The organism is Microcoleus sp. BR0-C5 (genome assembly GCF_036705045.1).
In the GTDB taxonomy this organism is placed as follows: domain Bacteria; phylum Cyanobacteriota; class Cyanobacteriia; order Cyanobacteriales; family Microcoleaceae; genus Microcoleus.
The window spans coordinates 34356-92026 of sequence record NZ_JAUBTR010000013.1 but is presented as its reverse complement, the minus strand read 5'-3'; the positions used below and the strand labels follow the sequence as shown (position 1 = coordinate 92026).

48 protein-coding genes (1 of these 48 only partly in view) are annotated in these 57671 nt (G+C 46.1%); 26 read left to right on the top strand and 22 right to left on the bottom strand.

Annotation, left to right across the window (positions count from 1 at the left end; all coding sequences use genetic code 11):
• On the top strand, positions 1-680 hold the 3' portion of the coding sequence (locus tag QUB08_RS08990; protein ID WP_333224407.1) for a DUF3370 domain-containing protein. Its footprint begins 667 nt before the window's first position; the window shows 680 of its 1347 coding nt (coding positions 668-1347); its start codon lies beyond the left edge, outside the window; its stop codon occupies positions 678-680.
• 122 nt (positions 681-802) lie between these two features.
• The gene (locus QUB08_RS08985; RefSeq protein ID WP_333224406.1) at positions 803-1186 is read left to right on the top strand and encodes a VanZ family protein; all 384 of its coding nucleotides are present in this window, start codon (positions 803-805) and stop codon (positions 1184-1186) included.
• Between the two features lie 431 nt (positions 1187-1617).
• Here QUB08_RS08985 and QUB08_RS08980 read toward each other — a convergent pair whose 3' ends face one another.
• The gene (locus QUB08_RS08980; protein ID WP_333224405.1) at positions 1618-3222 is read right to left on the bottom strand and encodes a DUF4335 domain-containing protein; all 1605 of its coding nucleotides are present in this window, start codon (positions 3220-3222) and stop codon (positions 1618-1620) included.
• Here QUB08_RS08980 and QUB08_RS08975 point away from each other — a divergent pair.
• Positions 3170-3307, top strand: a complete 138-nt coding sequence (locus QUB08_RS08975) for a hypothetical protein (RefSeq protein WP_333224445.1) — start codon at positions 3170-3172, stop codon at positions 3305-3307. The two genes, QUB08_RS08980 and QUB08_RS08975, sit on opposite strands and share 53 nt — an antisense overlap.
• A gap of 115 nt (positions 3308-3422) precedes the next feature.
• Here the strand turns inward: QUB08_RS08975 and QUB08_RS08970 are convergent, their stop codons facing one another.
• Together QUB08_RS08970 and QUB08_RS08965 are read right to left on the bottom strand one after the other, a co-directional pair.
• Positions 3423-4028, bottom strand: a complete 606-nt coding sequence (locus tag QUB08_RS08970; RefSeq protein ID WP_333224404.1) for a DUF3038 domain-containing protein — start codon at positions 4026-4028, stop codon at positions 3423-3425.
• Positions 4029-4046: 18 nt separating this feature from the next.
• On the bottom strand, positions 4047-4247 hold the full coding sequence (locus tag QUB08_RS08965) for a hypothetical protein (protein WP_333224403.1): 201 nt from the start codon (positions 4245-4247) through the stop codon (positions 4047-4049).
• Between the two features lie 158 nt (positions 4248-4405).
• On the opposite strand from QUB08_RS08965, the gene QUB08_RS08960 reads away from it, so the two are divergent.
• Both QUB08_RS08960 and QUB08_RS08955 read left to right on the top strand, forming a co-directional pair.
• Positions 4406-4618, top strand: coding sequence for a helix-turn-helix transcriptional regulator (locus QUB08_RS08960; protein ID WP_333044298.1), 213 nt, complete (start codon positions 4406-4408; stop codon positions 4616-4618).
• Positions 4611-5159, top strand: coding sequence for a hypothetical protein (locus QUB08_RS08955; RefSeq protein WP_333224402.1), 549 nt, complete (start codon positions 4611-4613; stop codon positions 5157-5159). The genes QUB08_RS08960 and QUB08_RS08955 overlap by 8 nt, the downstream gene beginning before the upstream one ends.
• Before the next feature lie 111 nt (positions 5160-5270).
• Here the strand turns inward: QUB08_RS08955 and QUB08_RS08950 are convergent, their stop codons facing one another.
• Together QUB08_RS08950 and QUB08_RS08945 are read right to left on the bottom strand one after the other, a co-directional pair.
• Positions 5271-6188: a site-specific DNA-methyltransferase gene (locus QUB08_RS08950; protein WP_333224400.1), complete on the bottom strand. Its 918-nt coding sequence runs from the start codon at positions 6186-6188 to the stop codon at positions 5271-5273.
• Between the two features lie 159 nt (positions 6189-6347).
• Positions 6348-9041 carry an endonuclease MutS2 gene (locus QUB08_RS08945; RefSeq protein WP_333224443.1) on the bottom strand — a complete coding sequence of 898 codons (2694 nt, stop codon included), beginning with the start codon at positions 9039-9041 and terminating at the stop codon, positions 6348-6350.
• Positions 9042-9504: 463 nt separating this feature from the next.
• On the opposite strand from QUB08_RS08945, the gene QUB08_RS08940 reads away from it, so the two are divergent.
• Entirely contained in the window at positions 9505-10752 is a 1248-nt protein-coding gene (locus tag QUB08_RS08940; protein ID WP_333224399.1) for a response regulator, read from the top strand.
• Positions 10753-11034: 282 nt separating this feature from the next.
• Here the strand turns inward: QUB08_RS08940 and thrB are convergent, their stop codons facing one another.
• The 4 genes from thrB to QUB08_RS08920 form a co-directional block, all read right to left on the bottom strand.
• Positions 11035-12162, bottom strand: coding sequence for a homoserine kinase (gene thrB / locus QUB08_RS08935; protein WP_333224397.1), 1128 nt, complete (start codon positions 12160-12162; stop codon positions 11035-11037).
• Positions 12163-12252: 90 nt separating this feature from the next.
• Positions 12253-12747 carry a tetratricopeptide repeat protein gene (locus QUB08_RS08930; RefSeq protein ID WP_333224396.1) on the bottom strand — a complete coding sequence of 165 codons (495 nt, stop codon included), beginning with the start codon at positions 12745-12747 and terminating at the stop codon, positions 12253-12255.
• Between the two features lie 3 nt (positions 12748-12750).
• On the bottom strand, positions 12751-13317 hold the full coding sequence (locus QUB08_RS08925) for a Uma2 family endonuclease (protein ID WP_333224394.1): 567 nt from the start codon (positions 13315-13317) through the stop codon (positions 12751-12753).
• Between the two features lie 212 nt (positions 13318-13529).
• Positions 13530-14765, bottom strand: coding sequence for a VWA domain-containing protein (locus tag QUB08_RS08920; RefSeq protein WP_333224393.1), 1236 nt, complete (start codon positions 14763-14765; stop codon positions 13530-13532).
• A gap of 72 nt (positions 14766-14837) precedes the next feature.
• Between QUB08_RS08920 and QUB08_RS08915 the strand changes: the two genes are divergently transcribed.
• From QUB08_RS08915 to QUB08_RS08905, 3 genes are all read left to right on the top strand, one after another.
• Complete coding sequence (locus QUB08_RS08915; protein WP_190741967.1) at positions 14838-15497, top strand: ATP-dependent Clp protease proteolytic subunit; 660 nt, start codon at positions 14838-14840, stop codon at positions 15495-15497.
• Between the two features lie 274 nt (positions 15498-15771).
• Positions 15772-16365, top strand: a complete 594-nt coding sequence (locus QUB08_RS08910) for an ATP-dependent Clp protease proteolytic subunit (protein ID WP_190657906.1) — start codon at positions 15772-15774, stop codon at positions 16363-16365.
• Positions 16366-16495: 130 nt separating this feature from the next.
• Entirely contained in the window at positions 16496-17122 is a 627-nt protein-coding gene (locus QUB08_RS08905; protein ID WP_333224392.1) for a DnaJ domain-containing protein, read from the top strand.
• On the opposite strand, the gene QUB08_RS08900 is transcribed toward QUB08_RS08905, so the two are convergent.
• The 3 genes from QUB08_RS08900 to QUB08_RS08890 form a co-directional block, all read right to left on the bottom strand.
• A complete protein-coding gene (locus QUB08_RS08900; protein ID WP_333224391.1) occupies positions 17116-18072 on the bottom strand; it encodes a serine/threonine-protein kinase in 957 nt (318 codons plus the stop codon). The genes QUB08_RS08905 and QUB08_RS08900 overlap by 7 nt on opposite strands.
• A 105-nt stretch (positions 18073-18177) precedes the next feature.
• Complete coding sequence (locus QUB08_RS08895; protein WP_333224389.1) at positions 18178-18363, bottom strand: hypothetical protein; 186 nt, start codon at positions 18361-18363, stop codon at positions 18178-18180.
• A gap of 154 nt (positions 18364-18517) precedes the next feature.
• Positions 18518-19249 carry a DUF7873 family protein gene (locus tag QUB08_RS08890; RefSeq protein WP_333224388.1) on the bottom strand — a complete coding sequence of 244 codons (732 nt, stop codon included), beginning with the start codon at positions 19247-19249 and terminating at the stop codon, positions 18518-18520.
• Positions 19250-19726: 477 nt separating this feature from the next.
• Between QUB08_RS08890 and QUB08_RS08885 the strand changes: the two genes are divergently transcribed.
• Positions 19727-19981 (top strand): hypothetical protein, encoded by a 255-nt coding sequence (locus QUB08_RS08885; protein ID WP_333224386.1) that lies wholly within the window; start codon positions 19727-19729, stop codon positions 19979-19981.
• Between the two features lie 3 nt (positions 19982-19984).
• Here the strand turns inward: QUB08_RS08885 and QUB08_RS08880 are convergent, their stop codons facing one another.
• Complete coding sequence (locus QUB08_RS08880) at positions 19985-20878, bottom strand: EI24 domain-containing protein (protein WP_445300903.1); 894 nt, start codon at positions 20876-20878, stop codon at positions 19985-19987.
• Between the two features lie 89 nt (positions 20879-20967).
• On the opposite strand from QUB08_RS08880, the gene QUB08_RS08875 reads away from it, so the two are divergent.
• Positions 20968-21759 carry a 2-phosphosulfolactate phosphatase family protein gene (locus QUB08_RS08875; protein ID WP_333224382.1) on the top strand — a complete coding sequence of 264 codons (792 nt, stop codon included), beginning with the start codon at positions 20968-20970 and terminating at the stop codon, positions 21757-21759.
• A 274-nt stretch (positions 21760-22033) separates the two neighbouring features.
• On the opposite strand, the gene QUB08_RS08870 is transcribed toward QUB08_RS08875, so the two are convergent.
• Positions 22034-23419 carry a lipid-A-disaccharide synthase-related protein gene (locus QUB08_RS08870; RefSeq protein ID WP_333224381.1) on the bottom strand — a complete coding sequence of 462 codons (1386 nt, stop codon included), beginning with the start codon at positions 23417-23419 and terminating at the stop codon, positions 22034-22036.
• A gap of 163 nt (positions 23420-23582) precedes the next feature.
• On the opposite strand from QUB08_RS08870, the gene QUB08_RS08865 reads away from it, so the two are divergent.
• Positions 23583-24146: a Uma2 family endonuclease gene (locus tag QUB08_RS08865; protein ID WP_333224380.1), complete on the top strand. Its 564-nt coding sequence runs from the start codon at positions 23583-23585 to the stop codon at positions 24144-24146.
• A 234-nt stretch (positions 24147-24380) separates the two neighbouring features.
• Here QUB08_RS08865 and QUB08_RS08860 read toward each other — a convergent pair whose 3' ends face one another.
• The 3 genes from QUB08_RS08860 to QUB08_RS08850 form a co-directional block, all read right to left on the bottom strand.
• Positions 24381-29576: a PAS domain S-box protein gene (locus QUB08_RS08860; RefSeq protein ID WP_333224379.1), complete on the bottom strand. Its 5196-nt coding sequence runs from the start codon at positions 29574-29576 to the stop codon at positions 24381-24383.
• Positions 29577-29987: 411 nt separating this feature from the next.
• Positions 29988-31280 (bottom strand): ATP-binding protein, encoded by a 1293-nt coding sequence (locus tag QUB08_RS08855; RefSeq protein WP_333224378.1) that lies wholly within the window; start codon positions 31278-31280, stop codon positions 29988-29990.
• Between the two features lie 183 nt (positions 31281-31463).
• Positions 31464-33782 (bottom strand): tetratricopeptide repeat protein, encoded by a 2319-nt coding sequence (locus QUB08_RS08850; protein ID WP_333224377.1) that lies wholly within the window; start codon positions 33780-33782, stop codon positions 31464-31466.
• Between the two features lie 158 nt (positions 33783-33940).
• Here QUB08_RS08850 and QUB08_RS08845 point away from each other — a divergent pair, with 158 nt between their 5' ends.
• From QUB08_RS08845 to QUB08_RS08835, 3 genes are all read left to right on the top strand, one after another.
• Positions 33941-36508: a glycosyltransferase gene (locus tag QUB08_RS08845; RefSeq protein ID WP_333224375.1), complete on the top strand. Its 2568-nt coding sequence runs from the start codon at positions 33941-33943 to the stop codon at positions 36506-36508.
• 160 nt (positions 36509-36668) lie between these two features.
• The gene (locus tag QUB08_RS08840) at positions 36669-40175 is read left to right on the top strand and encodes a glycosyltransferase (protein ID WP_333224373.1); all 3507 of its coding nucleotides are present in this window, start codon (positions 36669-36671) and stop codon (positions 40173-40175) included.
• 73 nt (positions 40176-40248) lie between these two features.
• On the top strand, positions 40249-41577 hold the full coding sequence (locus QUB08_RS08835; RefSeq protein ID WP_333224372.1) for a GH39 family glycosyl hydrolase: 1329 nt from the start codon (positions 40249-40251) through the stop codon (positions 41575-41577).
• Between the two features lie 306 nt (positions 41578-41883).
• On the opposite strand, the gene QUB08_RS08830 is transcribed toward QUB08_RS08835, so the two are convergent.
• Both QUB08_RS08830 and QUB08_RS08825 read right to left on the bottom strand, forming a co-directional pair.
• Positions 41884-42183 carry a contact-dependent growth inhibition system immunity protein gene (locus QUB08_RS08830; protein WP_333224370.1) on the bottom strand — a complete coding sequence of 100 codons (300 nt, stop codon included), beginning with the start codon at positions 42181-42183 and terminating at the stop codon, positions 41884-41886.
• Complete coding sequence (locus QUB08_RS08825; protein WP_333224369.1) at positions 42180-42719, bottom strand: RNase A-like domain-containing protein; 540 nt, start codon at positions 42717-42719, stop codon at positions 42180-42182. The genes QUB08_RS08830 and QUB08_RS08825 overlap by 4 nt, the downstream gene beginning before the upstream one ends.
• A 370-nt stretch (positions 42720-43089) precedes the next feature.
• Between QUB08_RS08825 and rfbF the strand changes: the two genes are divergently transcribed.
• From rfbF to QUB08_RS08800, 5 genes are all read left to right on the top strand, one after another.
• Entirely contained in the window at positions 43090-43866 is a 777-nt protein-coding gene (gene rfbF, locus QUB08_RS08820; protein ID WP_333224367.1) for a glucose-1-phosphate cytidylyltransferase, read from the top strand.
• Positions 43867-44067: 201 nt separating this feature from the next.
• Complete coding sequence (locus tag QUB08_RS08815) at positions 44068-45132, top strand: acyl-CoA dehydrogenase family protein (protein ID WP_333224366.1); 1065 nt, start codon at positions 44068-44070, stop codon at positions 45130-45132.
• 77 nt (positions 45133-45209) lie between these two features.
• Entirely contained in the window at positions 45210-45941 is a 732-nt protein-coding gene (locus QUB08_RS08810) for a cyclase family protein (RefSeq protein WP_333224365.1), read from the top strand.
• Between the two features lie 176 nt (positions 45942-46117).
• Positions 46118-46864: a DUF1995 family protein gene (locus QUB08_RS08805; RefSeq protein ID WP_333224363.1), complete on the top strand. Its 747-nt coding sequence runs from the start codon at positions 46118-46120 to the stop codon at positions 46862-46864.
• A 329-nt stretch (positions 46865-47193) separates the two neighbouring features.
• Positions 47194-47964 carry a metallophosphoesterase family protein gene (locus QUB08_RS08800; RefSeq protein ID WP_333224362.1) on the top strand — a complete coding sequence of 257 codons (771 nt, stop codon included), beginning with the start codon at positions 47194-47196 and terminating at the stop codon, positions 47962-47964.
• 317 nt (positions 47965-48281) lie between these two features.
• Here QUB08_RS08800 and QUB08_RS08795 read toward each other — a convergent pair whose 3' ends face one another.
• Positions 48282-49133 (bottom strand): M48 family metallopeptidase, encoded by an 852-nt coding sequence (locus tag QUB08_RS08795; protein WP_333224360.1) that lies wholly within the window; start codon positions 49131-49133, stop codon positions 48282-48284.
• Between the two features lie 102 nt (positions 49134-49235).
• Between QUB08_RS08795 and QUB08_RS08790 the strand changes: the two genes are divergently transcribed.
• On the top strand, positions 49236-49367 hold the full coding sequence (locus QUB08_RS08790) for a hypothetical protein (RefSeq protein ID WP_333224359.1): 132 nt from the start codon (positions 49236-49238) through the stop codon (positions 49365-49367).
• 138 nt (positions 49368-49505) lie between these two features.
• Positions 49506-50030 (top strand): DUF4330 domain-containing protein, encoded by a 525-nt coding sequence (locus QUB08_RS08785; protein ID WP_333154652.1) that lies wholly within the window; start codon positions 49506-49508, stop codon positions 50028-50030.
• Positions 50031-50203: 173 nt separating this feature from the next.
• Here the strand turns inward: QUB08_RS08785 and QUB08_RS08780 are convergent, their stop codons facing one another.
• Positions 50204-51109, bottom strand: a complete 906-nt coding sequence (locus QUB08_RS08780) for an alpha/beta hydrolase (RefSeq protein ID WP_333224357.1) — start codon at positions 51107-51109, stop codon at positions 50204-50206.
• A gap of 529 nt (positions 51110-51638) precedes the next feature.
• Here QUB08_RS08780 and QUB08_RS08775 point away from each other — a divergent pair.
• Positions 51639-52253, top strand: coding sequence for a hypothetical protein (locus QUB08_RS08775; protein ID WP_333224356.1), 615 nt, complete (start codon positions 51639-51641; stop codon positions 52251-52253).
• Here the strand turns inward: QUB08_RS08775 and QUB08_RS08770 are convergent.
• On the bottom strand, positions 52221-53180 hold the full coding sequence (locus tag QUB08_RS08770; protein ID WP_333224355.1) for a hypothetical protein: 960 nt from the start codon (positions 53178-53180) through the stop codon (positions 52221-52223). The two genes, QUB08_RS08775 and QUB08_RS08770, sit on opposite strands and share 33 nt — an antisense overlap.
• Before the next feature lie 917 nt (positions 53181-54097).
• Here QUB08_RS08770 and QUB08_RS08765 point away from each other — a divergent pair.
• The 3 genes from QUB08_RS08765 (at position 54098) to QUB08_RS08755 (ending at position 57516) form a co-directional block, all read left to right on the top strand.
• Positions 54098-55000 (top strand): MBL fold metallo-hydrolase, encoded by a 903-nt coding sequence (locus QUB08_RS08765; protein ID WP_333057201.1) that lies wholly within the window; start codon positions 54098-54100, stop codon positions 54998-55000.
• Between the two features lie 229 nt (positions 55001-55229).
• The gene (locus QUB08_RS08760) at positions 55230-56444 is read left to right on the top strand and encodes a bifunctional riboflavin kinase/FAD synthetase (protein ID WP_333224354.1); all 1215 of its coding nucleotides are present in this window, start codon (positions 55230-55232) and stop codon (positions 56442-56444) included.
• A gap of 163 nt (positions 56445-56607) precedes the next feature.
• Entirely contained in the window at positions 56608-57516 is a 909-nt protein-coding gene (locus tag QUB08_RS08755) for a MoxR family ATPase (protein WP_333224352.1), read from the top strand.
• Positions 57517-57671: the final 155 nt, after the last annotated feature.

Sequence of the window (57671 nt, the reverse complement as noted above, 5' to 3'; positions counted from 1 at the left end):
AGCGATCGCCCAACTTAGCAGAATGGCAAAACTTATTAGACAATGGTAATATAGCCGGGCCGCGCGATCGAACTCCCACACCGCCCGAAATCACCGAAGGTCAAATAATTTACGGCCGAGTTGCCGGTGTAGCATTAGGTTCAGAATGGCGAGCACTTCTCTCCGACAACCCCGCCACATCAAACCTCGCAATTCCCCAACCCGGAACAGCATTTTCCTACCCATTAAGCAGCCTCCCGCGCGGAATGCTGGGCACAAATCAAGTGCAAAGTGCGAGGATGCTAGTTCGCTACCCAGATACAGCATACCGCGCCCACGGCAATTACGGAATTCAATACAGTCTCAGCTTGCCGCTGTACAATTCTACCAGCAACAATCAAACTGTAACTGTCGCGATTCAAACTCCAATTAAGACAGATAAATTAACTTCAGGAGGACTGAGTTTTTTAGAACCTCCGGCACCTCAAACTTTTTTTAGGGGGACGGTCAGAGTGCGCTATAATGATGACAATAAAGTGCCTCAAACTCGCTACGTGCATTTAGTGCAGCGGCGAGGACAGCAGGGGGAACCTTTGGTAAAATTAGAGATGAAATCGGGAGAAAAGCGGCTTGTAGAAGTGGATTTTATTTATCCGCCCGATGCGTCGCCGCCGCAAGTTTTGACAGTGAAAACCAATTAAATTTGAGCGGCAGGTACTGCTAGGCAGACGCCTACACATACAATAGGTAATTAAGCAGATTGGAGACGAGTTTGGCGTTGCGCGGACTTGGTTTGTGTCTAGTCGGTATCGACAAAAAAAAGATGAACTTATCAAAAAAATTCTGGATAGTTGCTTGTTTTGTGTACGTTTTAATTCTTCTCAGTATTATGCTTTTAGCAGGTACGGGGAAATTAGTCAACTTTCCTCTCGCTCATCCGCCTTATGACAAACTCGGCCACTTTATTTTGTACGGAATAGCCTCTTTTTTGTGCCATAGAGCAACTGGAAAAAAAAAGATGAATTTGTTTAATTATTCAATTCCTTTCGGGCCCGCAATTTTTACTATGTTCACTGCTGCGGAAGAAATGCTGCAAGCGATTTTACCAAATCGTACTGCTAGTATTGAAGATTTTTTATATAGTTTTTGCGGGATTGCAGTTTTTTATTGGATTGGAGAAGTTTGGGATAGAAAAAAAGGGCATTGATGATATAGAAGGAAGTTCGGCAACGGATTCTGTAACGGATGTAACGGATGTAACGGATTTCAGGAAGAAGGAAGTTCGGCAACGGATTTTGTAACGGATGTAACGGATGTAACGGATAGAAGGAAGAAGGAAGTTCGGCAACGGATTTTGTAACGGATGTAACGGATGTAACGGATGTAACGGATAGAAGGAAGAAGGAAGAAGGAAGAAGGAAGTTTGTAGGGTGCAATGAGCATCGGTTGAGGAGTGTCAGCAACTTTTGTCAATGGTGACTCTGCCCCCACGGGTAAAGAGATATGAGTAGCATAAACGGGAGCAACTGTCAATACGCTGGCTGCTGCTGTCGCAGTTAAAAATTGATTTTTTTTTGAAATTGTTTAAGATTAGCAATTAACCGGGATTTCCCATCTCGACAATGTGTTTGAGAGCGTTTAATCACTCTCTTCCAAAAAGGTTTGTACTCGACCGCTTGGTCGCAAAACAACTCTAATTTTCGGGTTTTTCCCATTAGAAACTGCAGAAACAAACGGCTCGCCGGCTAATGGCATATTAATTCGCTCGATATAATCTGCTGCTGCTTTTCCCATCGGCACAATACTTTGAATTGACCCATTTTCATCGATCAGCACGCTGTATTCCAAAGTTTGTTCCATTCCTTCTGGAGGCTTCCAGCGTGCCTCAAAGTAAGTTCTAGCTTCGGAAACTTGAGGAATGGTATCAAATAAAGTGTGGTTTTTTTTGCTCGTCGCGGCCTGGTTGTTGTCCTCAGACTCGGCGGTTGGTTGAGCGTCCTCAAGGGCTGGGAGTTCGGTACTGGCGGGGGGGACAATCGGCTCGATGGGGCGGGGGAAGGGTTGCGGCGGGGGAACGGGAAATCGGGAAGCAGACAGGGAGGGGGGCAGGGGGGGCGGTACGGCGGGAGCTAGTCTGGGCGGTAGGGGGGGCAGCACGTAGGGCACTGGTGCGGGTGCTTGGGGGCGGCCCTGGGGCGGTTCTTCGGGGGCGGGAATAGTGATTGTTTGCCCTTGAGAGAATGCTGGGGGGCTCTGTTGGGCGCTGGGTGCGCTGCCGTTAGCGGGAAATAGCAGGGGTGGCTGCTGGATGGGGCTGGGTTTGTTGGTGGGGGGAGTTGGGGCGAGGGCTATGGGGGGCAAGCTGGGGCTGGGGGAGGCGGCGGTGTTGATGGGCGGGGGCGGCAGGGGCGGTAAACCGGGTGTGGCTGCGGGTGTTGGTGCTGGGGGTGTCGGTAGGGCGGGAACAGGACTGGGGGAAACGCCGGCAGCTAACTGGGGGTTTCCTGGAGCGGTGCTCAATTGTGGATTGACGGGGGCTGTGGCGGGGGCTGTGGCGGTTTGCGGGGAGGTGGCGGTTCGATCGAGCATTTTGATAGTTCCTGTCGTCAGGCCCGCCATCGCGACCAGCAATGCTGCCACCTTGAGCCAGGGTGAGGACAGCGGTTGTCGGGACTCGCGGTTGAGGTTGGGAAGCGCCATCACTTCGGCGGCGCAGTCATCTAGCGCTGTGGCCAAGTCAAACAGTTGCAGGGTGCTCAATGGAACTACTGGCCCGGATTCTGCGGCGCTCAAAGAGCCTAAAAACAAGTTGTGGGCGAGCAAGCCGCGGGGCTCTAAGCGGGGGGGAACCGGAAGGTAGGAAGTTGGGAGGGAGTAGGGGTTGGAAGTTGCTAGTTCGGAAGTGTTGACGGCTCGATCGAATATAACGGCATTACGCGCGACTTCTGGCGAGTCTGAACCCGCAGGGATACGGCCGGTTTGAGAGTTGAGGTTGCTTTCCCAATCGCGGGATTCGCCGAGCAAGTTTTGGACGTAGTTGCTGACAGCTTCGTGGAGGGTTTCGAGTTGAATTCGATCGCCCCTGAGGGTAACGTGTTGGGTATCTGGCAGCCTGGGGTCGTCGAGTCGCAGCTCAAAACTTAAAGATTTAAACACCGGTTGGCCCGCCCAGCGAGATAGAGGCGAACTTTTGGCTGTAATTTCCAGCGTGCAAGTGGGGGGCGTGTACCGTTTGAGAACCATAGCGAAGAAGGAAGAAGGAAGAGGGAAGAAGGAAGAAGGAAGAGGGAATAACTATGTTTTATCTGATATTTTGCAGCATTCTTAACAAGCTTTTTTTTGCAACAGGCAAGATGCCTGTTCCACAACAAATAAATTTTCTGGTGGAACAGGCATCTTGCCTGTTCCCGATGTTTGTGATTCTCGTTCCCATTATGCTTAGTTTAATTCTTAGCACGGTCTAGAAGAGCCAGCCAGAGGCGGCGGTGGCCGCCGGGACTGCTGTAAAACAGCAAATCGATCAGGAGTTTGAGGGCCAAATCAGTTAGTTCTCGGCCCGATAAATTTTCTGCATCTTCCATGCGCGAGCCATAAGTGTTGCTGAACCTGTCTATATAATCTCCCAGCAAAGCGATTGTGTGAGGTTCGCGGTTTTGCTCGGCCATTTGTTCGAGCAAAGCAACAGCGCGGCGGATTAAAGCTTGGTGCTGTTTTGCCAAATGACAGCTTATCAAAACGAGCGATCGAGCTTCCTCCACATCTAGTTTTTTGCGCCCTCCGTGGCCTTTCCGCAGCGGGTTAGATTGGCGCAGCCGCCACAAAGCTACCCGATCGGCTACCATTGGCTCTAAATTCAGTTCGGCTGCTACCTTGAGCATCGCCTCTGAGCCAATTTCTGCCAGTGCTTCTAGGGCTAACAGCACTAAATCCAGTTGGGCTTTAATGTTGTCCAACTGGGTAGGTTCTGGTGCTTTTTGGGTCAATTCTTCCCAGTTGGGAGATTGGCCCGTTTCGTTTGTGGGAGCGGAGGACTTTACGGTCGAGCGCATGGCTTCAGCACGGGAAATTTAAGACAGGTTGAGGCAGGATATCAAACAGTATGCACTGATTAAAGCTTTGCGGCCTGTGGGCAACAGCACATCTGTTAATTTGTCTCCATAGCTCGTTGCTTTGATTCCGGCAATCCTAACTGCTGGACGGAGTTGCGGGTTAAAAGTTGCGGCTTCAAGTTCGATCGATCGCGATCGGCAAAACCCAGAGATTTTCACCCCTAACCATGCTACGCCACACAGTGACCGAAATCAAATCAGTGCTTTGAAACTATCGGGGCTTATATCGATCCTAGGGAGAGCGAATGCTACTTATAGTCTGTCGCTACTTATAGTCTGTCAGATTATAGTGGTCATTGCTTCATCGGGCGCCATCTATGGATATTACCGAGCAATTTGGTAAAAAAGTTAGACATTTCAGAAAGCTCAGAAATCTTTCCCAAGATCAGCTTGCAGAACTATCTGAATTACATCGCACCTATATTGGTTCAGTTGAACGAGGTGAAAGGAATATAACGCTGCTTAATGCCAGCAAAATAGCCAAGGCATTATCCGTTAGTCTAGCTGAGCTGGTAACTGCTGATGACTGAAAGAAGACTAGAGCAAATTTTAGCAAGATACCAAAACTCATTTACCGAAAAAATTTATGCAGAAGAGAATGAAGAACACGATATTTTAATGGATGTGTTTGGTATCTCTCCCCTAATAAAAAAAGAAAATAGGCAATATTGGGGACGTGAGTTAGGTATGTGTTGGCAATTGTTAGTTACTGAAACGTGTAAAACATATTGCAGTAGCTTTCAGCCAGCATTTAAAGTTGGAAGCGATGAGCCGTGCGATCTGATTGTTGATGGGTACGCAATAGATACAAAATATCGTATTGGCTCAGGAGACTCTGGAACCCTGAAAAAGTTCAAATCTTATGGCCCACTACTTCGTACTTATAATTACGAACCCATATTTTTGATTCTTAGAAAAGATAATTTACCCGCAGCTATTACAGCGTGCAAAGTAGGGACTTGGAAAGTTTACACAGGCGACGATTCGTTTGAGTTCATAAAAACAATAAGCGGGTTTGATTTAAAGTCATTTCTTATTGAAAAAGTGGGAGAATTCCCTGTATACCGCTGAAACTAAGCTGTGTTGCATCTAGATTGCCTATGGTATTAGAGAGGGAGAGGGGGAGAAGAGGAGAGGGGGAGAGGATTTGACGATTTTTGATGGGGACTCGAAATATACAATTTAAATGCACAACAGCTTATCAAGGCGCTTGTTGATAATCTCTATATAGTCAGGTACAATTTCAATGCCCACATACTTAATGCCAAATTCTTGCGCCGCCAGCAATGTGGTTCCTGATCCTGCGAAAGGATCGATTAGAATAGAATTTTCCAAACGCGGTACAAATATTTCGACCAGCTTTCTCATGAGAGCTATTGGTTTAACTGTGCAATGCACGTTAAACTCCTCGGTTTTCTCACGCTGTATACCTTCTAAAATATTTGACTGAAAACCACCGAACTGATCTTTAGTATAAAATAGACCAGTACCGTACTCCTGTAGAGTTTCCAAGTAATTATTGACCAGTGGTTTTTGAAGTACGCAGATTGCTTCCCATTCGTTCCTCAAACAACTGTGCCAACCATCCCATTGTTCAGAATTTTCATATCCTTTCTTCTCCAACTGTTGTTTGATATTGACACCTTTAGGGATACCACTTGATCTTTTATAAACAAGAATATCTCTCGCATAGAAACCAGCACTTTCAAGTGCTACTTGTACGTGAGCAACAGTCCGTGTGCTGTTGAAAACTAAAACTGTCGCACCCGGTTTGCAGATCCGAAAAAGCTGCTCACCCCACTCAAAGCACCACTTTTCATAATCCAGAGTGTTGTTACGATTCCTTTGATACCATTTTTCGTTTCTGACTCCACCTGCTAAACCACTGCCATAGGGAATGTTTTTAACAAGGGTTTTATTTCCCTTGCCATTGACTCTTTCAATCCGCCTTTGAATTTCTGAGTCATCCCATTTATGACCAATAAATTCATAATTATAAGGTGGGTCAGTGATACACGCAGAAATATAATTTTCTGGCAATGTCTTCATCACTTCACGACAGTCGCCAACCAAAACTTCATTTGAGGGAGTTTTTTTCATGAGGCAGGCAGTTAATAAAGTGGGAAATCAACTCTTAATTATGCCACATTTGCAGTAGAGTATCCATTCCGGTTGCATCAGTATGATATGTTCGTTGCGACTTGTTTTGCTGCAGACAACTATATAATTACGAGTCAACCGGAAATGCGTAAATCCTGCTTATTTCAAATAAACCACCGTCACACCTGCACCTCCTTCTTTTTGACTGGCGAGTTCAAAGCGGGAAACCTGCGGGTGATTCGCGAGGAACTCGTGAACCCCGCGCCGCAACTGTCCCGTACCTTTGCCGTGAATTATCCACAGAACTCCGTATTCCACGGCTTTGGAAAGAGCTCTGTCTATTTCGATTTCCGCGTCTGAGACTCTCGCACCCCGTAGGTCGATCGAATTATTAGCAGTGCGAATGGCAATTTCGGGATTAGGTTTTGCAGGTTCCGACGCTGCTTGCTTAGCTTTAGCCGTAGCGAGTGCTTGTGCTTGGGCTGCTACCTTGGCTAATTGAGCTTTAGTTTCGGGTTTTTGACCGTCGAGGGATTCAATTTCTCCTAGTTTGACAGTCATTTTCATAATCCCAAACCGGACGCTCAACTCTTCGTTAGCGTCGGGGCCGCTGAGGACTTCGGCGGTTTGGCCCAAGCTGGGAATGCGGATGCGATCGCCCACTTTCGGCATAAAACTCGGTTTGGGTTTAGCCGGTTGCTGTCGAGAGGGCAGGTGTTTTTGGGAAATTTGATTTAAGGTTTCTGTCGCTTGTTGGGCATTTTGAGCCGTCTGGTTGCCCGACTGCAAGCGACGAATGATTTGAGCAATTTCTGATTTTGCCGACCCGATCGCCTCATTTACTGCCACTTCCTGAGCTATTTTCAGTTCTCGCTCCCGCTCTTGCAAAGCGGCTGCTTTTTGAGAAACTTCTCTGTGCAGTTTTTCGGTTTGGTGTAGCAGTTGAGTTGCTTCTCTAGCTTTGGTTTCCTGTTTCCGGCGCTGTGCTTCGAGTCCGGCAATCACTTGATTGACATCTTGAGATGCTCCCCCCACATAGGTTTGAGCTTCATCGACTATGGATGGTAACAAACCGAGTCTTTTGGCAATGGTGAGGGCGTTGGAACGTCCGGGAATTCCCCACAGCAAGCGATAGGTTGGCTGCATGGAATTGTCGTCAAATTCTACTGAGGCATTTTCAAAGCGGGAGTCTTGATATTTGAGGGCTTTGAGTTCGCCAAAGTGGGTAGTTGCAACTGTTAATAGGGAATGTTGGGCGAGGTATTTCAACAGGGCGATCGCCAATGCACTGCCTTCTGAGGGGTCTGTCCCCGCTCCTACTTCGTCTAACAAAACTAAAGATTTGGGGATTGGTAATTGGGAATTGGTAATTGGGATTTGGGGTTGGGGAATTTGTAATTTAGGTTTGAGAATTGGGAGAGCAGAAACAGTGTTCTGTGTGTCTGTGACTTCCTGGTCTTGCTGTTGGGAATTAGTAATTGGAAGGTTTGAATTTTCTTCCCCTTCAGCCTGCGATTTATTGCCTAAAACTTCTAAAATGCGGCTGATGCGACGGATATGGCCGGAGAAAGTAGACAAACTTTGCTGCAAAGATTGTTCGTCACCAATATCGGCCAAAATATTGTCGAACCAAGGCAATTCTACGGGTTCGCGGGCGGCAACAAACATTCCTGCTTTCGCCATTAAAGCTGCCAATCCCAAGGTTTTGAGGGTGACAGTTTTGCCGCCCGTGTTGGGGCCTGTGATGGCGACGACGCGGATGTGAGGCCCGATCGTTAAATCGACCGGGACGACTGGAAAGCCTTGCTCGTGCTGTTGCTGCCAAACTAATAAAGGATGGCGCAACTGGCGCAGGGTAATTTGCGATCGCAGGTTGCGAATTAATAATTGACTGTTTTCTGAGTTTTCCTCATCTTCTTTTTCCTCATCTTCTTTTTCGGGATTTTTTGGTGCTAATTCTGGCTCTCCCAATTCGATAAATTTCGGCGGATTGGCTTGCAACCAAAAACTATAACGCGATTTAGCGGCCGCTAAATCTAAAGTTGTAACTACCACCACCAATCTGTCTAAATCCGGTTTTACTGCTGCGACTTGCTCGGTGAGGGCGCGGCGGACTGCTTCTTCTTCGGCTTGTTCTTGCCTGAGAAACTGCCGCATTTGGTTGTTAAGATTAACTGTGCTGTGGGGCTCTACGTACAGTGTCGCGCCGCTAGCTGAGGAGTCATGAACGATGCCCGGTATGGCATCTTTTTGGGGAGCTTTGACGGGAATGACAAAGCGTCCGCTTCTTTGGGTAATTAGCTGTTCTTGTACGGCGTTGGATTGGCGCTGCAAAATCCCCTGCAATATTTGATAAATGCGATCGCGCAACTGTCGCATTTGAACTCTAATTCCTGCTAATTTAGGAGTGGCTCTGTCTGCTACTTGAGCGCGATCGTCTATACAGCGATGGATTTCTTGCTCTAGTTCGGGATAAGTCCGCAATTGGGCTGCCAGTTCTTTGAGCGCCGGCACATCTGGCTGAGAGTCAATTATCCGGCGCAATTGCCTTGCTCCGGCGAGGGTAGTAGCAATTGCCAGCAATTCTTCGCCGCTGAGCAAACCTTGGAGTTCGGCTCGCTGCAGAGAAGTGCCGATGTCTTGGATTCCTTCAAAACTCAAAGCACCGCCAGCGCGGCTCTCTAACTGATAAGCTTCCTGAGTTTGGGCTAGGAGTTCTGCTGTTTGAGCTTGAGTGGGCGGGATTTCGAGGTCGAGGGCGGCGGCGACGCCGAGTTTGGTGGCCGCGAAGGTAGCCAAGTGCTGACACAGGCGCGGCCATTCTAATAGTTCTAGTGTTTCGGCTTGAATCAAAGTTGAGGTGGTGTTGGTAATTGGCATTCCCAGGCGCTGACCGAGAAGGTGAATTTAACGATACTATTAATTGATTTTAAAGTTTTTTATTGTTTCCTGGGGCAATTTGAGAAAGTATCTGCGATCGCCCTCAGCAGTCTTTCGACCGCAAGCTCTGATGTAACATTAATTACGAAGGAGAAAATTTGCATTTTTGCATTACCCGTCTAAAATTATACCTTCTCGTGATACCAGTCCCCAAAAAATATGCAACTTTAGGCAAGCTCCCACCTATTATACAGTAAGTCATTCCCAATTTTTTACTCTAAAATATAAAATCTAAAATGGTATGGGCTATTTTTGGTTTTGAGGGAGCGTGTATGGGCTGTTTTTTGATGTAATTGAACTATTTTGGAATTTTAAATCTGTCAGCGCAATTCTGGCGGTTGTATCCTAAAAAGTAATTTGTGGAGATGATAGAAGTATGGCAAAGATTCTGGCGATCATCGCGGATACTGTGACTTTTCAAGTTGTCCAAGAGTTACTCAGCCAACAGGGACATCAGGTGAGAGTCGTTCCCGACGATAAGGAGAGTTTAGAATTGGCGAGGGAATTGTCCCCCGATGCGATAATTTGCGACGGGACTTCGCCTCAAATTAATTTTTTGGAGGTGTGCCGGCTGCTGAAAGTCGATCAAGAATTGGCGGCAGCCTATTTTATTCTGCTGACAACACCGGAGCAATTTGATGAAGTTCAAGAATTGGATGCGCCCTTTGACGATTTTCTGTTTAAACCGATAGTTAAGCAGGAATTATTGGCGCGGGTGCGCGCGTCTAAGCGATCGCACGAGTTGAGGGCGCAGTTGGAGTTAACCCAGCAAGAATTGGATCTGTCGCGCGATCGAATGCTGCAAAATGAAAAAATGTCTAGTTTGGGCGAACTGGTGTCTGGGATAGCCCACGAAATCAACAACCCAATTACTTTTATTTACAGCAATCTAACTCACGTCCAAAGCTACGCAACCGATTTAATTGAACTGCTGCGATTGTATCAAAAAGAGCTAGTCAATCCCGGATCGGAAATTCTGCAAAAGCAGCAAGATATGGATGTGGAATTCGTACTCGACGATTTATTAAAAATTGTGAGTTCCATGCGTACCGGCAGCGATCGCATCCGCCAAATAATTTTGTCGCTACAGGATTTTTCCCGCAGCGATCGATCGGGCTGGCAGTTATTTGATGTTTCCGACGGTTTAGAAAATACTCTGTTGTTGTTGCAGCACCGCTTGCCGGCTCGCGAGGGAAGGCGAGACATCAAGGTGATGAAACAATTCGGCAATTTGCCACAGATTGAGTGTTATGCAGGTCTACTCAATCAAGCTTTTATGAATATCATCAATCACGCGATCGATGCTTTGGAAGATTCGGCTCAAGAGTTAGAAGAGTTGGAATCAATCAAATTTAAACCTGTGATTTTGATTACCACTCAAGTGGTCGATGCTCAGCGAATTTCTATTGAGATTGCTGATAACGACATGGCAATTAGCAAAGATATCACAGCCCAAATTTCTGAGCAATTTTTGGGAGCAAAACCTGCAGAACCACGCATATCATCGGGACTTGCTCTCAGCTATCGGATAATTGTAGAGCAGCACAAAGGAGAGTTCAAGTGTTTTTCCGAACCGGGTAAAGGCACTAAAATTCAGATAGAGATTCCGCTGCGTCACAGCTAATTAATACTATTTACCCTTGGTGGGGGCGGGTTTTTGAAATGGTTGGTTTTAGCCGGAAATTCTTGTGAATCCGCCCCTACAATGACTGCACTTTTTTCAGGTAAAATTTTGTAGAGGGAATGGCAGAAGTTATCGAAAAGAGACTTGAGTTGATATTCCAGAGATTTGAAGGAGAGAGGAAGAGAATAGAAATATGAATAATTCCATCGAGAGGGGCAACCACGGGGGGTTGCCCCTACAAAACACGGTTATGTAGATGTTGTGTGTCTAGGAGTGAAATAACTAAAGGGAGACTTGCGCGCCTTGAGTATCGAGGGCGATCGCCCTTACCTCAGCCTTTACCCCAAATTCCATCCAAGCAGCCGCCATCGCTTTCTCAACCGCATCAGCATTAGTAACATCCGTTAAAGCCAAAAGCGTCGGCCCCGCACCGCTAATTACCATCCCACAAGCCCCTGTATTCAGGGCTGCTTCTTGCACCGCTTCATATCCCCGAATCAGAGATTGCCGGTAAGGTTGGTGAATTTTGTCTTGGAGGGCGCAGCGCAGCCAGTTTTCATTGCCAGTTTCCAAAGCCCGCACTAGCAAACCGAGGTGTGCAGCATTAAAAATCGCGTCAGCCTTGCTGTAATCTGCTGGCAAAACTTTGCGCGCTTCGGCTGTAGACAGTTCAAAATCTGGGATGGCTACCACGGGCACAATATTTGGATGCCAGGGAATATCGCAAATCTCCCATGAACCCCCCCCCTGCCCCCCCTTGCTAAGGGGGGGTGATTGTGTTAGCCCCCCCTTAACAAGGGGGGGTGATGGTAGAATTTCCGCATCTAAGGGTGATTGTTCTCTTAGCCCCGCTTCACGGAGAGGGAATTCTTCTCTTAGCCCCCCCTTACTAAGGGGAAGTTGTTCTCTTAGCCCCCCCTTACTAAGGGGGGGTTGGGGGGGTGCATTGCTAGCAGCGAGGCGACATCCTCCCACTAAAGCGGGGACAACGTTGTCGGGATGTCCTTCAAGTTCGATCGCCAATTGCATCACTTCCACCTGAGTCAAAGGCGCACCGGCTAATTCATTTGCACCGACTAACCCACCGATAATAGCTGTGGCGGAACTTCCTAAACCTCTAGCCAGCGGCACTTGCATATCTATATGTATGGCTACGGGCGGTGGTGATTGGTTTAGGTGTTCGTATAACTTGACAAAGGCTAGATAAGCGAGATTGCTGTCATCTGTCTTGACTTTGGCGGCTTCTTGGCCTGTAACTGTAATTTTTAGTTTCTCGGTTGCTGAGGGTTCGAGTCGGGAGAATTGGAAGCGGTTATAGAGGCTTAAAGCGGCGCCGATGCAGTCGAATCCTGGGCCCAGGTTGGCGGTTGTGGCGGGTACGGTAACGGTGACGGTGGAAGTTTCGGGCATTTTTTGAAGGGTGGATTGGGAATGTTTAACCGCCGATGAATGCGGATGAACGCAGATCGAAGGATATTATACTATGTTTTCAAAAGCACTCTATTCTTGCAGCATTTGAATATGCTTGATAGCATCTTGATAATCGTTAGTATTGCCATCTTTTTGATATAGTTCGGCTGCTTTATGATAATCCGATATCGCCCCGTCTTTGTCTTCTAAGAACTCGCGGACTCTGGCGCGGTTGTAGTAGGCGTCGCCGTAGTTGGGGTTAATTTCAATTGCGCGATCGAAATCTGCTTTAGCTGCTGGATAATCTTTGAGATTGCGGCCGCGGATGATGCCGCGTTTGTTGTAGGCTTTGGCGTAGTTGGGGTTGAGGCGGATGGCTTCGGTGTAATCGGCGATCGCCCCTTGAATGTCTCCCGCCTCTGACTTTGCTAAAGCACTATTGAATAAATCTTCAGCAGGATTTTGAACAATCGTTTTTTGAGCTGTTAATCTTGCTGAAGATTCAGCAGAGACAGCAGGGGATATATTACCAAAGATAGTAAAAATTACTAGAGTAGCAATTAAATTGTAAAATGATGTTTTCATAATTTAGGCAAAAATTTGAGCGACAGAACAACTAAAACCGGGCAACAAAGGCGAAGTTAGTTCATCATTGCTCAACAGCGTAGCAATGAGCCTTAAACTTGCTTGTTCCCTGCGATAAACTTCTATTTGCTGCAATTGCCAATTCACAAGCCAGTATTCCTGCACTCCTCGCACCGAATAGAGTCTGAGTTTCAAGTCTCTATCCCGTCTTTCATTGTCTGCACCGGGGGACAATACTTCAACAACTAACTCAGGTGCGGCGGTTAAATGGCCGGCTTCGTCTAGCAAGATAGCCAAGCGTTCATTGCTGGCCCAAACTACATCAGGAATAACGTTATCAGCATCCGTGAAAATAAGACCAGGATTGATTGCAGCTCGTCCTAAACCTGCAGACATCGACCAAGTATCAAGCACAGAGAAAAATCTGCCACAAGTCTGTTGATGACCCCAATGCGGTGATCTAGTCACAAATAACTCTCCATCAATAATTTCGTAACGATCGCCGTTATCGGGCAAGAGTTCTAAATCGGCGGTCGTCCAGCGTAATTTATCAGATATTGTCTGGCTCATACAAGCACTCTTGATAGGTGATACAAACATTTTAGACGATCGAGTTTCTATATCATCCACGCCTTGAAACAATCGGGCTACACAGAGTCTCGCTTTCTGCTGGGGAGACTCAGAATGCGGAAACCCGCGCGCAGGCGGGTTTCGTTTGTCTAGACGCGATTTCGCATCGCCGAATTGTCCGATCGCCAAATTTAAGATTGAAAATAGCGCTATTACTTCAAAATAGTTTTAGAAGCAATCCGAGTTTTCTTGCGATCGGCTTCACTCAATTGTTCACCAGACTGCAAACGAGTAGCAGAGGTTTGCAGCACAGTTGCGGCACTTTTATCGCCCATTTGCAAAGCAGTTTTAGCGGCAGTTTGCAGCATCGTTGCCGCGCCGGCGCGATCGCCCTGTTGCAATCGGGTTTCTGCCAGTTGAGTTTGGCGGTACTTAGCCAAAGCTAAAATATGCTGCTGCACCATCGGGTTAAGTGCCGGCTGATAAACTTTTAGGACATTAGCGGAAACTGCAACGGGATCGGAAAGTAAACTTGAACCGACACTCGGATCGTCGTAGCGAATTTGCAATTGCCCGATCGCCTGTGTACCTTCGGGCAACTGTCCAATATAAATATTAGCCAAAACTACTCGCTCTATATCCTTCATTAAATCTCCCAGGCGCACCATAAAACGATCGCCCTCTTGCTGTACAGGTAATTCGATCGTATCCGGGGCAACTTGGGCGATCGGTTTGAGTTCGGCTAACCGCACTTTTGGCATTAGGGAAAATAGCAAATAAGCATTAGTCAAACCTACACCTTGGATGCGAGTAAATAGTTTACCAAACTCGTCAACCGCATCTTCGGGACGCTGAATGTGTGCCAGAGCACCGCCGCCCGCGTCAGCAATTTTTTCCAAAATATCCTGGTTCCAGTTATCGCCAAATCCCAGAGAATTTAAAGTCATGTTGTAGTCGGCTGCCAATTTAGCCAACTTCAAACAGCGGCTGTCGTCGCCATGTTCGTTTTCGCCGTCAGTCAGCAGAAACGCCTGAGATATAGCTTCTTTTTTGCCTTTGCCCAACTCTTCAATACCTAACTTAATGCCCTCATCAATTGCTGTGCCACCGGCCGAGCGCAATTGCTCAATTTGCCGCTTAATACTGCTGGGGTCTCCCACAATTTGATTGGGGACGAGGACTTTGGCTTTATGATCGAAAGCCACCGCGCAAAAGCGATCCCCGGGCTTCAACCTGTCTAGCAACCGTCCGGCGGCTTGTTTGACGGTTTCCAAGGGGCGTCCGCCCATCGAACCGCTGTGGTCGAGAATCAGGCACAGGTTTAAGGGTACGCTGGAGTCGATCGAGCTTGCCGTCGCAGACACTGAAATTGCTAGCTGGCGCTGGGTCGAGGGCGCGGCAGCATCAAGGTTCGGGTCGTTTAAAACCGGGAGCAAACTAACTTTCATGCGGGATACCTAAAGATTGCGTTAGTATTTCTTTAAGAATAGCTCCATCAGTTCAGGCAACATTTCGGTTATATGAACACACCAATTAAAGCTGTGCAATCGCCATACTACGGGGAAGGGAACTCTCGGACGCCACCTCCCGATTTGCCATCCCTGTTGCTGAAGGAGCGGATCGTTTATCTGGGGATGCCTCTGGTGCCTGCGGTAACAGAACTGATTATCGCTGAACTGTTGTTCTTGCAGTACGAAGACCCGGATAAGCCGATCAAAATCTACATCAACTCGACCGGCACTTCTGGTTACAGTGGCGAACCCGTCGGCTTTGAAACAGAAGCCTTCGCTATCTGCGATACGATTAGGTACATTAAACCGCCCGTGCACACTATTTGCCTCGGTTCGGCAATGGGGATGTCTGCGATGCTTTTAGCGGCTGGTACAAAAGGCTTTCGGGCGAGTTTGCCGCACGCTTCGATTGTGTTGCACCAACCCAAGGCTTACACGCGGGGTCAAGCAAGCGACATTCAAATTCGGGCTAAGGAAGTGCTGGCAAATAAAGCGACGATGCTTGAGATTTTTGCAAGCTGTACTGGCCAACCGATCGAAAAGATTACTAAAGATATGGATCGGTTGCTGTACCTGACGCCCCATGAAGCTAAAGAATACGGTTTGATCGATCGCGTTCTTGAAAGTTCGGAAGAATTGCCGAAACCGCTGCCGGCTGGAGTCATCTAACTGGGAATGGGGAATTGGAAATGGGGCATGGGCATTGGGAATGGGGCATGGGGCATGGGGCATGAGTAATAATTAAGGGTTAATGGCTAGTAGTTTCTACCCTAATTAGTTATTCAATAATCTTTTGATGACTAACAATGCCCTGTTTGGCCGATGCCCCATTCCCAATGCCCAATGCCCCATGCCCTATTTGCCCCATGCCCCATGCCCCATTTCCCAATTCCCGATGCCCAATTCCTAATTACCAATTACCAACTAAACGGAGTTCCGAATTATGCCTATAGGTGTGCCAAAAGTTCCCTACAAAATGCCGGGTGGTTATGATACTCAGTGGATTAATATCTACGATCGCCTCTATCGGGAACGAATTATTTTCTTGGGCAGGGACGTTGACGATGAAATTGCCAATCAAATCATCGCCGTGATGCTCTACCTTGATTCGGAAGATTCAGGTAAGGATATTATTTTGTACATCAATTCCCCAGGCGGAATGGTGTCGGCAGGCATGGCTATTTTTGATACCATGCAGCACATTAAATCGGACGTGGTGACGATTTGTGTGGGCTTGGCTGCTTCGATGGGTTCTTTCCTGTTAGCTGCCGGTGCGAAGGGGAAACGGTTAGCTTTGCCTCACTCGCGAATCATGATTCACCAGCCTTCTGGGGGCACGCGGGGACAAGCAACGGATATTCAGATTGAGGCGAAAGAGATTCTGCGGCTGCGCCACGAACTCAATAATATCTATGCTAAGAATACTGGCAAGCCGATCGAGAAAATCGAGAAGGACATGGATCGCGACTATTTCATGTCCGCTGAGGAAGCCAAGGAATACGGCTTGATTGACAGAGTGATCGAAGATCGTCCGTAAGTTATTTTGGCGCTACCGTAGTGCGGGCAACCCTCGCACTACAACCTAGTTCGCAGTAAATTTTGGCAGAATCTTTACATTTAAGGATTCTGCCATATTTAATGGTATTATCAACGCTCATTCATGCTAGATGGATATTGCAGATTATTACCGACAGTTAGGACTGAGGTCAGGTGCGAGTTTATCGCAAGTTAAGACCTCTTATCGGCAGTTAGCGAGACAGTATCACCCCGATGTGAATCCGGGAAACGAACAGGCTAAGAATAAGTTTATTGCTATTACTGAGGCTTATAAGTTCCTGGTGAAGGTTGCCCCCCACCATGTTGCGGAGTCGAAAGTTGCCAATTCAACTGTGCCGCCTACTTCGACACCGCCGGATCAGGGGGTGAAAGCTCAACCCCAGGCAGTTAAGGTGACTCGAAAAGAGGCCGCGGTTCAATCTAATGCGGATTTGTCGGCGGCGGAACAAAAGTTAAAGCAAGATGCTTATTGTGAATTGCAGCAGTTGCTGAAATATCAGAGGTTCCCGCGGGCGATCGCCTTGATTGAGGGTTTGGCCCAGCGGGTTCCCGAAGATTTGGAGGTGCGTCAGTGGCAGGCGATCGCCTATCAGCGCTGGGGACGGCATTTGATCGGAGAAAAGCAGGTTGATAAGGCGAGAATTTATTTGAAAAAGGCTGTGAAAACTGACCCTCACAATCGGGCTTTGTGGGCGGAAGTTGAGCGGGATTTTCGCAGGTTGGAACAGATTTATTGAAGCGATGTTGCCTCCCCCTCTTTCAGGGGGTCTGCGTCGTGAATGTTTAATTTTTCTAATTTTTCTAAAATAACTTGGGTATTTTCAGGTCGGTTTTCTGGTAGCGGTTCCATCAATTCGTCGATCGACTCTAGGAGTAACGGGTCAATATCTACAGCCTGGTTCCTCCAATTAATTTTACCAGTTTTTTCATTAACGGGAAAGTCGATCGGCTCTAGGCCTGTTAATAAATGTACAAAAGTACGCCCTAGGGCAAAAAAGTCCGATCGCACGTCTGCTTTACCTAGAATTTGTTCCGGTGCGGCGTATCCCGCAGAACCTATTGGTGCGGTATCTATATCTGCTTCTGTGGCGGCGCCGAAGTCAATTAATCTCAATTTTCCATTGGCTTCTACCATCAGGTTGGATGGCTTAATATCCCGATGCACTACATGATATTTGTGGATTTCCTGCAAAATATAAAGCATTTGTTGCAGCCAATCAAGAGCGAGCTTTTGAGAAACGTACTGTTTTTTAGTTAATAATTCTGCAAAGTTTTCTCCGCTAATTTTTTCCATCACCAAACAAGACAATTTCTGGAAATTATTGGGGAGTTTAATTGGGAAATAACCATCAGGTTCGACTTGGGGAACTGAGCCCTTTCCGGCAAGCCAAATCAAAACTCGCGCTTCTTGCTTGACCAAGCGAACTAAATCGGGATTGTGGGTATGTTTCAAGACTTTTAAAATTTTGACAGTTCCCCATTCGTTTTCCCCGGTTCCCAAATCTTCGACTTCAAAGATGTCTGTGGGGCGTGCGGGATTGGGCGATCGCACTGGTTTAAGGATACGATAGCGATCGCCAATTAACAAATCCGTGCCACAAGCCTGACAATTTTGAGCAGCAGCAGGATTTTCACGTTGTTCGCATTGAGGGTTGATGCAGTAAATCATCGGCCTTGATACGTCCACGACTGACGGATTTAACAAATTGATTCAATTATTAGCATAAAACCCAGCAGTTCTGACCTTACTACTGGGTTTATATTTACCGCCCATTTACGCACGCTATCACATTTAAGTCAAGGATTTAAGATTAATAGCATCGCGCTCTACCGATTGAGCTACCCCCCTGCGTTTGGTAGAGGGGGCTGGATATGAGCCAGCAACCTCGATGATGTTATTTTTTCCTGACATTCGTTTTTGCGATCGGCGGTGAATGCTGAGTTTAGAGTAATAACTTGCTGTTGAATTTGTACGCAATGCTGCCTCTGCCGATTGGGCTACCCCCCTATTTTGGGTAGGAGGGACAGGAGTCGAACCTGCACTATCACATTTGTACGGTTTAAGTTGAAGTTTTAGATTGAGCTTGTACTCTGTTTATATCTTAAACTATAACTATCAAAAAAGCAAGCATTCAGCGGAAAATAAACTGAAAAATTCTTTCTCCCACTCTCTGTTCCTCAACTTCAGAATTATTAGCTTCTTCGCGGGCGAACATAACAGCTTGCTGCAAGATTTCCACCCTTTGTAGCAACTCATTGATCCGCCGTGCTGGTAAAGATCCAGAAAACTTGACCGTCCGCCAATAGCCGATCGTAATATCTTCGTAATAAACATCGACTTGAGCCGGATGGTGTTCGGTAGCTTCAGCTTTAACGTGATTGCGCGGAGTTTTAAAAGTCTTGAGAGTTTGCACCGGTTCTGTTGCCCAGCAGTCGGCCGAAGCATCGAAGTTCCAAGTCTCGGAAGCATCTAAGACGGGAAGTTTTTTGATGAATGCTTGCAAATCTGCTAACTGCTTTTCAATGAATAGCAAATAGCTGACGGGAACTTGGCTCAAAAGCACATTTCCGTCTACAGTTACGTCCGCGCGGGCGCTACAATTTGTCCAATCTTTGGTTGCTGTTACGTCGAAGAGTTTGGTCAAAACTTCAGTTGTTTTGCGGATAATCTCTTCTGCTTTGACTTCAACTTTTTTGGACTCTGGCGGCAGTTGTTCGCCTTCTTCGTCTTTGGGGCGGTATGTACGGGAGATTCCAGAAAGCACAGCGGGCTTCTGGAGTGCTTTTTGAGCTTCTGCTAGTTCTTGGACGGAGCGGCTTTTGATGCCTTTTTCGATCGCAATAATCTGATTTAAACGTGGCATTGTTCGATGTTATTGACGCTGAACTCATATCAAGCCGGGTTAATACTGATAATCAAATTGTTTGTCCTGTGGCTTTTAGGGCTTTGATAACTCTCCCTCCTCAGTACAAACCTCACGATCGTTCTTTAACCAAACTTGCTCATTTTGTAGTATGTCATACTTCGTGTAAAATTACAAGCTTTCTTTTCTAGGCGCGGTGCCAAGAAATCCCGCCGCTACCCGTGCCCAGCAATTTATCTCTCAAAAACTCGGCAAAATCTCTAGCGTCGCTACCAAAGCGTAGCAAATATCACTCTTTGTTAGCGCTGCGACTACCTCTGGAGATAGATGCGGAAATCCCTCCCAGGGCGCGTTGTCAGATCGGGAAACATTTCTTAACATATAGATAACAAAGGGAATCCGAGGAGACACCAAAAATCCTTAAGCCCTTGGGGGTGCCCCGGTTAATCAGACTTTTCGCAAACAAGGGCTAAATCAATGAACAAGCAGCAAAACTCCGAAGTTTCAGCATTTTTGCCCATGCTCCAAAAAGGCATTTGGCTGTTTGGGATTCTCTCTTGGATATTCGGGCTGACAGATAGAACTATTGCACTATTATCTGACGGATATTTGTCGGCGGTTGATATTGTCCAGCTATTTACAGCATCATTTTTCTTCATTAGCTGGCTGTTTTTAAGCCCATTTTTGGGCCTTAACTCCCAGAGTCAGCCGAAGGAAGAAGCATCTCCCTAGTTTTTAAGTTGTAATGTTAGTTTCTCGATCGCTATGAGTTTCTTCTGGGGCAAAGCGGGCCGGCCAAATGCGATCGCAGAAAAACAAAGTTCCCGCCGTCACGCACAGCGGAATCGCCAACAGATTCAACAGCGGAATGCTCACCAAACCCAAACAAACCAAACCAAAACTCCCGCTGGCCGGCAAACTCGCCCAAATTATCTCCAACTTCTCCTGAAAAGGTCGCCTCCGCCTCTCCAAAGGTGCATCTAAAAAGTCCAAACAGACAATAGTCGCGCCCAAAGCTACGCCACCCAAGCTGCTAAGAATAGAGCCGACACCAGGGAGAAAATTTAGCAGCAGCAGGGGTATACCGACGCTCAACAAAATTTGTAGTTTTCGCAGTTCAAAGGCGATCGCCCTTTGAATATCCCCAAAACTACTCGCCAAATTCATTGGTGCTTCTGCGGGCAATTGACCGTTCCGCAGCAGTTCCAATTGTTCGGAAAGTTTGCCGTACCAGGGCGAACCTAAAATCACGCCAAACTGCACTAACAAAAATCCAATTATCAGCAAAAGTCCTGACACTAGGAGTACGCGCAGCAGCCAGCCGAAAGCGACGGTTAACGCGCCGAGAAAACTCAGCCAAGCTGGCCAACTCGCAATTAGAGCATTAAATCGGACGGACAAATCGGCAACTAAAACGTCTATCCCTGCCAAACTGGGAAATAGCAAGCTTAAATAAAGACCAATACCAATTATAAAATTTAGCACCACGGGAACTAATACATAAGTCCACAGCTTGGGAGTTTGCAAAATCAGCGTGAAAGCTCGCAAAGGATAGGTGAAGCCTGCCAGGAGTCGAATTGGTGCGGTAATGGCGGCGTGGGCGGGGTTTGAATTTAGCTGTTTTGACATATTTTCTGCTTTTGAGGACTCGACTCTATTTTCTATCATCCACTTTCCATTATTATTGCTGATGAGGATTTATCGCAGGTAGCCCAACAGTGAAGCTTTTTATTTACCATACCCCGGAACTTACGCCAGCCGACAAAATGCCGGCTTGCGCGATCGCAGTTGATGTGCTGCGGGCGACTACGACAATGGCAACGGCCCTGAATAATGGGGCAGAAGCTGTCCAAGTTTTCAGCGACTTAGATAAGCTGATGGCCGAGAGCGAAAAATGGCCTGCAGATAAGCGGATTCGCGCTGGAGAGCGTGGCGGCGGCAAAGTTGACGGATTTGACATGGGGAATTCTCCCCTCGACTGCACGCCAGAAAAGGTGACTGAGAAGCGAATTTTTATCAGCACAACTAACGGTACTCGGGCTCTGCAGCGAGTGCAAGCTGCGGCAACTGTGTTAACGGCGGCTTTGATTAACCGCAAATCTGTGGTGCAGTTTTTGTTAAATAAACAGCCGGAAACTATTTGGATTGTGGGTTCTGGTTGGGAAGGGAGTTATTCGTTGGAAGATACGGTTTGTGCTGGTGCGATCGCCCAAAGTCTCCTGGCAGAAAGCGGTATTCCTGCGAGCGATTTTGCTGGTAACGATGAAGTATTTGGGGCTATTGCTCTTTATTTGCAGTGGCAAGATAGGTTGCACGAATTGTTGGAAAGGGCCAGCCACGGTCAGCGCCTCCTCGGTTTAGGTGTTATTGAAGATTTAAAATATTGCGCGCAAACGGATACTTTAGATGTGCTGCCGATGCAGCGAGAACCGGGAGTTTTGGTTAAGTCTGATTTTAAAATTCCTCAAGCTAATTTCTGGGTTCCATCATCAGAAAAAACGGCGAATTGAAATTTTCTGCGAATGCAGTATTAGGAATGAGAATTAAATAACTTACAATGCGTGATGGTTCTTGTGGGATGGGCGTCCCGCCCGTCCAGAAAGGGCGGGCGGGACGCCCAACCCCTACTCCCCACTTTCAAGAGTGTAAATTATTTAATTCGCGCTCATTAGTAAGGTGCGCCTAGGCGCACCCTACGGAAATTAGTAGGTAGTTAGTGAACAATATTTTTTTTAAGCCAGTAGAATTAAACATACTCGGTAGGAACACAAAATTGTTTTGCTCCTAGTCTATTGCAGGCAATTGAGAATTGCTGCATTCACCGCCGAACCGCTGAATTAAACACTCGGCAATTCTGGCTGCTGCACCGGGTTCTCCCATGCGCCGCCAGCCATTTTCAGCGATTAGCTGCAACCTGTCGGGGTCGCGGAGCAAAGACTGCACGGCGCCGGCAACTTCAGCGGGATGTTTGACTAAAATTAATGACGGGCCTAACAGGCGACTTTGAGCTTCTGCAAAGGCTGGAGTAAATTGCGGGCCTTTTCCGGGAATGGCGATCGCCGGTTTTCCTAAACCTACAAATTGTTCTGTAGCAGTTCCGGCCATTGCTATTGCTAAATCGGCTTCGTACAAACAATCGTTAAAACTTTGCTGAGTCAAAATCATCGTGGCGTTTCTCTGCACAAATGTCAGGGGCAATAGTAAATTAGGAGATTCTTGCTGAATTTCTTGAGCGCTAGAAACAGGAGGCCGCAAAATACTTCCTTCTCGCCGCTGTGTTCTAATTTCGCCGTCTTGTCGCCAGCCGAAAAATTCTAAACTAGGTCGCAAAGCTTCTAGATTCAACTCTGGAGAAATGGCTCCGAAAAATAACAATTTGCGATCGGCAAACAGCGATAAAATTCCGGCTACAGCCTCTACTATTAGCAGCCAATTAGCATAGGCTTCCGGCGCTCTAGAACCGGGGAGTAAGGTGATGATGAGCGATCGCTCGATTTCCCGAAACTCTGCGTCAGGGCCGTAAAAACCGGCGGGGTTTTCCGGTTCGAGTCCGTCCATCATCGGGTTTCCGAGATCGTAAGCGGGAATGCCCAGCTTTTGTAAAGTCTCGGCGGTCAGCGCGTCCCTGGCAAAAACGGCTCTACAGCGCGATCGAGTCATCAACCAGCGTTCCCAAGGCAAATAAACCGATCGCGACCAACTCCACCCACCAAAGACCCTGGATTTGCGAGCCAGAGGCCCGTCCTCGTCCCGCAAATAATACTCGGACTTGGCAGTACCGACAAAGGCATAGGGCGCGCCGCCCAGCCAAGCAAACAGCAGCGGTACAATATCCCCGCAGGCTAAAATAACGCCGTCTTGATTCCCAGACTGTTGTTGCGATCGCACCCAAGCGCGGATGGCTTTAAACTGAGCGATGGTCAACTGAAGCAGGCCGCCTTTGACATCGCGCAAAAATTCCCTCCCGTCCATGTAAATAAAGCCGCCCGAAGGCATTCGCTGCACCGGGCCGATGATGCGGGCGTTTTCTAGTTGAGCGAAAGCTTGCCCTTCACCCACTAGCGGAAACACGGCTAATTCTGGCGGATGCGGGTGCTGTTGCAGTTCCTGCAAGATGCGAAGGGCGATCGCGTCTTCTCCGTGGCCGTTACTGAGGCAAAGTAATTTCAATCCCAACTCTCTCAAAAACTGTCTCTGAATATATAGAAGCAAGATTAGCCGCAGGATGCAAGGTGGTATAGCCGGATGTTGAAGTAAGTGGATCGCCGATCGCACGAGTCCGGGACTTTTTGGTAAAATAGCAGATGAAACTCTATTTTATAGGTAAAATCGGATGGTACAAACCCTGCCAAAATCTTTGACTCTCCAAGAGTTTCTGAAGTTGCCAGAAACCAAACCTGCCAGCGAGTACATTGACGGTGCAATCATTCAAAAACCCATGCCTCAAGGAGAACATAGTGTCATTCAAGGCGAGTTGACAAGTGCTGCTAATGCTACTCTCAAACCTCAAAAGGTGGCGCGAGCATTTCCAGAACTACGGTGCATTTTTGGCGGTCGAGCGATCGTTCCAGACGTGACTGTATTCACTTGGGAGCGCATTCCCCGTAAAGAAAATGGTGGTGTGGCAAATGTGTTTGCGATCGCCCCGGATTGGACAATTGAAATCCTCTCCCCCGACCAAAGCCAAACTAAAGTTACTAAAAATATTTTACATTGTCTCAAGCACGGAACTCAAATGGGTTGGTTAATCGATCCAGAGGAGCGATCGGTTTTTGTATATCGGCCGACTCAATCAACTGAGGTGTTTGACGAACCGGAACAGTTATTGCCCATGCCATTTTTTGCCAGGGAATTGCAACTGACAGTAGGAGAATTATTTGGTTGGCTATTAGAGTGATATCATGTCCGGTCGCTCGATCGGACATGATATCACTACTGACCACTGACTACTGACTACTGACCGAAAGCATCCAGGATACAAGCCCCCGGATTCATCCGTCCAGAAATAAAAAACCTGTATCCGAGAAACTTGCCCCCCGAATTTATCCGTGGAGTCAATACTTCAATTCTTTAATCTAAAATCTAAAATCTAAAATCGATTGACTACTGACTACTGACTACTGACTACTGACTACTGACCATCGATATATTGGTTTAAAGTATTCCGAATTTGTTTGAGCTGAAATCCCTTAGCAAGTTGGCGCAGCTTCAAGACAAACGGCACTAGATTAGGTTCTAAAGTCTCCAGCTTAGCACTCTCCTCAAAAATTTCTTCAATGTCGCCCATAGCTGCGAGTTTCAAAAGTTTTGCTACCGACTCAGAAGCCGCAGGTAACAGAGAAGAATAAGCAGGAAAATTAGAGGCTGGTGACAAACTGGGAGTTTTGCGCTTGTTGTTTTCCGAAGATTCCCCATAAATCCATTCTAGTCCCAAATGCACGCGCAACTGTTCCAAAAAGTGATTTGCTTCGATCGGTTTGGGAAGAAAAGCATCGTACCCTGCGAGGATGCTATCTTGCTGCATAGCCTCGAAAACGCTAGCTGACATAGCGATTAACACAACATCTTTTACTTCCGGCAACTGCCGCAGTTTTCTTGCACTTTCTAAGCCATCCATTACAGGCATCCGCAAGTCCATTAAAATCACATCTGGTTGAAATTCAACTGTTTTGCAGAGGCATTCTTGCCCGTTTTGGGCCTCGACAACATCAAATCCCAAACGCCGCAGCAGCCTGCACAACAAATCGCGATCTAGTTGATTGTCATCGACGATTAGCACTTTCCGCTTGTTGCCGATAAAACCGACAACCCAGCGTTTTTCCTGCAAAGGAGACACCTCCAAGTACCGTTTAGCTGCTGGCAATTCTAAATCTACCCAAAAAGTGCTGCCTTTTCCCAAAGTGCTGTGAACGCGAATTTCGGCACCCATTAGTTTCGCTAATTTCTGGCTAATCGAGAGTCCGAGACCTGTACCTTCAACAAATGTATTGGATCCTACTTGGTGGAAAGGCAAAAATATTTCTTCTAACTTGCTTTGCTCTATTCCCGTGCCGGTATCCTCGACTTGAAAGCGGATTTTTAAAGCGTGTTTGGCTGCGATCGCCTTGTGGGCGAAGCGCATATAATTTTCTTTCAGTTCCGAACTCAAAGTCGAGAACTCATAATTTTCTCCTTGCCCTCGAATCCAGGCCCCTGTGCCGACATAGCCGACTTTGAAAGTCACACCGCCACTGTTAGTAAATTTAACGGCATTGCTGAGTAAATTTATGAGAATTTGGCGCAATATTTTTGGATCGACACGAACGCAGCTAGGCAGGGGAGAGACTTGTTCGTAATTGAAGAAAATTTCTTTTTGAGAGGTCCGCATCTGAAAGAGATCAGCAATGTTTTTCGTAAAATTTAGAAAATTTAACTCTTCCGGGTAGAGTTCCATTTTTCTAGCTTCAATTTTGGAAAGATCTAAAACATCGTTGATTAACATCAGCAGGTGTTGACCGCACTGTTGAATATTGCTGAGACTTTCTTGGTGATCTGAGTTTAAGTCTTTGTCGGTTTTGAGGATTTGAGCGTAACCTAAAACGCCGTTTAAAGGCGTGCGTAGTTCGTGGCTCATATTGGCAAGAAATTCGCTTTTGGCGCGGTTGGCGCTTTCTGCGGCTAATGCAGCTTGTTGGAGGGCCGATTCTGCAAGTTTGCGATCGGCAATTTCGGTTTGTGCTTGTTCAAATAGCGTCGATTGCTGGATCGCGATCGCCAATTGCACGCACAATTGCCGGAGGGATTCTATTTCTGAGGCATCCCAGGGACGGGGACCGCTGCAATCCTGGGCGATCAGCAGTCCCCAGAGCTGATTTTCTGCGGTCTGTTGGGTCGGGGAAATGTTTTCTCGTGCTTTTAAAATCGGTACTATTAAGTTAGCTTTTACTTCAATTCCTTCGAGAAACTGTATGTGGCATTCCGTCAAATTTTCCAGGTAAATATTTTCCATACATCTAATACCGCCTTGCTGATAAATATCAACAAATTTCTCTTTAAAACAGCCATCAAGATTGTTAAAATTTCGCAGCGAAATTCTATCTTTTGCCACTGATTCCACAACTACAAAGCCGCTCCAGTCGGGATTAAAACGGTAAATAACTGTGCGGTCTGTTTGCAAAAAGTGCCGCACTTCTTCGACAGCAGTGCTGAGGACTTCTTCTAAATTTAGGGAGGAGCGAATGCGATCGAGCATGGCAACTACCAGCCGTTCTCGCCTTAATTGCTGCTGCAGTGCTATCTCCGCTTGTTTGCGTTCGGTGATGTCGGTAATTACTCCCACTAACCCGATTAAATGACCAGTTTCATCTTTAATGCCGTCGGCGCGAAATAAAGTTGTTACCAGTTTGTTGTTTTTAGTGTTGATTTTGAGTTCGCCTTGCCAAGATTTGCCTTTACGGATCGTTTTAAACATTTCTAGCAGCACTTTAGTTTGGGGGTAAATTGCTGTTAATCCGCCTGCTGTGTTTAGTTCTTCTGCGGTGTAGCCGTACTGTTGAACAAAGGCTTGATTGTGGTATAGCGATCGCCCTGTCAAGTCAGCAATGCCGATCGCATCGCTGGTGCTTTCCACCGCTTGAGTAACTCGCAGCAAATCTAATTCTGCTTGTTTGCGATCGCTAATATCAGTAATAGTGCCGATATAGCCTTTAATTTCCTGCTTGTCTCCGATTTCTGCAATTGCCTGACCGATCACCCAGATTACACGACCATCTGGACGCTGAAATCGGTATTCTGATTTAAAAGGAATTTTCTCAAAAATTGCTTGATGCCATTCATTTTTTACCCGCTCCGTATCATCGGGGTGTATGGCATTCATCCAGCCAGTTTCTGCTGCAAATTCTGCGTTTAATCCCGTAATTTCGTTCCACCGCTGATTCACATAAAGGCAATTTCCCAAGGTGTCGGTATGGAATATGCAAACTGGCGATGCTTCTGCTAAAGTTTGGTAGCGGCGCTGGCTCGATCGCAGGGCTGATTCTACCTGTTTTCTATTAGTTATATCGCGGACTATAGAAATGATTTCGCCACCGACAAGCATTGTCAGCGACAATTCTTGAGGGAACTTAGTACCGTCACGGCGCTGACCGATTGCTTCTATATTGCAGTACCCTTTTTGCAGAAGCATCGGCATTATTTGTAATTCAAAAAATATATTTTCTGTTTTGCTGTAGAGCATTTTCCATTTCTTCCCATACAGTTCGCTAGGGCTAGCCAAGCCGTACATTTTGAGATAAGCGTCGTTGGAATAAATACATTCTTTATTATTATTAAAAATCGCGATTCCGTCATAAGCAGCTGCCATTGCTACTGCTTGGCGCTGGAGTTGAGACTCTGCTTGTTTACGAGACGTAATGTCGTGGCCGACTGAGTAGATTAAACCTTCTTCGCTAAATGGCGATGCCGTCCACAGGAAGCATTTGTAAGAACCGTCTTTGCAGATGTAGCGGTTTTCAAAGGAGATACTGGACGTACCTGCTATTAGTTTTGCTCCTTCGGCTGCGGTAGCTTTTCGATCGTCTGGATGAACAAATTCGATCATTGGCTTGGCAAACAATTCACTAATACTGTAGCCTAAAGCTGTTGACCAAGCTGGGTTTAAACGTTTAAAATGACCGTCAAAACCTACAATACAAAGCAAGTCTAAGGAGATGGTGAAAAACCGATAGCGCTCTATTTGTGCCTGCTTTAATTCAGTGATATCCATCACTAAACCGTCCCAGAGAATATCGCCTTCGCTGCCAGATTTGCTCTCATTATTGAGCCTTTCTGGTCTCGCAGATCCTTGCAGCCACTTAACTTTTCCAGATGGTAAAGTCTGCCGCCACTGCTGCTGCCAAGGTTCCAGCGTAGTGGCTGAAATTGCGATCGATGCTTTTAAATCTAAGAGGTCGTCTGGGTGAATTCCCTTGGAAATCAGTTCCGCATTTTGCTCTATTGCTTCTGCCTCTAATTCGTAGAGTTGCCGGCTCCCTGAAGAGATGTAGGGGAAAGATATTTTTCCAGTGGCTGACCTTCGTAATTGATAAATTATTCCCGGCAGGTTAGCTACCAATTTTTGAAAGCGAGCTTCGCTTTCTTCCAGGGCTTTTTGTTGCTGTCTGTATTCGGTAAAATCTCTAATTGTACCCACTATTACTTTACTGCCGTCAGCTATTTTGAAGACGCTTTTTTTGGTAGAAATTATGTGTTTTTTTCCGACCGAGTCTGTGAATTCTTCTTCGGTTTCCAAGCAGACACCCGTTGTCAATACTTCTTCATCTTTTGTCCAAAAAACAGCAGCTTCTGATGGGGGGAAAAAGTCATAATCTGATTTGCCGATCAGTTCTTGCCGCGATTTCCCGACCAACTGACAAAAAGCATCATTTAATATCATCCAGCGGTGTTGCTCGTCTTTGACAAAAATTGGGTCTGGCGTAGCATTTATGGTGTGGTTTAAAAATTCTTCGGACGCTTTCAGTTTTGCTTCGTAGCGGTAGCGATCGCTCACGTCTAAGACTACTTCGATTATCCGGTCGATAGACCCGTCCAGGCGGCGGATGCAGCGCAGGGAAACTCGCGTGTGAACTATTTCGCCGTTTTTTCTGAGCCACTTTTTGTCTAAGATGTAACCGTCGAGCCTACCTGTTAACATCTGAGAAAATTTTTCACAATTAGCCTCCAAATCCTCTGGATGAGTCAACTCTAGCCAATTCTTTTGCACGAGTTCGTAGCGCTCATAGCCCAGCAAATTGCACAGGGCATCGTTAACTTCTATCCAGTGGCAATTTAGAGGAATTTCGCTATCAATAATTGGAGCGATGATGGCAATGCCGATCAGGGAATTTTCCACCACCGAGCGATATTTTTCTTCACTTTTTCGCAAAGCATCTTGACTGTTCTGGCGTTCTATGGCGTAACGGAGCGATCGAATTAACAGTTCGCTGTCGATTTTTCTTTTTACCAAATAATCCTGTACGCCGACCGAAATCAACCGCAGGGCAAGTTCTTCGTCGTTTTGGGCGGTCAGAACTACGATCGGCACATTTACCCCGTACTCTTGTACGCGAGCCACAGTCTCGATTCCCAGACTATCTGGCAATGAAAGGTCTAATAAAATTATGTCAAAAGTTTCTTGATTCAATCGCTGCTGCGCCTCGCTGAGGCGCTCTACTTTCGTCAGCACTATACGCTGCGCGCCGCCTATTTCTGACAGCAAATCTTCAATCAGCTCAGCTTCATGAGGGTTGTCTTCTACTAACAGAACTTTAAAGCAGATAGGAGGCAAAGCTAAGTTAAAAACTGCTTTCATAATATTTTTGTATCAAGTAAATATTAAACTAACTTGGATTTTACCTTTTATTTTCACTGCCATCATTCAATTGCACGTACACAGAGAGCGATCGTCATATTTGGGAGGGTAAGCAAGCGTTACTAAAATTATGTTTAATAAATAAAATTATATCACGCACCAACTCGACTGTCAACGGAAAATGTTTTTTATTCTAACGGGCAATTTATACAACTAATAAAAGCAATGCAACTGTACCCCATATCCCCACCCTGATACTCACACTCCTTCCCAATTATTCAAGGCTTTCATCTCCCCTATTAAATAGTATTAACTTCTAAATTATATCTTCTCGGTTAGGATTTATAATATAGAAACTAATTAATCTTACCTACGTTATAGCTGATACCTTTTGGCGAAATTATTCTTCAATTAAGCCAGAGTAAAGTAAAAAGTAGAACCTTGCTCCGGTTCCGATTCCACCCAGATACATCCGCCGTGAAGTTCCACAATTTTTTGACAAATTGCTAAACCAATACCTGTCCCCGAATATTCTTTTTGAGTGTGCAAGCGCTGGAAAATTTGAAAAATGCGTTTTTGATGCTGCGGAGCAATCCCAATTCCATTATCTGAGACAGAAATTAACCAGTTTTCCTCCTGCTGGCAAGCGGTAATATGAACCACAGGCGGTGCATCGTGGCGATATTTAATCGCATTGCTGACTAAATTTTGAAAGAGCTGTACGAGTTGAGAAATATCCCCCATTACCGCGGGTAATTCGCTGTAGGTGACAACGGCTTTAGTCTCGTGGATCGCCCCTTGCAGGTTCGCGAGTGCTTGCTCTACTGCATGATTGCAATCTGTCAGTTGAAAAGGTTTCCGACTCCGGCCCACGCGCGAATATTCGAGTAAATCGTCAATTAAAGTTTGCATTCTGGTGCAGCCCTGAACGATATTACCGATAAACTTACTACCTTGGCTGTCGAGTTGGTCTTTGTAGCGTTTTTCTAAAAGTTGAGCGTAACTGGCAATGGTTGCTAAAGGCGCTTGCAAGTCGTGAGAAGCCACATAAGCAAATTGTTCTAGTTCTGCATTTGAACGCGCCAATTCTTGGTTAGATTTTAAGAGAGCAGATTCGGCGCGCTGGCGGTGGGATATCTCTTGTTGGAGTACCAAGTTTTGCTCTTGCAGAGCTTTTTCAACAGCGCGACGGGTGCTGATTTCTTGTTGCAAGATTTGGTTTTTTTCCTGAAGAGTTTTTTCGACGGCTAAGCGGCTCGTGATTTCTTCTTGCAGCAGCATATTTTGTTCTTTTAGCTGCTTTTGTAAATTACGCAGGCTGAGGTGACTTTCGATGCGGGCGAGCACTTCTTCAAACTGAAATGGCTTGCTGATATAGTCAACAGCTCCCACAGCAAATGCGTTTACTTTGTCAAATACTTCATCTTTAGCGCTGATAAAAATTACCGGAATTTCGCGAGTTTTTGCTTCTATTTTTAAGTGCTGACAGACTTCGTAGCCGTTCATTTCCGGCATCATTATGTCGAGCAAAATCAAATCTGGTGGATTAGAATTGCAGGCTCTCAAAGCCATTTTTCCGTTAATCACGCAGCGGGGGGTGTACCCCCTCTGAGTCAACATCGTAGACAACAGACGCAGGTTTTCTGGTGTATCGTCTACTACTAAAATGTTTCCTAACGGCGTCCCTGGTTGCTGATTGTTCATTGATTATTTCCCTGTTCAGGTTTTCTTCACAAAAAATGTTGGCAGCTATTTTATTTATGAATTACGGAAAACACCCGGTTTCTAGTAGGAATATTGGGGAAATAAAGCGAGGAATCCGCTCATAAACCAGGTGTTTAGCCGTTTCTACACAAGTAAGTTTTGTTATTGTTCGTTTACCAACCCTCAAATCCCCAGCAGCAGAGTCAAAGCATTATTGTTCCAAGTCAATCCTTTGTCTAAAACTTTAAATCCTGCGACTTCGCACATAGCTTCTAAAGCCGAAGCTGTAGGAAGCCACCACCACGGCCCAAAGTCGTTGATGTCAAAAACTACTTTCTGAATTACTCCTAAAATGGGTGCACCGTCGGTGTGTTGCTGCCAGTAAGTTGTTAAGATAGCTCGTTCTGGTTCGCCTAAAGCGGGAATGAAGATTACCCCAGAAGCTGGAATTTCGTAGCGTCCCCGCTCGTTTTCTATAACTTCTTGAGTAATAGCTGAAGTTAAGATTAAATACTCCCCAGTTATTTGACGCAAACTCGTTAAAATTTGCAAAGGGTGAGGGTGATGGTACAAAACTCCTGCACAGTGAACTACATCGTAAGGATCGCCAATGTCTGCAAGCTGAATTTGAGTTATATCTCGATTAATACAATTATAATTAGCAATATTTAAACTTGTCATGCGATCGTGAAAATCTTGCCACCAGTGGATGGATGCGGGCATGGCATCAATCATTGTCAGAGAAACTGCACCGTATTTGCTAGCTACAGATACTTTTTCGCTGACAGTTCCCCACAAGCCGCCGACTTCTGCAAAAGTCTTGCCTTTGACTACTCGGGCGATATAGCGATCGCGAATATCCTTAGCCTCTAACTCTAATAATAGAGTAGATTCCCCTGTTTGACGCTGTTTTTCTAAAATCTCCTCTAATTTTTGGGATATTTCGGGATCTTTTGGTCTAATTTCTAATGCCATCAAGTACAACATTATGGCTTCGTTAAGCCGATCGCTCTCAGCAAACTTTTGGGCTATTTCGCAGTAAAATTCAGGAGCGTGCAGGGGCTGCATTTCGTGGTGATAGTAGCTAGTTGCTACATCTGAATCTACCGGAGTTCTTTTGATTAGAGCCTCACCTAACTTTATGTAAATTTTTGGTAGAGACGGCTCGATTTGAAGCGCACAAAGGTAGGCGGCAACAGCATCGTTCCATGCGTGACTTCCACTCAAAGCATCGCCTAAATTGTAATAAGACCAAGAAATACTGGGATTAAGTTCAATAGCACGTTGGTAAGCGGTAGCTGCGGCTTTCCACTGTTGAGTTTTTAACAGCGCTTCTCCTAAATTGTGGTAAGTCCAAGAGAATTCGGGATTGAGTGCGATCGCCCGCCGATAAGCGAGTGCTGCGGCTTCAAACTTTTGAAGTTTAACTAAAGTCAAAGCTAAGTTATAATGAGACCAAAATAAATCCGCATTTAGTGCGATCGCCCGTTCGTATGCAGCCTCAGCTTCTGACCATTTTTCTAGTTTAAAAAGAGCATCTCCTAACTTGTGAAAAGCAGCGAAAAAATTCGGGTCTACTTCAGTAGCGCGCTGGTAAGCTGCGGCGGATTCAGACCATTCTTGTAATCGATCGCAAGCTGCACCGATGCTGTAGTAAGACCAAGAATAATCCGGGTTAATTTCAACAGCCGTGCGGTAGGCGATCGCAGCTTCTTGCCATTTTTCTAAATTGAGCAGCACGCTACCTAAGTTGTAGTAGGACAAAAAAGAATTGGGATTTAAATCAATACTTTTTCGGTAGGCAGCCTCCGCTTCGCGCCAGAGTTCCTTAGCTTGCAAAACATTGCCTAATTTGTAATGAAACTCCGAAATTTCCGGCTGGAGTTGAATAGCTTTGCGGTAGTGAATAATAGCTTCGTCCCACTTTTTTAGCTCGCTAGCAGCTTCTGCTAATTGGGAGTAAGCTTCGCAAAAACTCGGGTTTAAATAAATCGTGCGGTGGTAACAAGTTAGCGCTTTTTCTGGCTTTTTTTGCGCCAACAAAGTATTACCTAAATCGAGATATTCTTCCGCTATCTCTATCGGTTCCACCATGAGTGCTTGATACCAACAGTCTGCTGCTTCCTCAGCTTGACCGACTTGGGTAAATATCCGGCTCAAATTACGGTAAAATCCTGCAAAGTTTGGTTGGAGGGAGATGGCTTTTTGGTAACAGCCGATCGCCTCTTGCCACTGTTCCAAAGTAGCGCAGAGAGTGCCGAGGTTAGCAAAAGCTTCGGCAAAATCCGGTTGGTGAGCGATCGCAACTTTATACCAATACCTTGCGTCTTCTAGTTTACCCTGAGCTTGCAGCGCCTTTCCCAAGGTCTTGCAAGTCTCTGCAGAGTTGGGTTCAGATGCCAAAACTTGTTGGCAAAGTGCGATCGCCCGATCGAAGTTGCCTGTAGCTAAATAAATTTCTGCCTGCTGCTGGAAATTCACTTGCACTGTTTCTGAATTCATTTTTTTTTTCGTTTGAGTAATGATTACCTGTATGATTATATGCTAGAATTTGCCAAACTTCAAATTTCTGTAAGTAGAGCTACCGAGCACAGAATAGTGCGGAATCTCCGCGACATTAATATAAACTAGATAATCATAGGTTAACAGCGAGCTAAATAATGTCAACACCTACTCGAACACCGCTATTAAGCGTAATTATACCTGTATATAATGGATCTCGCTACATCGTACAAGCGGTGGAGAGCGCCCTATGTCAAACTTTTACTAATTTGGAGATTATAGTTGTAGACGATGGTTCGACAGATCGCACGCAGCAAGTATTGCAGCCTTATTTTGACAAAATTCGCTACATATATCAGGAAAATCAAGGAGTAGCAGCCGCCAGAAATATTGCTTGCCAACTAGCGCAAGGCGAATTTTTGGCATTTCTAGATGCCGATGACTATTTCCTACCATCCAAGCTAGAGAAACAACTAGCTTGCTTTGACGCTGACCCCGCATTAGATATGGTGCAAACAGGTTGGCTGATGGTCGATGAAACAGGGAAAGATATTTTTGAAATGAAGCCTTGGCAGCAAGCGCCTAAATTAGATTTAGAAAGCTTTATTATATTTAAATGCGTGCGTCCTAGTGCGATGATGCTGCGCCGCAAGTGGTGGGAAAAATTGGGCGGTTTCAATGATAATTTTCCCTTGGCTGAAGATTTAGACTTTGCCTTGCGTTTAGCTTTAAAGGGGTGCAAAGCAGTTTGGTTAGAAGAGATTCTTACCTGTTATCGCCAGCACAACTCTAATATCATGTCAAGCGGTTTGCCGCTAATGAAGAATACAGAAATTTTGATGAAAGAATTCTTCAATCGACCTGATTTGCCTGAGTCAATCCGCCAGTTAAAAAACCAGGAACGCTATCTATGCTTCAAGTGGCTGGCCTGGCGTATGTACCGCGACGGTCATCTAGCAGAGATGGCCCAGTGTTTGGAAAAATCATTGCAATATACGCCTTTTTCGCCCACCAAAACAGTCTTGAGTTGGCTGGAAACTTTTAAGATAGCTTCTGAAGAATACGGTGAAAATTTTGATGCTTATTCGCTGAGTAAGTTAGTGGAATGGCAAGAGATAATTGTGATGGTGATGACTAATCCACCCCAATCTCAACAGAGTTCTATTCCCACACCTTCAAAACCGCGTGAAGCGAAGCTATCCCGTAGGGAAACGCACATTTTACTCTACAACGCCGACGATCCGGGCGTGGGAGGATTAGCGCAGTACAACCATGCCATTCTCTGTCAGTTAGCCTTGTTGGGCTATCAAGTTACTTGCGTGCAAACCAAACATTCTAGCCCCTTGCTTGAGCGAGAACGAGAGTTAGGTATAGAGCACTTGTGGCTGGATTTTAGCAGCCATAGAGATTTAGCGCGGGTGTTAAGAAATACTGAGGATGCACAAGAGATTTTTTCTACTAATAAACCTGATCTGATTATTTTTAGCGATGGCTGGCCCTATTCCAATTTTGCAGTTAAACAGGTAGTTATTCAGATGGGAATACCATACATGATGGTAATCGGGTTAGTGATGCCAGATCACGCAAATTTTGCCTACGGGGATGTAGTGCCTTATCGAGAGGGAGTGCTGTATCAGTGCCTGCAAGCTAGAGCGGTGATTGTTGGCGCTTATGAACATTTGAATTTATTGCGCGATGACTTTGATTTACCCAAAGATAAGGGGCAAGTGATTTACTTGGGGCGCTCTCCTGAATATTTTGCACCTCCTAATCCTTCGGCTCGCCAACGCCTACGGCAAGAGTTAAAAATTCCTGAAGATGCGATTGTTTGTTTCACATCTGCTCGATTGGCACCTGTTAAAGGGCATCGATATCAGATCGAAGCAATCAAGCAGTTGAAACAATCTCCCGTGTGGTCTAAACTGTATTTTGTATGGGCCGGGAATGGTGATGGAAGCTATTGCGATGTAGAAAGAGAATTGAGGGAAGCTGTTAAAGAGTTAGGAGTGAGCGATCGCGTGAAGTTGATCGGACAGCGCTGGGATATCCTAGATTGGCTGGATGCTAGCGACATATTCATTTTGACATCTCTCGGCGATGCAGCACCTTCTTTTGCAGTCATGGAAGCGATGGCTAAAGGATTGCCCGTAGTTGCTTCGGCAGCGGGCGGGATTCCAGAAGGACTCGGCGATACTGGGAAGTTGTTGCCCGATCCGAATACCGATCCGGAGGGAACAGCGAGGGAATTGGCGGAAACTTTAGAAGCTTGGGCGATGAATCCAGAATTGCGGCATCAAATCGGTCAAGCTTGCAAGCAGCGGGCCGAAAAACTGTTTAAAGAGGAACGGATGTTGGCAGAGTCGATTGAGGCGATCGAAAAAGCTTTACTTTCCGATTGCGAAAGAAATCAATTTGTTACTCAACAACAGGTGCAGGGGTGGATGGCGAAGGTAGAAAGCCGCGTGCGCTACAACTTTTTAGTGTGGAAAGCGTGGCACGCTTACTGTCAAGAAGATCTAATCGGGATGCAAAATAGCCTTCAAGAATCTTTGCAGTGTACGCCTTTTTTGAGTACAGAGACGATGTTAAACTGGATAGAATCTTTTGGCAATTTTTCATCGGCAAAAGGGCATCATTTAGATACATATTCTCTGACTAACTCAGCCGAATGGCAACAATTGGTACAGGGCTTACAGGGCATTGAATCTGTATTTTTTCTCCCCTAAAACACCAGATTGACCTTTTAAATTGAGGTGGCTGTCAGCAGTATAGCCACAAATATCAGTAAAATTGTATTTTACAGGCCCAACAACGATCAAAAATCTGTGTATCGGCGTCTAAATCTGTGTTGTGTTCCCAAACCATTCGTTATCACCGAGCAAACTCATGTCAATAGCAAATCCGACACCGCGAGTAAGTGTAATTATTCCAGCATATAATGGATCTCGCTACATCGCGCAAGCGGTAGAAAGCGTCATCAGCCAAACCTATAAAAACTGGGAAATTATCGTCGTAGACGACGGCTCAACCGACGACACCCGTCAAGCATTGCAGCCTTATGTTGAAAAAATTCGCTATGTTTATCAGGAAAACCAAGGAGTAGCTGCCGCCCGCAACCGAGGAATTCAGGAATCCCGAGGTGAATTAATTGCTTTTTTAGATCAAGATGACTTTTTCTTGTCCGATAAGTTAGCTGGACAAGTGGCGTTATTTGACGCTCAGCCATCACTAGGAATTGTTAATAGTGGCTGGCGAATTGTTAAAGACCAAGGCGAAAGTATTGGCGATATAAAACCCTGGGAATACTTTCCTCAGCTCGACTTAAAAACCTGGATTGTTTATATGCCCCTACTTCCCAGCGCCATGATGTTTTCGCGGGCGTGGCTGGAACGAGTCGGTGGCTTTGATTCTCAGTATGATTCAGTAGATGATGCCGACTTAATTGTGCGTTTATCACTATCTGGGTGCGAAGCTGTTTGGTTGCCTCAAGTGACAGTATGCTACCGCCAGCACGGGCAAAATGTGTCCATCCAGAGAGCGATAAAACAGGCAAACCTTTGTATTAAATTAAAGCAAAATTTCTTCAGTAGAGCCGACTTACCAGAGGACATCCGCCAATTAGAAAAGCTTGCTTTTTATGAGGCTCTGACATGGATGGCGTGGCAACTGTACTACAGTGGCTATCCGGCAGAAATGACTGACTATTTGCAAAAATCTTTGGATTATACCCCGTACTCCCTGACAGCAACTATAGCAGATTGGGTAAAGCGCATCACCGGAATTGCTAAGACCTACGGCTGCCAAATCGAGGCTATTGCTATGGGAAAATTACCAGAATGGAAACAGTTAATAGCTAGTATCATCACTCCCAAAAAAGTACGCGTCAGTGTCATTATCCCGACTTATAACTGCGAGCGCTACATTCTCAAAGCCGTAGAGAGCGTTCTCAGTCAGAGTTATGAAAACTGGGAAATTATCGTCGTAGATGACGGTTCAACAGACAATACCAGCCAAGTTTTAGCACCTTACCTCGATTTAATTCAATACATCTATCAAGATAACCAAGGAGCAGCCCTGGCCCGAAATCGTGCTTGTAAGTTAGCACGAGGGGAATTTTTAGCTTTTTTAGATGCGGACGACTTCTTCTTACCAGAAAAACTAGAAAAACAAGTAGCTTGCTTTGACGCTGACCCCACATTAGATTTGGTGCAAACAGGTTGGCTTATCGTTGGCAAAAACGACGAAGGCATCTATGGAGTAAAGCCTTGGGAAGGATCACCAAAATTAGATTTAGAAACTTTTGTTTTGTACAAATCAGTGCGTCCCAGCGCCATGATGCTGCGGCGAGAGTGGTGGGAACGCTTGGGGGGTTTCGATCATCGCTTGCCGCCAACCGAAGATTTAGATTTTGTCCTACGTTTAGCTTTAAAAGGCTGCAAATCAGTTTGGTTAAAAGAGATATTAACCTGCTATCGCCAGCACGACAGTAATCTCATGTCCAGCGGCTCCAAAGTAATGAAAAATATGGAAATTGTGATGGAGCAATTTTTCGCGCGCCTAGACTTACCTCAGTACATCCGCGACTTGAAACGCGAGGAACGTTACAGGTGTTTAGTATGGCTAGCGTGGCGGATGTACCGTGATGGATATTTGGCAGAGATGGTCGAGTGTTTGGAGAAATCTCTTCATTACACTCCTTTTACAGGTACGGAAACAGTATTTAAATGGTTAGAAACTTTTAGGAGTGTTTCGCAAGAATACGGGTTCGACTTTGATACTTATGCCTTAACCAATTTAAAAGAGTGGCAAGAGATCGTAGTGGTTGCTGCTAACAATACTCCTCAGTTTCAACCTGCACATATTTCGATTTCCCAACCGCCAAAAGCCCGCCTACTACTGTACGCAGAAGACCACGGAGTGGGAGGTTTAGCTCAGTTCAACCACTCGCTGATGTGTAAATTAGTAGCGGAAGGCTACCAAGTTATTAGCGTTCAAACTAAAGCTTCTCACCCTTTAATTGCCGAACAAAAACAGTTAGGTATCGAACATATTTGGCTGGATTTTGACACAATAAAAGAGTTTTTGCGAGGTACTTACAATTTAGGCGATGCTGAAAAAATTTACGCGCAGGCTCAACCGGATTTAATTATATTTAGCGACGGCTCGCCGATGGCCAATTTTGCGGCAAAACAAGTTGCTATTAAGCAGAATATACCGTACATAGTTACTCTCGGTTATATCGATCGCAATTATGAAACTTTCGATCGGGGCGATCAAATTCCCTATTTGGAGGCTGTCTCCTATCAGTACGGTTTAGCCAAAGCAGTAGTAGCAGTGTCCCAGGAAAATTTAAACTTGTTCAAAAGAATTTTTAAAGTGCCTCTAAAACGAGGCAAACTTATTTATTATGGGAGACCGAACAGTTATTTTGAGCCGCCGAATCTTTCCACTCGCCAACGCCTGCGTCAAGAACAAGGAATCCCTGAAAATGCTGTCGTTTGTTTTACGGCGGCGAGATTGACTCCACTTAAAGGATATCAGTATCAATTGCAGGCGATCGCCCAATTGAAAATACGTCCAATTTGGCCCCAAATTTACTTTGTTTGGGCCGGGCCGGGGTCTACTACTCACGACAATCTGGAACCTGAATTAAGAGCAACTGTGAGCAAATTGGGAGTAGAAGAACAGGTTAAATTCTTAGGACAGCGCTGGGATATTGCCGATTGGCTCGACGCCAGCGACATCTTTATTTTATCTTCCCAAGCAGAAGGAATGCCGTTAGCAATTATGGAAGCAATGGCGAAAGGATTGCCCGTAATTGCCACAGCAGTCAGCGGGATTCCTGAAGAATTGGGAGATACAGGAAAGTTGCTCCCCGATCCTACAATCGACCCAGAAGGAACAGTAAAAGAGTTGGTAAAAACCGTGGAAATATGGGCAGAAAATCCCGAATCGCGTAGACTTGCAGGACAAGCGTGCAAAGCGCGAGCCCAAGAACTATTCAAAGAAGAACGGATGCTTCGGGAATATGGAGAAATAATTGAACAGGCATTGGTAAGTGACGATGAGAGCGACAGTTTCTCTATTAGTCCGAAACTCAAAAAGCAGCTACAGCAAGTGGATAGCCTCCTGAAATACTATTATTTAGTGTGGAAAGCTTGGGAGGCTTACGATCGGCGAGATATGTCCGAGATGATGAACAATTTGCAATCTGCTTGGGCCTGCACACCTTATTTGACCACAGAAACTATCTTTCATTGGGTGCAAAATTTTAGTGTTTTTGCTGCGGAAAAAGGAGTTAATTTCGATATCAACGAGCTGCTCAAGTCCCGATCGTGGCAACAAGTGATAGAATCAATACAGGGTTTTGAAGTGTTTTCATCGGTGCGTTAAAACTGAGATATTGCAGCATTCTTAGGAACGGGCTCTCCGGCCCATTCCACAAAACATCAACCAAACAAAAGATATGCAATTTACATTCAAGTTCCCACGTATTAATAAACTGCTGCTAATTTGTTTAGCTATTGTCACTGTTCTGTTAATAGCCTATTGGGGACAGCCAAGAGCGATCGCCCAACTGCGATCTAACGTTACAGTAGATTTTGGACAGCCAGCCACCGGTACCATTTCCATGAGTGGCATCCTGCACGGAATCGATACCGCAAAACCGCCGGATAGCTCGATCAAACCCTTGCAGCCGAAACTTTGGCGGGCGGGGAGACTCGATATTTACGATCGCATAATCGCCAGCGGAGCCGAGTTTCAGTTAGTAGTCAGCGACTTGTGGGGCTACGGTAGCAATCCCAATGGCTGGCCCTATCAAAACTACCCCGCATGGGAAGCATTCGTGCGGCAATTAGCCCAGCAAAATAAAGGCAAGAAAATTATTTGGGATGTATGGAATGAGCCAGATTGGAAAGATCCATTTTGGAACGGAAGCAGAGAACAATTCTTTGAAACTTACAAAAGAGCTTACAAAATCTTGCGGGAAGAATTGGGGCCGTCAGCAATGATTGGCGGGCCCAGCCTCGGCCGCTACAGCAAAGAATATCTCGCCGCTTTTTTGGATTACTGCAAGGCTAACAAACTTGAAGTTAATTTCCTCTCATGGCACGAACTTAACGACACGATGATCTTATTTGTTGACGATCACGTAATTGAGGCTAAACGCAATTTTCAGCAAAGTCCCTCTTACAAGGAACTGAAATTGCAAAAAATTTACGTCAACGAAATTGTCGGCAACTTAGCGCAGTACCAGCCAGGGGAAATCTTAGGTTATTTGTATAACTTAGAGTATGCAAAAGCTGACGGTGCTTGCAGAGCTTGTTGGGATACTCAAGGGCCAAATAAAGTTAGCAATTGCTTCAACAATACGCTGAGTGGGATGGTCACGCCTAATACTTTTGAGCCAAGAGCAGCTTGGTGGACTTACAAAGCTTATGCTGACGGAGTTAATTCACGGGTGCGGAGTTGGTCAAATAACAATCGCCTTGTCGCTTTAGCCAGCAAGTCCAATCCTGAAGGTAAAGCACAGATACTTTTAGGTTATTTCGATCCCAATTTTTCCTCAGCAACAACGGTAACATTAACCCTCGGCAATTTGGAGCAGCTAGGTATTCAAAGAGGTCAGAAAATCACTCTAAAGTTAGAAAAGATCCCTAACAATCAAGAAGGAGCCGTGCCAAAGCTTGTCACCGTTAAAGAAGAAAGTTTTTCGGTGGGTAGTGGCAGCTTGGCTTATGTTATCCCTAATTTCAACGTCCACGAAGGCTACTTATTGACGGTTAGCAAGTGAGCTAGCTATCCTATTAAATTGTGGACAATTTGTAGGAACACGGCAGTGCCCATTGGTGTCAACTTAACGTTAAACCGATAGTCCGACAGGGGTTGAAACCCCTGCCTCAAAGCTAAAGTCCTCTAAAAGAGGACTAATGAATTATTCAGTCCTCTTTTAGAGGACTTTGGCTATTAGACAGGGAATTCATTCCCTGGCGGAATAGCGGGTAGGCGCGAGGACTAGCGGGTAGGCGCGAGGACTAGCGGACGAAAAGCTTAAGTTGACACCAATGGGCACTGCCGTGTCCTTACAAATATATAGATTTTATCTAGGATTATTCAAAGATTTTTGCACGGATTCCAACCACTCTCGGACTGTTTGATTTTCGGATTGTGGGTCGTAGTAACACCCTAATTCATCGAGGATGAATGCTTCTAAATCGGCGGGGGCGATCGGCATTTCTAGCAGTTTGCTGAGTTCTTGCGATGCAGCTTCAACACTTGCGGGCGGTTCGCAGCAGCGGTAGTTGTTCACTACATCGCTGGGAGTGTCAGCTTCTAACGGCCAGTCTTGGTGAAAGTAGGAACTGAAAAATTGGGTTAAATGAGGAAATTGATTGCTCATTGGGGATAGGCTGTGAGAATAAAGTATCCGGGAGATAATTTGGCGCTGCGCTGAAGGACGATTCTCAGGCGAGATGTTGAAGTTGCTTTGGATGCGCGGCGACGCAGAGTAATGCCAATTATTCTGTTGGCGTTGTAGTCGATCGTATAACGATTACCTTGACTTTTCACCCAAGAGTCGATCGCACTTTGATTTCTGTTCATTGCTTCTGCAATAGCCGCTTCGGCGACGGAACGATCAGTAAAAGAAGATGCTGCAGAAATTCTCGTTTCGCTTGCGAGTCGCTGTGCTAGTTGTGCTTCTGTTTTACCAACGTGTCTCTCTAAAGTGTGTCCTCCTGCTGATTCGTGAAAATCTAATCCGCCGCCCGGTATGTTGGGTACAAAAGCTACGGTGGTTTGTGGTATTGTTGAGCCTTCCGGTGCAACAACCGTAGCGTAAATACCAGGTATAGCCGATTGGAATAATATAATTATTGAGGCGATCGCGCATAGGATACCTAAAAACTTTTTTAGGCGATCGAGTTGAGTTTTCATTGCTGTTGAATCTCTTTCTTATATTTAGTATAGGTGTTTGCTGTTTTTTTATCTATTTCCTAATATACCATTCGGAAGTTATAAATTGCGCGCCGCTTAATTAAATATACGGTGTGCAGTGCGCGCCTTACTGTTAGTTAGGAATTGCGCGCCGTATTTGAATACATGGTGCTGGGCGCGCACCCTAAGATTATTCATAAATAGAGGTTAATAAAGGGTGCTCTGCGCCCTGCCTACGATTATTGAGAATAGTTCGTGATTTCTGTGGTTTACAAAGCTTCACTCAATATGAGAAAACGTTAATAATTCTTTGAAGAAATCACTGATAATTGATGATAAATTAATTGATCATCTTTAAAAATTTGAAAAAATGCAAGTAGTTATCCTAGCAGGTGGTCTCGGTACTCGTCTCAGAGAAGAAACAGAATTTCGTCCCAAACCCTTAGTTGATGTGGGGGGACATCCGATTATTTGGCACATCATGAAGATCTATGCACACTTCGGTTTCCAAAACTTTATTGTGTGCTTGGGCTATCGCGGCAACATGATTAAAGAATATTTCCTTAATTATGAAGCCATGAACAATGACTTTACTATCTGTCTGGGACGGCAAAATACGATCACTTATCACGAGGAACATCTCGAACAAGATTTTCAGGTGACACTGGCTGAAACTGGCGCGGAAAGCATGACAGGAGGGCGGGTAAAACGGATAGAAAAATATATAGATCGCGAGAATTTCATGGTGACATACGGCGATGGAGTAGCTGATGTCAATATTGAGGCTTTAGTCGATTTCCACAAGTCTCATGGTAAGCTGGCAACTGTCACCACATTCCGTCCGATTTCTCGCTTTGGAATTTTGGATGTAGACAGCGATAGCCGCGTAGTACAATTTTCCGAGAAACCTCAAATAGATGGCTGGATCAGTGTGGGATATATGATATTTAACCGCCGGGTATTTGAGTATTTGGGGGAAGATGATTGTATTTTAGAGCAGGAGCCGATGCAGCGTTTGGCCGCAGACGGACAGTTGATGGCTTACCGTCATGAGGGCTTCTTCTTTGCGATGGATACTTTTCGAGAGTACAAGTATTTAAACGAACTTTGGGATGAAGGGAAGGCTCCTTGGAAAGTGTGGAAATAAGTTAGTTGTGGCATTCTCAGTCTGCCTTTTATGAACAGGCAAGATGCCCGTTCCACAAGAAATTTACTTTTTGTGGAACAGGCATCTTGCCTGTTAAGCGAGAAGGGTGCAAAATGTGAGTAACTAAGTTAGTTTGGGGGTAAATTTTTAGGCGGGTCCACAAGAATTTAGAGAAAAAAAACTATAAAATAATTATATAAAATGGAGATCCAAGATATTCTCAACAGCACAGAAACTTACCTGCAAAAGTGCGTTTCACCCCACGCGGAAATTATCGACAGCGACTCGGAAGCCATGAAAACAGCAGTTGCGGGATTGGAAGATCGATCGCTCTTAGCATTGCGAGTTCCCCAAAAATGGGGCGGTGTCGAAGTTGCACCGGAGATTTTTTACAAATATCAGGAATTGACGGCTCGATATTCCGGCGCTTTGTCTTTCTTGCAAACTCAGCACCACAGCGCAACTGCGATGCTTGCCAACAGCGACAATGAAATGCTAAAAAGCAGATACTTGCCCGCGATCGCCCAAAAAGAGTTACGCTTGGGTATTGGGTTTTCGCATTTAAGGCGATCGGGCAATCGGGCCGTCACCGCCACTCCCGCAAAAGCGGGTTATTTACTGTCAGGAAAAGTTCCTTGGGTAACAGGTTTTGGCTTGTTTCAAAAGTTTATTGTAGCGGCGGTACTTCCTGACGAACGCGCTGTTTTCGGTTTAGTGCCTTTTGCCAATATTGAACGCGAATATGGTAAAATAACATTCAGCGAAATCATGCAGTTAATCGCCATGAACTCGACTAATACTGTGACAGCAACTCTGGATAATTGGTTGCTGCATGAATCGGAAATAATTTCAGTTAAACCTGTCGGCTGGATTTCGGAAAACGACAGCAAAAATATACTGAATTTTGTGCCGGGTACTTTTGGCTGTATTCGAGCGGGATTGGATGTAATTGCAGCCGCCGCTGCTGCTAAGAATTCACCTTTTATAACGGCGGCTTGCCAAAAACTAGAGCAAAAGCTCGATCGGCTAAAACAGAATTTCCAACAATCTCAACATAGCTCGAAAGCCGAACAATTAGCGCTGCGAGCTCAAGCCATTGATTTAGCGGTGCGTTGCGGGCACGCTGCAGTTGCAGTTTCTAGTGGTGCTGCTAACGGTACGCTGCACCCGGCAGGGAGAGTTTATCGAGAAGCTTTGGTGTATACTGTTTCCGGGCAAACAAAGGATGTGATGGAAGCAACGCTCGATCAACTAATCGAATTTTAGATTTTAGATTTTAGATTTATCTCGCAGAATGTCAAAAACTCAACTTTGTTTAATAAATAATAGATATATTTAACCTGATGACAAACAACTTTAAGTCAAATAACTTAAAAACGATCGCCTATAGCCAAATTGTAGACTTAACCCATTCAATTCACCCCAACATTCCCATTTGGCAAGGAGATCCAGCGACAGAAATTGCCACAGTAGCTCAAATAGAAACAGACGGGTATTTCCTGCGAAAATTCTCAATGGGCGAACACAGCGGCACTCACATCAATGCACCCAACAGCTTTTATGCAGGAGGCGCCAGCATTGATAGTTATTCCCCGCAGTCGCTCGTTGTGCCGGCAATTGCGATCGACCTCCGAGAGCAAAGTCTTGCCAATCCCGACTACACTTTAACAATTGATGATATATTGACTTGGGAACGGCAGCACAAACTTATAGAACCGGGAAATCTAGTTTTATTGTATACTGGCTGGCAAGAAAAATGGGATGACGAGCGCGCATTTTTTAACCGAGACGATCGCGGAATTTGCCACTTTCCCGGATTTGGCAAAGCAGCCACTCAATTTTTGCTAGAAGAACGCTATATCGCGGGAATTGGAACCGACACCCACGGAGTCGATACCGGGCAAGATGAAAGTTTTGTGGTTAACAAATTGGTATTGGAAAAGCAGCGAATAGTGCTGGAAAATCTGGCAAATCTCGACTTGTTACCTGCGGCTGACATCACTTTAGTTATCGGAATCTTGCGTCTTTTGGGAGGTTCCGGCTCGCCTGTGTCAGTGTTAGCTTTTGTTGCTTAATGCGGTAAAACTTACATCTTGCACCATGATCGAGAACAGGCAAGATGCCTGTTCCACAATAAAATTCCCTCTTTGTGGAACAGGCATCTTGCCTGTTCCTAAACAGGTAATTGAGAATGGTGCAATATCTCAGGTAAAATTAGATTGAGAGAAGTCGAGCAACAATAATAAGATTAATGACAGAACTGCCCAAGGATCTCAACGAGGCGATCGCCCAATCCCGCATTGCCACCGCCGCTGCCCTCTCGGACGGCAAAACTCTACTGCAAGTCGAATTAGTATTTCCAGAAATCGCCCTGCAAGCACAGTCTATCGCCCTACAATTTCTCCCAGAATTTGAGGAAATCTACCCCGGAGTAAAAGTCTTTTTTCCCGACACTGGTGCGGCAGCCCTCGCGCGCCGTGACTGGGGAGAAACACCGTTTAAAGTCACTGATTTGGGCAGCAGTCGCACCCCTGTTGAAGATAAAATAGCACCGGAAGATCAACTTTTCCTTTTGATAAATCCAGCAGCGGTAGAAGTTGCCCAAGTCGAAAAAATTTACATAGCTGCGGCCGGTCGCCCAGTAATTCTACTCAACCCCCGCCTAGAAGATGTTGCCACCATAGGTATAGGCTATGCGGGCCGCCAATTGCGCGATCGATTCCTCAGCAAAATTGAATCCTGCTACTATATCAGACCCCTAGACACTGCTGCTTTATTCCGCTGCTACCCCCAATCGTGGCAAGTGTGGCTGGAAAGAAACGACGAATACCAACTAATTTCTGAAACCGCCCAAAAACCAGTCGGAGACGATTTAGAGCGGATTTTAGCCGCTTCTCTCCCAAGCGCCGATCCTGACTCCACCACACCTGCCAAACCCTTAAAAAAGAAAGGTTTTTTGGCAGAACTCCAGACATTCCTAAAAGCTTTGACTCAGTGACAATCGTTAAGGCTCGATCGTATTTTACGGTGTGTCAGCTAGGATTATTTTCGACTTAATCCGTCGGCTAATCGCTGATGCACCCTAAAGCGTGAAATAACTCAAAGCTTTGCCTCAGTAACAGCAGTTGCAGAAGCAGAATTAGCAGCTTGCCTGTGTTTCTATCAGTAGCTACGCAAACAGATACTGGTGAGCTTTACAGAATCTTTATAAAAAGCACTATAATGGGTGACACCCCTCCACCGTAAAAGAGGGGAGGCAAATAACAGCAAAATCAGATGCTATAAGCTAGAGATGGGGCTTTTGAGTCAGGGAAGCGGATAAACACAATGGAGCACCGGCGCATTGTTATCGGGGACGTACACGGGCATTACGACGGCTTAATGACCCTGCTAGAGGCACTTGCCCCCAGCTCGAACGATCGCGTCTATTTTTTAGGAGACTTAATCGATCGTGGCCCCAAAAGCGCTCAGGTATTAGATTTTGTGCAGCAAAGCCCCTACCAAACTCTGTTGGGCAACCACGAACAACTGATGCTGGAGGCTTTGTCGGGGACGCCGATGGATATGCGCGCGTGGCAATCTTGGCTCTACAGTGGCGGCGATGCGACAGTAGCCAGCTACAGAGATACAGGGATGATGCCGTACAAACACTTAGAGTGGCTGCGATCGCTCCCTACGTACCGGGACTTAGGGGACATCTGGCTGGTTCACGCGGGCGTTGACCCCCATCTGTCGATCGATGAACAGTCGATCGAACAATTGTGTTGGATTCGCAGGGAATTTCACACCATGTCGAAACCCTATTTTCCCAATAAATTAATTATCACCGGTCACACGATCACCTTTACCTTTCATGGAGTCAGACCGGGCGAATTAGTCAGGGGCGAAGGGTGGTTGGATATTGACACGGGTGCTTATCATCCCAAAAGCGGCTGGCTGACAGGATTTGACCTCAGCTACCGCAGAGTTTATCAAGTAAATGTATTTAACCATCAAGTCCGAATTTTGCCCTTTGACGAAGTTGTTCGGCAATTGAAGCCGCAGCCGATTGCACCCCCCCAAGCTGCGATCGATTCTATTGTTCAACAGCAGTGTTAAATCAATTTGTAGTTTTAGGGTATGTCAGCTTAAGTTCGATCTATCTTATATCTTGCACCATTGTCAATAATTCTTTTATGAACAGGCTTTTCGGCCTGTTCCACAAGAAAATTTATCTCTTGTGGAACGGGCCGGAGAGCCCGTTCTTGAGAATGGTGCAAGATGTCATATCTATTAAATCGAAATTAACTTGCTGCTGACATACCTTAGTAACTGGATTTATTTTTTAACGAACCGCGAAGACGCGAAGAGCGTGAAGTAAGAAAAGAGAAGAGAAGAGACGAGAAAATAAGAGAGTGTCTGACTGATTTATATTTCTACGAACCTAAAAGCCTGCGGATTTCTAGCCTGTAATCCTCATTATCTAAACCTTCACCGCTAGCGAGATCCGGATCTATAGCCTGCGAAATAGCAGCAATACGATCGCCAGTTGCCGGGTGAGTGCTCAAAATGCTCGGAGGAGAAGGCTTGTTGAGCAACTTTTTCATAAAATCAACCATCCCAGATTGAGCGTAGCCGGCTCGCCCCATAGTTTGCAATCCCAACTGATCCGCTTCATACTCAGCTTGGCGACTGTGGGGACGCCGCAAAGCCAATTCCACCCCAATCTGAACCGCCTGAGATCGATCGAGCCCAGTGGCCGAAGCTACACCTGAAGCTATGGCCATTTGACGCATTTGTTTAATCGCGTGGCGAGCATTAATGTGAGCGATTTCGTGGGCGATCACACTTGCCAATTCTGCCTCATTGTCCGCCGCCGTCATCAAACCTTTATTCACATAAACAAAACCGCCCATAGTTGCAAAAGCATTAATCGTGTCGTCGTCAATCACTTGAAAAGTATAAGGAATATTGGGGCGAGTGCTTTCTTGAGCGAGTCGTTGACCGATACGGTTGATATATTCTGTAGTGTCCCGATCGCGGTCAATCTTAAACTCGCTGTTCGTTAACTGCTGATTAATTTGTCGGCCAATAGTCACCTCTTGGCGATCGGACATATTCGACAATTGAATAACTTGAATGCCCCGAAAAATTAGTTCAGGCAAAGAAAATGCTTGAGTCGGTTCCGGGGAAACCACCCAGATACCCGCAGCCACAATCAGGGACAGAAACAGATAAATCCCCCGGCCACAAGTACGCCGGCAAGTCAACCAAAAACTTTTTAACATGAGTGATAGGTGCCAGAAGTTAGATAAAATTGTAGGAAAAACTCGAAAAGTCACTAAATAGGCAGACGTAATTTGAGGATGCTTAGTTGCTATTCTAGCTTTTTGTCAATTTTTAACCGCGCCACCAGCTTCTGGGCGATCGACCCAAGGTCAACCAACCGCCGTCAACTGCCTTCTGGCTTAAGTGCCCCAGTCATGCGGATTTTGGGCGATCGTTGTGGTAATATCTTTTAGCTTCAGGACTTACGCATCAATAAAGTATGTCATTGCCAGCGGTAGCTCAGCAATAGCACCATCTGTTTTTCATCGATGTCTGCGTAAGTCCTGAGCTTGTAAACATACTCCTGTCGCTATCAGTTAATTAAGCGATTTATGAAAATTTTGGATTCTCAAGGCCGACTGTTCGGCAAACTCAGCATTCTAGACGTAGGTGCGGCTCTAATCGTACTGCTAGTTGCAGTCGGAATCTTTTTCTTTCCCGGCACTTCTGGCGGTTCCGTCGCCCAAGTCGGCACCAGTATCAAACCTGTAGAAATTGATGCAATTGCGATCGGTCTCAAAGGAACAAACGTTCAAGATTTGTTCAAACCAGGTGATAAAATCAATGTGGTGATCCGCAATCAACCCTCCGGTCAGATTACCATCAAATCTGCCAAAACTCTCACCAGAACCCTAGCAGTTCCTCAGCCCAACGGCACTCTGAAAGCTCTCCCCGATCCCAGAGAAGAAGAAGCTTTCAGCAAAAATATGATGTTTACCTTAGAGGGAAAAGGTCAACTTACTGAAAATGGCCCGGTTTTAGGTAATACGAAAGTCAAAATTGGCACTACGCTAGAGCTTGAAGGCAACAAGTACATTTTCAACGCCAGCGTTATAGACGTGCGAGTAAAAGAATAATTAGTAGTCAGTAGTCAGTAGTCAGTAGTCAGTAGTCAGTAGTCATTGCTAATGGGAAGAGGGAATTCATATTCCTTCTTCCTTCTATCCTTTACATCCTTTACATCCGTTACATCCGTTACATCCGTTACATCCGTTACAAAATCCGTTAAAAAATCCGTTGCCGAACTTCTTTACCCTTCCGAAAGCAATTTTAAGTATTGCCGAATTAAGCCAATCGTGACAGCGGGAATTTCTAACTGCGGAGTCAAACCTACGTTTTCCAGAGGTTGAAAAACTTTGATTGCTTCGGGGTTGAGGTTTGCCAACCGCTTGCCGATATCGGGCCCGGTAAACTGCGATTTTTCTCCCCAAATAATCGCTGTCGGCGTTGTTAGCTGAGTGATGTACAGCGACAAATCAAAGCACAAATCTCCCCGCACAAAAGACAGGGCGGCATATTCTGCATTGGGTTCCAAAGCAGATTGGAGGTAAGCATCAACAATTTCTTGGTAAACGCGACGCGAATCGGCAAATTGGCGTTGTTCTAGGAAGCTACGGATGCCGCCGTCTGTGGCGATTCCGGTACTGTAGAGCAAGCGATCTAAAATCGGCGTGTTGACTAGCTTAGCGAAGAAACTGCTGCCGTAATCTTGTCCGAAGTCCGACAAACCGCTGGGTATGGTCAAAATCAGGGATTTGAAGAGATCCGGCCGTGCGATCGCAGCTCTAATCGCGATCGCCCCTGTCAGCGAAGAAGCAATCACCTCTGTCGGACTGCCGCAAGTTTTTTCTAGAAATTCGATCAAAGTTGTGATATAATCTTCAACCTGATAATTTCTTGCCGGATGTTCCGATCGCCCCCAACCGATTAAATCCGGTGCTAAAATTCGATATTCTGTCGCAAAAGCCGGATAAACTTTCGACCATTCGTAGGCACTCGACCCGCCACCAAAACCGTGAAAAAATACTAAGTTAGGCTTATTTTCCGAAGTTGAGGTCGGCAACCCCATCCAAGGCATTTTTTCAGCAGTGTAGTAAACCATTCTGCCGAGAGAAGTAACTATTGATCGCTGACCGAAGCCGAGGGGTACAAGCATAAACTAACCTTAATCGCTGTTATATTTTAGATTCTTTTCCGTCGCCCCGTCTTTGTTTAAAAAACTTGCAAAGCAGGTGGCGTTTTTGTAAAGATTGAGTAATGATTTAAATCTATTTTAGTACAGGTGAAGCGTGAAACTACAGACAGCAAGTAAGTTTTGCGATTTGGGCAATTCGGCTGTGTAGTTATCCTTACCCTTGCAAACTACCGCCGATCGGAGATAATAGCAAAATGATGGGTAAGACCCCTCAACAAAATAGAGTCGGTTCGCCAATCCCGAAAGCAGGCGCTCGGAAAGGAGGAGTATTAGAACTCGCTTTCAGGCAGGCGGGAGGTTGGCGGAGGCTCGCCAATCACGAATCATTAATCACGATATTTTGCGGAGCAGTGGCTTTTGAGGTCGAAAGTCTTTGTTGGAGGGCGGGCGATGGGGTTTCGATTCCTAATTCCAGGTTTGGCAATCACGGGCCTCGCCGTTATCAATTCCAAAACACAAGAAACAACTAATCTCAGGGAGGTTTACTAAAATGCAACTGCTCAGAAAAAGGGATCGCGAGGGTTTTATGGTTGATGCGAAAAGTCTTCAATCAGACGGGTTTGCAGAATTTGATACAGCCTATCGAAGCATGGATTTAAACGGCAAAAAGTCTGTTGTCGCCACTCCAGAACGCTCAGGCGCAGGGTCAGAGGTGCGATCGCGCGCCACGGTACCTGCGATCGTCCGCGTAGCTTTAGAAGACTTGAAATGCTTTGAAGTAGTAGAACATCAGTTTGCACATTGGGGGGTGACTTTTAGCAATGCCGTCGCCATCCAACCTTCAAACCCAGCATTTTTCACTGGTTCTGGGGCAACAGTGTTAATGGGGGCCCCCAAAAGCGGACTGATAGAAGTAACTTTTAAGTATCCAGTTCGCTGGGTGTCAGGACTTGTCACCAGTTCGCGGCGAACTGTTTTATCTGCGTGTGACATTGACGGCAACCCAATTGTTCAGGATGAAATGCCGGCGCCCAATCTAGTGGGGTCTAATTCTCCGATCGCCCCTAGGGCTCCCCTACGCGTAAAAGCTCCGAATATTCATCGAATTAGTTTTTACGCTTTTGACGGTCAGCTAATAGTCGATGACTTGACTTTTGGATTTTAAAGCAATGCCATAAGTAGCGTCCCAAGTCTGCAAACCTTCGAGAAGGGCATTGCGGACTAAAGCTTCTGGTTCCCGACTCAGCATCAGGCGAAAGCACTCGGCAGCGCGGGAACGGGCGATCCTCTTCGAGGGCTTCGCTAACGAACTTTTGACAGAGCTCACAGGGCCAAACCCACCCTGATTCACCAAATCGGTCATTTGCCGCACAGCAATCAAACGCTTCACGGGGTCAGCATCAGTCAAATCCGCCAAGATGCGATCGAGCGCCACTTCATCTTCATCTTTTGCGGCCCCCAGACTCAACCCTTGCCGCAGCAACAGCCCTGCAATCGCGATCGTACCCAAATTCTGCAAAATTAAGCTCAAAGCCATCCAGTGGCTCTCGGAGTCCGCCCAAATCGCCAAACTCATGTAAGCGCCCAAGGTAGCAATGCCGCCGGTGCCTACGGCTACAACAAATCGGCGGTTCGGGCCCTCCCAAAATTGCTCGCCTTTTGCTCGCAGCAATTGCCAGTCCCACGACTGCCCTCGGTAAACCAGCATCATCGCTGCTATCCCCAGGCCTGTGGAAAACAGTAACTCACTGTTCCACCACCCCCAAACTGCTGCCAGGGTGACAACTGCCAGCCAACCTTTTGATCGAGTCAAACTCTCTAGCAGCCACTTGAGAAACGCAGTAGAAACCACAGGCGATCGGGCCCAGGAGGTCTTGCCATCTACCCTCCGGCGTCTTGTTTCGGCAGTCCGGCCTGTGGCTGTTGGGGTTGCCGGCGGGCGATCGTCCGAACTCAATTCTCTCAAAGCTTGACCATCAGTTATTTCTAAAGACAGGTCGCTCAAGGGGGGATTACCGAGTTCCAAAGTGCGATCGGACACTTTCACCGGCGATCTATTCAGCTTGGTTGTAGTTTTTTTAACTTGATTCATACTGACTTTTTTGAAAAATAACTTAAAGTTATCCAGGCTTTTTTAGCACTGATTTAGATTCTCGGTAAACAAGAGTCTAAGACTCTATGATACCCGAAATTCAAACCCGTGGTGAGTACCGCAACTGCGCTGAATTGCGAGAAATCCTTACCAAAAATAGAGCAATTGAAGATTGTTGAGAAAATCACGAGAGGTTAACAGCGAATATTTCTGAATCACTGTTGAGGCCCAAGGGCCATCGGAGTTGGTATGATGGCCAAAACTCGAAATTTTTTAATTTCCGAAAATAGGGGAATTTTGATTGATTCAGTTCGTCCGCCAAGAAATACGCGACAAAAATTTAGCCTTTTGCCCGCAGGCCCGGGCTCTCGCTGCTACCCCCGGTGTCAGATGAGGCTGGGTTCAGCTTGACCGCTAGCTTAGGGCACCGCAGCCTCCCGTCGGGCAGAGAATCCAGACACAGACAGTATTGTTGGATAATTAGCCGGAGCATTCCTAAACTGCTAAGATTTTGGAATTAATGGGAGTTGAGGAAGCCGATCATCCGGGTTCAAACCGGTAAAGCAGCAAGCCAAACAACCGACCGCGCAATCCGGTTCGGCAAGTGCGGAGGCTGGAAAAACAGCGGCTTTTGACCAAACTCAGACAGAACTGATGCCCCAAAGTGTGTCTGCGGAGGTTAGGCTAGTGAAGAGACGAAAAGAATAGTTACGATCGAGACTTGATTAGTCTACCTTGTAATTTATTGCTCAGTTGTCAAGCCCAACAGTTTTGCATTCTCGCGATCAGCGAGACTCTTGGCACTTCCCACAAGTGGGGAACTCGACAGTCAAAGAGCTTGGGTTTGATGGTAAAGCCCTTAGTAATATGTCAACACCTTACCGATAACTCGCCGGCACAATCTTGCAAGAAAACCCATGTCTAGTATGCACAACCAATTCACGGTTCACTTCTGGGGCGTTAGAGGTAGCATAGCGTCTCCCGGGGCAGAAACAGTACGTTACGGGGGCAACACGCCCTGTGTAGAAATGCGAGTGGGTGAGAGTCGCCTAATTTTCGATGGCGGTACTGGATTGCGGGTTTTGGGACAAACTCTCCTGTCCCAGATGCCCGTAAAAGCTCATATGTTTTTTACTCACTCTCACTGGGATCACATTCAAGGATTCCCATTTTTTGTCCCAGCTTTTATTCCTGGGAACTGCTTTCACATCTATGGGGCTATTGCTCCTAATAAGGCTACTATCCAGCAGCGCCTCCACGACCAGATGCTGCACCCCAATTTTCCGGTACCCCTGCAAATTATGGGGGCAGACCTGAAATTTAACGATATAGAAGTGGGCAAACCGCTGGAAATCGGAGAGATTAAGGTGGAAACTGCTTTGCTGAACCATCCGGGCGAAGCTATAGGCTACCGCGTAAACTGGCGGGGGTATTCGGCTGCTTACGTGACTGATACCGAACATTTTCCCGATCGTTTAGACGAAAATGTGCTGTATTTGGCTCAGGATGCTGAGGTGCTGATTTACGACGCTACTTATACCGATGAGGAGTATTATGCGGAGAAAAGCAGCAAGGTCGGCTGGGGACATTCGACTTGGCAGGAAGCGGTGAAGGTGGCAAAGGCTGCTAATGTCAAAAAGTTGGTGATTTTTCACCACGACCCGCTGCACAATGACGAGTTTTTAGACAAGGTGGGAGAACAAGTGGCTCAAAGATTCCCGAACAGTTTGATGGCGCGGGAAGGTTTGTCGTTACAATTGCTGCCTCCTGATAACAATTTGTCTGAAGTGTCGGTGCAAGCGCCTCAAGTGCCTGTCTGATGGATTTGAGATTGCCAGATTGTTCTGAAATCTTGAGGTCGGAAATCTCAAATTTAAGTTAGGGCTGACCTCAAAGACGGATACAAGCCCCCGGCTTAAGTCGTGGAAAACCAAAAAGTTTAGACCAAAGTTCAACCTTCCAGATTTATCTGTGGAGTCAAATCTAAAATCTAAAATCTAAAATCTAAAATCGAGTGGCGATCGCACTAAGTATGTCAAAATTTTAAGCGTGTGGGTAACTTCTTCTTGTACCGCTGCTCTGACTCCAACTTCTGTTGCCTTGGGAAACTTTGATGGTTTGCACCTAGGGCATCGACAAGTCGTGCAGCCAATTTTAAATCGATCGCCTGGGCAAAATTCTGCGACGGTGATTGCGTCGGGGCCAAACTTGCGCTCCAACGCTGGCAAAGATCAAAATTGGGAAACAGAACATCCGGCGACCTGCGAAAATGACTCAGCAGCACCGCCGGATAGAGCCGAAAGCCGCCATAATTTCGAGGGTTTGATAGGCCCTAGGGCAGAGGGGAACAGCCTCTCTGGGATCGATTCTGATGGGGTCGATCGACTTTATAGCACTGTGGTGACATTCGATCCGCACCCGCAAGAATTTTTTACGGGTCAACCGAAAAAACTGCTGACGCCTCTGGCAGAAAAGGTAGAATTGCTCGCAGCAATGGGCGTCGAGCAACTTGTGCTGCTGCCGTTCGATCGAGAATTGGCGGCTTTGACTGCTTCTGAGTTTGTCGAGGAAATTTTGGTGCGACAACTAAAAGCGAGTCGAATTAGTGTGGGGGTTGATTTTCGGTTTGGGCGGGGACGCGCTGGGACGGCTGTGGATTTGCAGTCGATCGCGTCGGGTTACGGTATTGATGTTGCTCTTGTACCGCTGCATAATTGCGGTGAGGGCGATCGGATCAGCAGTTCTGCAATCCGCTTATGTCTGGCATCCGGCGACCTCACAAGAGCGAATCAGTTGCTGGGGCGACCTTACAGTTTAGTCGGGACTGTGGTTGGGGGACAGCGGCTGGGTAGGACGATCGGATTTCCTACTGCTAATATCGAACTGCCGCCGGAAAAATTTTTGCCACGTTTTGGCGTATACGCGGTGCGAGTCTCGCTGAAACATGGATGGGAAAAGATGAAAGATGAAAGTTCTTCCTATCAGCGGGAAAACCCCAAATCTGTAATCCCCGGCATAGCATCAAATTTATCTTTTGTCAATGGGGTGATGAATGTTGGCTGCCGCCCGACGGTAGACGGTCTGCAACCCACTGTGGAAGTTCACCTGTTAGATTGGTCTGGGGATTTGTATGGTCAAACCTTGAGTGCGAGTTTGGTAGAGTTTTTGCGACCCGAACAAAAATTCGCTTCTCTGGATGCTCTCAAAACTCAAATTCAGACAGATTGCGACATTGCTAGAAGTCTCTTAACTGCTAAAGTCTAATAATTATGTGATCTAGAACAGGCGATCGGTTTTAAAAATGGTGCAAGATGAGTCAGACTAAATTCTAGTTGTACAAATACGAAGTCCGCAAGGCAAAGACTCAAGAATTTGGCAATTTGATGTTTGATCAAAAATTAGCAATTAACAATTAGAAATCAGGGATATGAGACAACATATTGAGCGACTGAAACAAAATCTAGGCAAAACTATTGTTGGCAAAGGCGATGCTATTCGCTTGGTGCTGGTAGCCGTGCTTTCGGGCGGACACGCGCTGCTGGAAGATGTGCCCGGTGTGGGAAAAACGCTGCTGGCGAAGTCTTTGGCGCGATCGATCGATGGGAAGTTTCAGCGGATTCAGTGCACTCCCGATTTGTTACCGACGGATGTCACCGGTACTAATATTTGGAATCCGCGCAGCGGAGAGTTTGAGTTTTTGCCCGGCCCAGTTTTTGCTAATGTTTTGCTTGCCGATGAAATCAATCGGGCGACGCCGCGAACTCAGTCAGCTTTGCTGGAAGTGATGGAAGAAAAGCAGGTGACAGTAGATGGAGTTTCTCGGAATGTTCCGGCGCCGTTTTTTGTGATTGCGACTCAGAACCCGATCGAATATCAAGGCACTTTTCCGCTGCCGGAAGCGCAGATGGATCGGTTTACTTTGTCTTTGACTTTGGGCTATCCCGCTGCTTTGGAAGAGTTGCAAATGTTGGAACGGCTTTCTGATAGTTTTGCTGTTGAAGATTTGCAGCCTTGTATTTCTTTGGCAGAAGTGCAGGAATTGCGTCGTTTGTGCGCTGCTGTGAAGGTGGAAGGCTCTTTGAAACAGTATATTGTAGATTTGGTGCGATCGACGCGGGAGGATGAGGAGATTACTCTGGGGGTGAGTCCCCGAGGTGCGGTGGCTTTGCACCGGGCGTCCCAGGCTTTGGCGTTTATTTCCGGGCGGGATTTTGCTACCCCGGATGATGTGAAGGATTTGGCGCCGCACGTACTGTCTCATCGGTTGATTCCGGCGGGGGGAAGGAGGGCTAAGACGATTGTTGACAAGTTGTTGCGATCAGTTCCTATTCCTTAAAAAGTTTGTAAGTAATTGTTTTAATTAAAGGAACAGGCAAGATGCCTGTTCCACAAAGAATTACAGCTTAATTCAAGGAACAGGCAAGATGCCTGTTCCACAAACAATAAAGAATTACAGCTTAATTCAAGGAACAGGCAAGATGCCTGTTCCAC

What these genes read in the sequence shown, in the direction of transcription:
- QUB08_RS08985 (WP_333224406.1), top strand. Translation starts at nt 803, where the DNA reads ATGAACTTATCAAAAAAATTCTGGATAGTTGCTTGTTTTGTGTACGTT.
- QUB08_RS08980 (WP_333224405.1), bottom strand. Translation starts at nt 3,222, where the DNA reads ATGGTTCTCAAACGGTACACGCCCCCCACTTGCACGCTGGAAATTACA.
- QUB08_RS08970 (WP_333224404.1), bottom strand. Translation starts at nt 4,028, where the DNA reads ATGCGCTCGACCGTAAAGTCCTCCGCTCCCACAAACGAAACGGGCCAA.
- QUB08_RS08960 (WP_333044298.1), top strand. Translation starts at nt 4,406, where the DNA reads ATGGATATTACCGAGCAATTTGGTAAAAAAGTTAGACATTTCAGAAAG.
- QUB08_RS08955 (WP_333224402.1), top strand. Translation starts at nt 4,611, where the DNA reads ATGACTGAAAGAAGACTAGAGCAAATTTTAGCAAGATACCAAAACTCA.
- QUB08_RS08950 (WP_333224400.1), bottom strand. Translation starts at nt 6,188, where the DNA reads ATGAAAAAAACTCCCTCAAATGAAGTTTTGGTTGGCGACTGTCGTGAA.
- QUB08_RS08940 (WP_333224399.1), top strand. Translation starts at nt 9,505, where the DNA reads ATGGCAAAGATTCTGGCGATCATCGCGGATACTGTGACTTTTCAAGTT.
- thrB (WP_333224397.1), bottom strand. Translation starts at nt 12,162, where the DNA reads ATGCCCGAAACTTCCACCGTCACCGTTACCGTACCCGCCACAACCGCC.
- QUB08_RS08930 (WP_333224396.1), bottom strand. Translation starts at nt 12,747, where the DNA reads ATGAAAACATCATTTTACAATTTAATTGCTACTCTAGTAATTTTTACT.
- QUB08_RS08925 (WP_333224394.1), bottom strand. Translation starts at nt 13,317, where the DNA reads ATGAGCCAGACAATATCTGATAAATTACGCTGGACGACCGCCGATTTA.
- QUB08_RS08920 (WP_333224393.1), bottom strand. Translation starts at nt 14,765, where the DNA reads ATGAAAGTTAGTTTGCTCCCGGTTTTAAACGACCCGAACCTTGATGCT.
- QUB08_RS08915 (WP_190741967.1), top strand. Translation starts at nt 14,838, where the DNA reads ATGAACACACCAATTAAAGCTGTGCAATCGCCATACTACGGGGAAGGG.
- QUB08_RS08910 (WP_190657906.1), top strand. Translation starts at nt 15,772, where the DNA reads ATGCCTATAGGTGTGCCAAAAGTTCCCTACAAAATGCCGGGTGGTTAT.
- QUB08_RS08905 (WP_333224392.1), top strand. Translation starts at nt 16,496, where the DNA reads ATGGATATTGCAGATTATTACCGACAGTTAGGACTGAGGTCAGGTGCG.
- QUB08_RS08890 (WP_333224388.1), bottom strand. Translation starts at nt 19,249, where the DNA reads ATGCCACGTTTAAATCAGATTATTGCGATCGAAAAAGGCATCAAAAGC.
- QUB08_RS08885 (WP_333224386.1), top strand. Translation starts at nt 19,727, where the DNA reads ATGAACAAGCAGCAAAACTCCGAAGTTTCAGCATTTTTGCCCATGCTC.
- QUB08_RS08880 (WP_445300903.1), bottom strand. Translation starts at nt 20,878, where the DNA reads ATGTCAAAACAGCTAAATTCAAACCCCGCCCACGCCGCCATTACCGCA.
- QUB08_RS08865 (WP_333224380.1), top strand. Translation starts at nt 23,583, where the DNA reads ATGGTACAAACCCTGCCAAAATCTTTGACTCTCCAAGAGTTTCTGAAG.
- QUB08_RS08860 (WP_333224379.1), bottom strand. Translation starts at nt 29,576, where the DNA reads ATGAAAGCAGTTTTTAACTTAGCTTTGCCTCCTATCTGCTTTAAAGTT.
- QUB08_RS08855 (WP_333224378.1), bottom strand. Translation starts at nt 31,280, where the DNA reads ATGAACAATCAGCAACCAGGGACGCCGTTAGGAAACATTTTAGTAGTA.
- QUB08_RS08850 (WP_333224377.1), bottom strand. Translation starts at nt 33,782, where the DNA reads ATGAATTCAGAAACAGTGCAAGTGAATTTCCAGCAGCAGGCAGAAATT.
- QUB08_RS08845 (WP_333224375.1), top strand. Translation starts at nt 33,941, where the DNA reads ATGTCAACACCTACTCGAACACCGCTATTAAGCGTAATTATACCTGTA.
- QUB08_RS08840 (WP_333224373.1), top strand. Translation starts at nt 36,669, where the DNA reads ATGTCAATAGCAAATCCGACACCGCGAGTAAGTGTAATTATTCCAGCA.
- QUB08_RS08835 (WP_333224372.1), top strand. Translation starts at nt 40,249, where the DNA reads ATGCAATTTACATTCAAGTTCCCACGTATTAATAAACTGCTGCTAATT.
- QUB08_RS08830 (WP_333224370.1), bottom strand. Translation starts at nt 42,183, where the DNA reads ATGAGCAATCAATTTCCTCATTTAACCCAATTTTTCAGTTCCTACTTT.
- QUB08_RS08825 (WP_333224369.1), bottom strand. Translation starts at nt 42,719, where the DNA reads ATGAAAACTCAACTCGATCGCCTAAAAAAGTTTTTAGGTATCCTATGC.
- rfbF (WP_333224367.1), top strand. Translation starts at nt 43,090, where the DNA reads ATGCAAGTAGTTATCCTAGCAGGTGGTCTCGGTACTCGTCTCAGAGAA.
- QUB08_RS08815 (WP_333224366.1), top strand. Translation starts at nt 44,068, where the DNA reads ATGGAGATCCAAGATATTCTCAACAGCACAGAAACTTACCTGCAAAAG.
- QUB08_RS08810 (WP_333224365.1), top strand. Translation starts at nt 45,210, where the DNA reads ATGACAAACAACTTTAAGTCAAATAACTTAAAAACGATCGCCTATAGC.
- QUB08_RS08805 (WP_333224363.1), top strand. Translation starts at nt 46,118, where the DNA reads ATGACAGAACTGCCCAAGGATCTCAACGAGGCGATCGCCCAATCCCGC.
- QUB08_RS08800 (WP_333224362.1), top strand. Translation starts at nt 47,194, where the DNA reads ATGGAGCACCGGCGCATTGTTATCGGGGACGTACACGGGCATTACGAC.
- QUB08_RS08795 (WP_333224360.1), bottom strand. Translation starts at nt 49,133, where the DNA reads ATGTTAAAAAGTTTTTGGTTGACTTGCCGGCGTACTTGTGGCCGGGGG.
- QUB08_RS08785 (WP_333154652.1), top strand. Translation starts at nt 49,506, where the DNA reads ATGAAAATTTTGGATTCTCAAGGCCGACTGTTCGGCAAACTCAGCATT.
- QUB08_RS08780 (WP_333224357.1), bottom strand. Translation starts at nt 51,109, where the DNA reads ATGCTTGTACCCCTCGGCTTCGGTCAGCGATCAATAGTTACTTCTCTC.
- QUB08_RS08775 (WP_333224356.1), top strand. Translation starts at nt 51,639, where the DNA reads ATGCAACTGCTCAGAAAAAGGGATCGCGAGGGTTTTATGGTTGATGCG.
- QUB08_RS08770 (WP_333224355.1), bottom strand. Translation starts at nt 53,180, where the DNA reads ATGAATCAAGTTAAAAAAACTACAACCAAGCTGAATAGATCGCCGGTG.
- QUB08_RS08765 (WP_333057201.1), top strand. Translation starts at nt 54,098, where the DNA reads ATGTCTAGTATGCACAACCAATTCACGGTTCACTTCTGGGGCGTTAGA.
- QUB08_RS08755 (WP_333224352.1), top strand. Translation starts at nt 56,608, where the DNA reads ATGAGACAACATATTGAGCGACTGAAACAAAATCTAGGCAAAACTATT.